Below are 57,671 nucleotides of genomic sequence, written 5' to 3'. Positions count from 1 at the left end.
CGGAATTTCTTAAGCGCGCGGAAAAGGTTATCCCCTACCCGATTGAGATCATCTCTGGTAACGAAGAAGCGCGCCTGATTTTTATGGGCGTGGAGCATACGCAGCCGGAAAAAGGCCGCAAGCTGGTGATTGATATCGGCGGAGGCTCAACCGAACTGGTGATTGGCGAAGATTTCGAGCCGCGTCTGGTTGAAAGCCGCCGTATGGGCTGCGTCAGCTTCGCGCAAATGTATTTTCCGGGCGGCGTCATCACCCGCGAAAACTTCCAGCGCGCGCGCATGGCCGCCGTGCAAAAACTGGAAAATCTGGCCTGGCAGTATCGTATTCAGGGCTGGAACGTGGCGCTGGGCGCATCGGGGTCGATTAAAGCGGCCCATGAAGTGCTGCTGGCGATGGGTGAAAAGGACGGGTTTATTACGCCTGAGCGCCTGGTGAAACTCACCGAAGAGGTGCTTAAGCACAAGAGCTTCGACGCCCTGAGTCTGCCGGGCTTGTCCGACGAGCGTAAAGCGGTGTTCGTACCGGGGCTGGCGATCCTCTGCGGCGTGTTTGACGCGCTGGCGATCAAAGAGCTGCGCCTCTCTGACGGCGCCCTGCGCGAAGGTGTGCTGTATGAGATGGAAGGCCGTTTCCGTCATCAGGATATTCGCAGCCGCACCGCGCAGAGCCTTGCCAACCAGTACAATATCGACCGCGAACAGGCGAAACGGGTGCTGGAAACCACGGTTCAGATGTACGAGCAGTGGGAGGAGCAGAATCCAAAGCTGGCGCATCCGCAGCTGGCCGCGCTGTTAAAATGGGCCGCGATGCTGCATGAGGTGGGGCTGAACATTAACCACAGCGGAATGCATCGCCATTCAGCCTATATTCTGCAAAATAGCGATCTGCCTGGCTTCAACCAGGAGCAGCAAACCATGATGGCGACGCTGGTGCGCTATCACCGCAAAGCCATCAAGCTCGACGATCTGCCGCGCTTTACGCTATTTAAGAAAAAGCAGTTCCTGCCACTCATTCAGCTTCTGCGCCTGGGCGTGCTGCTCAATAATCAGCGACAGGCGACCACCACGCCGCCGACACTGAAGCTTAAAACGGATGACTATCACTGGACGCTGAGCTTCCCGCACGACTGGTTTAGCCAGAACGCGCTGGTGCTGCTGGATCTGGAAAAAGAGCAGCAGTACTGGGAAGCGGTCACCGGCTGGCTGTTGAAGATTGAAGAAGAGAGTTCTGAGGCGGCAGCGTAACGGCTAAGGCGTTCTCCTGAGAAGGCTGTGTTTCGAGCAACGTATCAAGCTCAACTGGCAATCCAATCAAGTAGCCCTGCACATAATCGATACCTAGCGCGTGCACCGCGCTACGTATCTCTTCTGTTTCCACACATTCTGCCACCACCAGCATTTTCTTCATCCGGGCCAGATGGCAAATGGATGCCACGATCTGGTAATCCAGGCTGTTGCTGACAATATTGCGAATAAAGCCGCCGTCGATTTTGAGAATGTCGGCGTCCACGCTTTTTAACCGCGCATAGCTGGCGTAGCCGGTGCCAAAATCATCAATGGCGATCCGTATTCCCATTTTTTGCAATTGCCTGAGGGTGGATGCCGCCAGATCCGCATGACCAAAGGCGCTACTTTCGGTCACTTCAAAGATCAGCTGCCATGCTTCAACGGCATATCTGGCTAACAGGCGGCTCACTTCAAGCGGGAACTGCGCCCGGTAGACGGTAGAAGGTGCGAGGTTGATGGCAAAGCGCTGGCCCGGCAAACGCTGGCGGTGCTGTGCCAGGAAACTCAACGTACGCTCCAGTACCCATAAATCGACACGCGACGATAAACCAAACTCCTGTGCTATGGGCAGGAACTGCTCGGGAAAGATCAGCGCCCCGTTATCATCACGCATTCGCAGCAGCACTTCGTGGTAATGATCGCCGCGCAGGCCGCGAACGGGCTGAACTAACAGGCTAAAAGCGTTCTGCTCCAGCGCTGTCTGCAAACGGCTCATCATCGCCACCTTATCTTTCAGGCTACGCTGCAAGTGAACAGCCCCGCGCTGCTGAAGATTTTCCGGGTGATTCGTTGAGAGGGAGAGGTCAGCCACGATGCCCAGTTCCCCCAGCACCAGATAGAGGTGATTGACGGGTGAGCGTACATAGCAGTAGCTCACGCCAACCTGAGGCTGCACCGGCATACCATCCCAGATAAAAACAAACTGCTTAATATGCTCGTCCAGCGTCTCAATGCGCTGTTGATGCGACTCCGCCTCCAGTCGCACCGCCATGTCATATCCGGTGAGGTGATAGACTTGCTCTTTTGGCTGAAGGGTGCCATTTATCCATTGCGCCAGCTGCTGCTTATACTGGATCCGTAGCAGTACGCCGTAATTACGCCCCAGCACTTCCAGCTCGGGCACGCGCAGTAAACAGAGCGCCGACCAGGGGTTACTGGCCAGCTCTCGCGACAGCGCCCGCAGGTTGGGCATATGCACCACCGGATCGAGAAAAGCCTGACTGCGGGAGCGAATATTGATGGTCCGCTGGCGTGTCGCCAGCATCGACATGTACGTCACAACGAAGGAAAAGACCAGATAGCTGGATGAGGTGATCGCCAGCTGAATGCCATAACCCCCCTGCACCGGAATGTAGTGATAAAAAAAGTGAATCGACACCAGCAGGACCGGCGTCCAGATGATTGACATCAGCTTGTAGCCAAAGCGCATCGCCCCCCAGAGCATCACGGGCATCAGCAGTGACAAAGTGTAGTTGGTGCTGAAAATGGAACTGTTTTCATTCATGGGCAGCAGCAGCATGGCCAGCAACCCACCCAGAGCTAAAAACCACACCACAAACTCAACGGCCGTAACCTTTTTGTCTATTTGCGTGCGGAGCTGGGACATCAGTCCCTTGATATAGCGCGGATGACGTATCAGGCGGATCAGCAGGTAGCTTAGCGGCACACCCGTCAGCCCGCTCACCAGCAGCCCCTGATAGTTAATAAGGGTCCGAATATTGAGGGGATTCAATCCTGCAAGGCTCTGGCGGCTCTCATAGACCCCGAGATAAACCGCAAACTGAAATAGCACCAGAAAAAGCGTTGCCGGGCAAAACACCTGCCAGAAGATACGTTGCCCCATCAGGCGTATGTCACCGTAAGCGGTCATATTGCGTCGGGGCGCAAACACGCGGTAACCGCCCCAGCTGAGCACCAGGGGAACGATAAAATGCAGAATGCCGGTCACGGTTTCAAACAGCCCAACGGACGGGTAATAACGTAAAAACAACGACACCACCACTCCGGGAAGGGCTTCCAGGCCAAAGAACAACATCAGCGTCAGCAGAAAGGAGAGCGGGAGATAATAGAGCGCAACGATACCGTCGCCCAGCTGCGTTAAGGTATTAGCCACACTAAGCACCGGGAGTAACACGACGGGTAATATAAGAGGAAGTGCCCACCAGCGGTCTTTATTTTGCTTCAGGATGTGGTGAATATTCATAGATGCTCGTTTACAACCCTTGCGCTCCAGAGGGTAAATGAAGACAGGCATCCAACCTGACGTACACGATGCCCGGAAAATTCCTGGCAAGCACAGTGGAGGTGGGATTTTAAATATCAACGACGAGATGCCGTTGACCTAAATCAAATTAATTTATCTGAATAAACATTTCTTACGTTTTATTTGAATATTTTTCCTGTAATTATCAATGCGATAAATAAAAGCGTTGTTTTTAATAACATAAATTAATGTAAGCATTGACGGTATTTTACATTTCGCTGAATTGACCCCGACTTGCGGCTGTGCCTTAATAGCCGTATCGCCCAAAAGGGTATACTCAGGAAAAGAAAGTGAGTCAGGCTACGCGTATGCGAAAACGACATCGATTTAACACCCGGATGACCCGCATCATACTGCTCATCAGTTTCCTGTTTTTCTTTGGCCGCTTTGTTTATTCCTCCATTGGCGCCTGGTATCACCATCAGGACAAAATTCAGTCGCAGCAATCAGGTCTTGTAGTGGATTCGCCCGAGCGCTAAAGCGTGTTCGCTCCAGGCAGACAAACTGTATCGCACTGTATCCCGAGCGCTACGCTGACAAACCGGTACAAAACGCCCGCAAAAGCAAACATCCCCGATACATAAAAATGGTCTTCTGTGTCCCTCGCCATAATAAACTGATGAGGAGAGCCACAGATGATTCGTCGATATTTCCTGCTTCCTGTATTTGCGCTGACGTCCTTTGCTGGCGCACTGGCCGCACCGTTGGATGGCCTGAGCGCCGCTGATGTTAATGGCCCGGCCGCCGTAGCGCCGCAGGAAAAACCCCAGCCGCCAGCAAAACTGATCGTCGACCCACCGCTGGCGGGACCGCTGAGTAAAGGTGCGGTCTTTATTCAGTACCGCGTCGAAAACCTGCGCATTGAACCTGTATTTGGACCCGACGCGCTGAAAGTCACTCCGCGTATCGGCCATATTCACGTAGTGGTGGATGACGCGCCCTGGCACTGGGCTGAAACCAGCGGCGAGCCGGTGATCCTGGTCGGGCTGCCCGCCGGGAAACACAAGGTAACCATCATCGTTGCCGACCCGACGCATAAGCCCATCGACCATAAAACCGTTGAATTCACCGTACCGCCCCACGCGGCGGTTCATCACTTTTAAGGAGCCTGTTATGCAAGCATTGTCTGTATTAACAGCGGCGCTGCTGGCGGTTTCCACCAGCGCGCTGGCAGAGACGAAAGCCAGCGTGGTGCTGGTGCACGGGGCGTTTGCCGACGGGAGCAGCTGGAATAAGGTGATCACCCGGCTGCAAAAACACCATACCGAGGTCATTGCGGTACAACTTCCGCTCACGTCTCTGAAAGATGATGTCGCCGCCACGCAGCGTGCTATTGCCCGGGCTCATGGGGATGTGGTGCTGGTCGGTCACTCCTGGGGCGGGACGGTAATCAGCGAGGCGGGAAACAATGCCCGCTGAAGTCACTGGTTTACGTTGCCGCTTTTGCGCCGGATTCCGGCCAGTCGACGGCAGAACTGGCAAATAGCTTCCCTGATCCGCCAGGGAGCGCCAGCCTCGCTAAAACGGCAGAGGGGTATTTATATCTGCCGACAAAAGCGGTCAGCGAGAATTTTGCCCCTGACGTGAAGGACGTTGAGCGCAGCGTGATTGCCGCGACGCAGAGCCCCATTAAGGCCAATGCGTTTGGGGAGAAAGTCGCGCATGCCGCCTGGCATGACAAACCGAGCTGGTATGTGGTCAGCAAAAATGACCGGATGATCAATCCTGAGCTTGAGCGCGCAATGGCGAAGAAAATCAACGCCAACACCACGGAGGTTGCGGCAAGCCATGTATCGATGGTCAGCCAGCCGGACGTTGTTACCCGTACGATTGAACAGGCGTTATCGGGTCAACAGTGATAAAAAAGCCCGCATGATGAACGGTCCGACTTCGGGCCACGCCATCCTACGGGCTTTATGTACTTCCGGCTCCTGTAACGGGGTTATGTGCGGTTTTGTCACAAACGCGCCTTCGCCCTCACTGAACCATCAGAAGCTATACGTCACCTTCAAACTTCCCACAGGAGACGTTTTTCGCTGAACAATGGGGCTATCGCCCGCCTCTCCCGTCAGCTGCGTAACGCCAGCTGCGGCAAGCAGGCTCCAGCGGGAGGTGAGCTTATGGGTCCAGTCCAGGTTCAGCGAATAGGCGTATATGCCCGATCCGGCATCATGTCGGGCAAATCCCGATGCGGCCGACTGGGCGGCGCTGACCCCGTAGTACGTTTGCATGTACTTGCTGGATCCCCAGCTACCGGTCAGCGCCAGCGTCACCGAGTTTTCAGGAGAGGTGTAGAGCGGGCTGGCAATGCCGAAGTGCACAGCCTCACCGTTGTCTCTTTCCGAAACCGGGACCTCAGCCTGCAGCTGCACGTTAAGCCAGTCAGTTATCCTGTACCCCAGCCCCGGCACAACGACGGCCGAGCCTTTGATGTCACCCATCCCCCGCAGGTAGTCGCTGCCGGAGGCGATTGAATCGCTGCTTACGTCGCGATCCTTACGTCCTGCGCGATAGCTCAGCGCAGCGCTGTAATCCAGGTTGCCAACGCGGTTGCCGTAGCCGAGCCCGCGGGTGGTACTGATAAAGAACCCATTTGCCATCGCGTAATCAACCACCTGAGCCGCAGTAACGCGGCTCTTATCCGAACCGGAATAGCGTGGCGCAACATCCACGCCGCCCCCCAGGGTTAACACGTTGCCCTGGCGCTGCCCGGCCGCCAGCGCCGGGGTAGCCAGTAACGCCAGGACGGCCCCCGACAGGATGCTTTTCACGCTGCGACCGATGAGTGAACGGGGGAACCTGTGACGCAGTTTGCAGTTTCTCATTAAAGAAGCCCTTTTGGATTCAGATGGTTACGATTCAGGCGGTGTTAAACGCCAGCGCGCTCATTCTGAATACCCTCCCTAAGGTTCTTATGAGCCGAAAATGAAGAAACGCTGAAGCACGTGCTGGTTCTGTAAAGTTGAATGATTTCCTGATACCGTTTTTTTCTTAAGCTGTTCTTCATCCACTGCTGATACCGTTACCTTTGTGAAAATTCTACTAATTGAAGACGACCTGGATCTCGGCAACGGCGTACGTTTCGCCCTTGCAGATCAAGGATTTGATGTCATATGGGTACGCCGGAAAGAGGATGCGCTGCATCAGCTTGAGCTCTGCGTGCCGGAGCTTATCCTGCTCGACCTGGGGCTGCCCGATGGCGATGGCATGAGCCTGATGACGCGTCTGCGTCAGCAGCTCCGGGGGATCCCCGTCATTATCCTGACGGCGCGAGGCACGCTGCAGGACCGCCTGTGCGGGCTGGACGCGGGCGCGGACGACTATCTGGTCAAACCTTTTGTTCTCGCCGAGCTGCTGGCACGCGTGAGAGCCCTTGCGCGACGCAGTTACGGTTTTGAAAATGAGGCAATAGAAATTCGCGGTTTGTCGCTTCATATTCCGACGCGTCGCGTAACGGTGAGCGCACGCCACGTTGAGCTGACGGCAAGCGAATATGCGCTGCTTGAAACGTTAATGCTGCGCGCTGATCGCGTGCTTACGCGGCGGTATCTGGAAGAGAGGATATTCGGCACGAAAGAAAATCTCAGCAACGCGCTCGACGTGCATATGGGTAACCTGCGGCGAAAAATTGGCGATGGCTTTGTGCGAACGGTGCGGGGCGTAGGGTACGTCATTGATACCGTACCGGTTCAGAAGGCGGCAGGTTGATGCGTAATTTTTGGTACCGCCTCAGGCTCCCTACGCTGGTCAGGCGAATGCTGGTCGCCCAGATGCTGCTGCTTACGTTGCTCTGGTGTTTCTTTTTAACCTTCATTTTGCTGGAGGACCTGCGCAGCCCTCCAATACTCACGGGCAGTGAGACTTACGAAACCCTCTTTTCCCTGGTTGAGAGCATGGAGGATAGGCCGCAGGCGCGTAATGAGGTGCTGGCCGCGTTCAGCAAGGCGCTGCGGGAGGGGTATGGCGGCGGTGAAGATCCGGAACTCGCTATCAACCTGATCGTTCGCAAGCATAATGAGATTATTTTTTCTTCGCGTGGCGCGCCAACGGAGGTGAAAAATAGCCGCCTGGGGGAAATGCAGCGCGTCCGGACTGGAGACCACACCTGGACGAGCCGCACGCTCAAATCCGCGCGCTCCGACGTTGAAGTCACCCTTTTCACCCCGGCTGGCAGCTGGAATTTCTTTATCTACCTGAACTCGCGCGGCTATTACGTCATGCCGCTGCTGGTATGCATCCCTTTTCTTCTGTTTCCCGCGTGGCTGTCAATCCGCATCGCGATGCGCCCCTGGAACAGGGTAGTGAATGAAATTTCATTGCGCACGCCAGACGATCTCTCTCCCTTAAAAGCCGTTCCCAGGCACAGGGAGCTGCGCCAGACGGTGGACGCGATTAATGACTTTCTCGCCAGGGTGCGGGAAAGCGCCGAAAGGGAAAGGGTGTTTATTGCCGATGCCGCGCACGAGCTGCGTACGCCGCTGGCCGCGATGCGAATCAACGTCGAGGCGCTTCAGTCCTGGGTCATCAGCGAAAGCCAGCAGGAGCTGCTTGCAGGCATTGTTCGCAGCAATAGCCGTGCTGCTCGTCTCGTCAATCAGCTTCTGCTGATGAAGCACAGCGAAGCGCACATCGACACGGAAATGGAGCCAGTGCCGCTGACAACGCTTATTCAGGAGCGAATGGCCGCACTGGAGCCGCTGGCATCGGCACGCGGGATTGAGTTTGAATTCTTCGGTGACGATGAAATCCATGTCGCAGGCATTCGGGAACGTCTGGTGTCGCTGATCGACAATTTAATTGAGAATGCCGTGAAGTACAGCCCTGAGGGTGGACGCATTGAGGTACAACTGCAATCGCGTGATACGTCCGCTCAGCTGCGCGTCTCAGACGCGGGCCCCGGTATCCCGGTTGAACTGCGGGAGCGCGTGTTCGACAGATTTTTCCGGGATCCTAATCAGACCCAAAGCGGGAGTGGACTGGGGCTTGCCATCGTCAAAGCCGTTACGCAGCAACACAACGGCAGGGTCAATCTGAGTACGTCAGCCGAAGGTGGTCTTATGGTGACCGTTGATTTCCCGAATCCGTCGTTCGCATGAACGTAAACCCGGCGCTACACGTCCTGACATGTGTCAGCGCAGCGTTACTTCACGTATGCCGCAGATTGCTTCAATAAAATTACCGTATTTGTTATATTGTTACTTACTGATTATTCACCTCTGCGGTGCCAAAAAGAACAAGATTCACCGCAACCCAGGACAGAAAAATGTTAGATTACCGCTTCCCGACAGCTTTGCAGATGGTTCTCAGCGTAGCGATGGCGGAGCAATCGGGTGAACGTTCGACGAGTGCAATCCTGGCTTACGGCCTGGAAGCGAATCCGAGCTTTATCCGCAAATTAATGGTTCCTCTCGCCCGCGACGGCATTATCGTCTCCACGCTTGGCCGCAACGGCTCTATTCACCTTGGCCGCCCGGCTGAAGAGATCACCCTGCGTGATATCTACCTTTCCGTCACTGAAGATAAAAAGCTGTGGGCGTCCCGTCCTGACGTCCCGGCCCGCTGTGTGGTCAGCGCCAACGCCTGCTGGTACTTCAAATCAATCGCTGATGAAGCGGAGCAGGCTTCGTTAGCGGTTTTAGCGCGCCATACCGTCGCCAGCGCGCTGGAAGAGGTGAAAAAAGCCGATACCAGCGGGTGCGATCCGGTGCCGGAACTCTGTACGCAGCATAAAAAAGCGCCTTAATCCTGACGGATTGCGAAAAAAAAGCCGCCTTCACAATGAAGGCGGCTTTTTGTTATCTGCTACGTCCTACGCAGGCAACACCTCTCTTTCCGCTTTGCCGCGCGTCACGAATTTACGCAGCGTCACGTAAAAGACCGGCGTCAGGAACAGACCAAACAGCGTCACGCCCAGCATCCCGGAGAAGACGGTGATCCCGGTGACGCCGCGGACTTCTGCCCCTGCCCCGTGACCAAGGATCAGTGGAATGGTCCCGGCAATAAAGGCGATAGAGGTCATTACAATCGGGCGTAAACGCAGGCGGCACGCCTCCAGCGCAGCCTCCATGATGCCTTTGCCCTGAATTTCCAGCTCGCGGGCAAACTCCACGATAAGTATCGCGTTTTTACAGGCCAGCCCCATCAGCACGACCAGCCCCACCTGCACGAAGACGTTGTTATCGCCCCCGGTCAGCCAGACGCCGAACAGCGCGGAGAGCATCGTCATCGGAACGATAAGGATCACCGCCAGCGGCAGCGTCCAGCTTTCATACAGCGCCGCCAGCACCAGGAACGCCAGCAGCACCGCGACCGGGAAGACGATCAGCGCCGTATTGCCCTGGGTGGCCTGCTGGAAACTCAGGTCCGTCCATTCAATATTCATCCCGTTCGGCAGGATCTGCTTAGACATGGCGTCCAGCTGCGTCATCGCCTGCGCGGAAGAGAGCACCCGCGGGTCAGCATCACCAATAAGATCCGCCGCCGGGTAACCATTGTAGCGGATCACCGGGTCCGGCCCGTAGGTGGTCGTGATTTTCACCATACTGCCAATCGGCACCATTTCGCCCTGGTCATTGCGTGTGCGTAAATTCGCGATATCTTCCACGCTGTCGCGGAACTGCCCGTCGGCCTGTGCCATTACGCGCCAGGTCCGTCCAAACTGGTTAAAGTCGTTTACATATGACGAGCCCAGATAGGTTTGCAGCGTGCCGAAAAGATCGGTAAGCGATACGCCCTGCGCTTTCGCTTTATCACGGTCAACCTGCACATCCAGCTGCGGAACGTTAGCCTGGTAGGTTGAGATTGGGAAATGCATACCCGGCGTCTGCATAATCGCCCCGGACATGGTGTTCACCGCGTTTTGCAGCGCGCCATAGCCCAGACCAGCACGATCCTGAATATACAGGGAATAACCGGACCCTTGACCCAGCCCTAAAATCGGCGGCGGCAGAATCGAGAAGCCAAAGCCCTGCTGGATTTGCGCGATTTTCGCATTGATCTCCGCGTTAATTTCCGCCGCAGTATGTTTACGCTGGTCGAATGGCTTCAGGCCAAAGAAGACCGTCCCGGTGTTCGGCGTATTGGTGAACTGGAGCGCGTTCAGGCCAGGAAACGCGACCGCATAATCCACGCCTTCGGTATTCATCCCGATTTCGCTCATTTTGCGGATCACCGCATCGGTGCGCGCCAGCGACGAGCCTTCCGGCATTTTCACGCCGCCGATCAGGTACAGCTTATCCTGCGTCGGAATAAACCCGCCGGGTACGACTTTAAACATCACACCCGCGGCACAAAGCAGCAGCAAATAAACCGCAAACACTGCACCGCGTCGGCCAAGCGTTTTCCCTACCAGTCCCTGATAGCCGGTCGAGCTGCGATGGAAAAAGCGGTTAAACGGACGGAAAATCCAGCCGAACAGACGATCGATAAGCCGGGTCGGGAAATCTTTCGGGGCACCATGCGGCTTCAACAGCAACGCGGCCAGCGCCGGAGAAAGCGTCAGCGAGTTGATCGCGGAGATCACCGTGGAAATGGCTATCGTTACCGCAAACTGTTTGTAGAACTGGCCGGTCACGCCAGAGAGGAACGCCATCGGCACAAACACTGCACACAGCACCAGCGCAATGGCGATAATCGGCCCGGACACTTCACGCATCGCCTGATGCGCCGCCGCAAGCGGGGCGAGCCCCTCTTCGATATTTCGCTCGACGTTCTCCACCACCACGATGGCATCATCCACCACGATACCGATGGCCAGCACCAGCCCGAACAGGCTCAGGGTATTCAGCGAGAAGCCCAGCAGGTAAAGAATGCTGAAGGTACCCACGACCGATACCGGCACCGCGATCAGCGGGATGATCGACGCGCGCCAGGTTTGCAGGAACAGGATCACCACCAGCACGACCAGCACCACCGCTTCCAGCAGCGTTTGTACAACCGCACGGATCGAGTCGCGCACAAATACCGTTGGGTCGTAAGGTGCCGCCCACTTCATATCGTCCGGGAAACGGGTGGACAGTTCGTCCATTTTGGCGCGCACCGCGTTAGACAGATCGATGGCGTTTGCCCCCGGCGACTGGAAGATACCAATCCCGACCGCGTCTTTATTGTTCAGCTGGGAGCGCAGCGCATAGCTGCCGGAACCCATCTCGATACGCGCCACGTCGCGCAGGCGGACGACCGTACCGTCCTGCGTTGTTTTCAGGACAATATTGCCAAACTCTTCTTCGGTATGCAGACGGCCCTGGGCGTTAATGGAGATCAGGAAATCGCTCTCTTTCGGCAGCGGCTCGGCGCCAAGCTGCCCGGCGGATACCTGTACGTTTTGCTCCTGCATCGCCGTCACCACGTCCGAGGCCGTCAGTCCGCGCGCCGCCACCTTGTTTGGATCCAGCCAGACGCGCATCGCGTATTCACCCGAGCCGAAAATCTGGATCTGACCCACGCCGGGCAGACGCGCCAGCTCGTCCTTCACCTTCAGCGTGGCGTAGTTACGCATATACAGTGAATCGTACTTACCGCCAGGCGAAAAGAGATGCACCACCAGCGTCAGCGTTGGCGACTGTTTCTGAGTCGTAATGCCCAGACGCCGAACGTCTTCCGGCAGACGCGCCTCGGCCTGTGCGACGCGGTTTTGCACCTGTACCTGCGCCTGATCCGGGTCGGTACCCGGACGGAAGGTGACGGTAGTCACCAGCACGCCGTCGGAGCCCGCGACGGATTTCATGTACATCATGTTTTCAACGCCGTTGATCGCCTCTTCCAGCGGCGTCGCCACGGTTTCGGCAATCACTTTCGGGTTGGCGCCCGGGTACTCGGCGCGCACCTGCACGCTTGGCGGCACGACATCAGGATATTCGCTCACCGGCAGCAGCGGGATGGCGATTAATCCTGTGATAAAAATCAGAATCGACAGTACGGCGGCAAAAATCGGCCTGTCGATGAAAAAACGGGAAAAGTCCATGGATTGGATTCTCAGGTAAGGGATCAGTTGAGGGCGGCGCTGGCGGTCATGGCAACGGTTTTCGCGTTAACCGGCATACCCGGCATAAACACTTTTTGTAAACCATCGACGATGACTTTATCCCCGGGTTTCAGCCCCTGCTGTACGATACGTAAACCGTCGGCCAGACGCCCCGGCGTAATATCGCGGCGCTGCGCTTTCCCGTCTTTATCAACGACATAAACATACTTACGATCCTGATCGGTCAGCACCGCCTTATCGTCAACAAGCGTGGCTTTAAATTCCGCACTGCCCGGCAGGCGCACGCGTGCGAAGAGTCCCGGCGTGAACTGACGCTGTGAGTTATCCAGCAGCGCGCGCATGCGGATTGTACCGGTACTCGGCGTGAGCTGGTTATCCAGGAAATCCACTTTGCCCTGATGGGGATAGCCCTCCTCACCCGTCAGACCAATCTCCACTGGCAGCGCCGTGTGGTGACTGGACGCCCCCTGCCCGCTGCGGGCCAGGTTCTGATAGTGAAGATAGGTGGACTCGTCCACGTCGAAGTAGACGTAAACCGTCTTCTGTGAGACCAGGGTGGTGAGCACGCTGGCGCTGTCACCCGCAGTCACCAGGTTACCGCTGGTGATCAGCGCCCGGCTGGCGCGACCGTCGATAGGCGCGGTCACTTTGGTGAAGTCGAGGTTGAGCTGCGCGGCATCAACCGCCGCCTGCGCCGCGCGAATATCGGCCTGCGCCTGGGTAGCGGCGGAACGGCGCTGCTCCCACTCTTCACGGGATACCACGTTGGTATTGACTAATTTATCGGTACGGTTAGCCTCGCTTCGCGCCAGGCTGGCCTGCGTTTTGGCTCTCGCCAGGTTCGCCTGCGCCTGTTCCAGCGCCGCGCGATAGGTTCGGTCATCAATCGTGAACAGCACCTCGCCCTTTTTCACCTCCTGGCCGTCGGTGTAATTCACTTTATCAATGTAGCCGGAGACGCGTGGGCGCAGCTGAACGCTTTCCACCGCTTCAATGCGACCGTTAAAGCTGTCCCACTGGCTAATGGATTTCACCACCACGTCAGCTGCGCTGACGACGGGCGCTTGCGGTGCGGCATTTTGCGCGACGCTGTCATCGCACCCGACGAGAAGCGCGGAGAGTAAAACCACCCCCGTCGCGCTCAGATGAAAGTAACCCCAGGTTTTTTGCAGGCTCATTATTTTTATTCCGGTTATTGTAGCCGCCGGGCAAGACGCAGCGGGAGGCGCCGCGCCACTTCCTTTGTCCGGTCTGGCTTAAGGCCATTTGTGTCGTTCATCGCCACAAAACTGTAACAGTTGCGAATACACTATCGCGGCGATTGTAGGAAGGCGCTTAATTAAGTGCAAGAATAATTGTTGCACTTTATGTGCTATTTGCGGCGAAGGTAAATCACGGGTTTTGAGAAGGGATTTAAATGTAACAATAAAACTTGCAATTAATATCAAAACGGGCCACCTTTAAGTGCAACAAACAAAGATGCTTTTAATGCGTGGCGTAGGGGGAAGCAAGATGAACACGGGTGCATTCATTCACGATTTGCTCGACTGGATCGACAACAACCTTGATAGCCGCCTGGACATTGAAACCGTCTCCAGGCGAGCCGGCTATTCGAAATGGCATCTCCAGCGGATCTTCAAAGAACATACCGGCTCCCCTCTCGCCGAATATATTCGCGCGCAAAAGCTGCAAAAATCGGTTGAGCGCTTAGCCCAAAGCGATGAACCGATTCTGAACGTGGCGATCGCGCTGGGCTTTGACTCTCAGCAGTCCTTCAACCGCAGCTTTAAGCGTCAGTATGGTCAGGCTCCAGGGGCATGGCGACGCAGTATCGGCTGCCGTGGATCCCGGCAGATGAGCCAATAATTCACGTCCCGTTCGGATATCAGTTACAAAAGAAAAACCCTCTGTAAACAGAGGGTTTTATCAGTCTTACCTGCTTATAACTTCGCAGGAAAGGTTATGGGCTTACTCCCACTCGATCGTCGCCGGTGGCTTGCCGCTGATGTCATACACCACGCGGGAAATGCCGTTCACTTCGTTGATGATGCGGTTAGACACGCGGCCTAAGAAGTCATACGGCAGGTGCGCCCAGTGCGCGGTCATGAAGTCGATGGTTTCAACCGCACGCAGGGAGACAACCCAGTCGTACTTGCGGCCATCGCCCATCACGCCGACGGAGCGAACCGGCAGGAACACGGTGAACGCCTGGCTAACCTTGTTGTACAGGTCAGCCTTGTGCAGCTCTTCAATGAAGATCGCGTCCGCGCGACGCAGCAGGTCGCAGTACTCTTTCTTCACTTCGCCCAGCACGCGTACGCCGAGGCCCGGGCCCGGGAATGGGTGACGGTAGAGCATGTCGTACGGCAGACCCAGTTCCAGACCAATCTTGCGCACTTCGTCTTTGAACAGCTCGCGCAGCGGCTCAACCAGGCCCATCTTCATCTCTTTCGGCAGGCCGCCCACGTTGTGGTGAGATTTGATGACGTGTGCTTTACCGGTTGCGGAGGCGGCGGATTCGATCACGTCAGGGTAGATAGTGCCCTGCGCCAGCCATTTCACGTCTTCCAGCTTCAGCGCTTCTTCGTCGAACACTTCCACGAATACGCGGCCGATGATTTTACGTTTCGCTTCCGGATCGTTCTCGCCTTTCAGCGCGTCCAGGAAGCGCTGTTCGCCTTCCACGTGAACGATGTTCAGACCGAAGTGGTCGCCGAACATGTCCATGACCTGCTGGGCTTCGTTCAGACGCAGCAGGCCGTTATCCACGAAGACGCAGGTCAGGTTTTTGCCGATGGCGCGGTGCAGCAGCATCGCGGTCACGGAGGAGTCCACGCCGCCGGAGAGGCCGAGGATCACTTTGTCATCACCAACCTGCTGGCGGATACGCTCCACGGCGTCGTCGATGATTTTTGCCGGGGTCCACAGGGCTTCACACTGGCAGATATCACGCACGAAGCGCTCCAGCATGCGCATACCCTGACGGGTGTGAGTCACTTCCGGGTGGAACTGCACGCCGTAGAAGCGTTTTTCTTCGTTCGCCATAATCGCGAACGGGCAGCTTTCGGTGCTGGCTACAGTCACGAAGTCCGACGGGATAGCGGTGACTTTGTCGCCGTGGCTCATCCACACGTCCAGCAGCGGTTTGCCGTCTGCGGTCAGGGAATCTTCGATACCGCGCACCAGCGCGCTGTCGGTGACGACTTCAACCTGCGCGTAGCCGAACTCACGCTCGTTAGAGCCTTCTACGTGGCCGCCCAGCTGCATCGCCATAGTCTGCATGCCGTAGCACACGCCGAACACCGGTACGCCAGCTTCGAATACGTACTGCGGCGCGCGCGGGCTGTTCGCTTCGGTGGTGCTCTCCGGGCCGCCGGACAGGATGATGCCGCTTGGATTGAACTCGCGAATCTGTGCTTCCGTGACATCCCACGCCCACAGTTCACAGTAAACGCCCAGCTCACGCACGCGACGCGCCACCAGTTGAGTGTACTGAGAACCAAAATCGAGGATGAGGATGCGATGTTTATGAATGTTTTCCGTCATTGACGCTAATTCCGAGGCAAGTGAAACAGATTAAATAAATCGCCCGACACGAGGTCGGGCGAAGAAAATCATGATCCCAGACGGTAGTTCGGGGACTCTTTGGTGATCGTCACGTCGTGCACGTGGCTCTCCTGGATACCCGCACCGCTGATGCGTACGAATTCCGCTTTGGTACGCAGCAGGTCAATGGTACCACAGCCGGTCAGTCCCATACAGGAACGCAGGCCGCCCATCTGCTGGTGGATGATCTCTTTCAGACGGCCTTTATAGGCCACGCGGCCTTCGATGCCTTCCGGTACCAGTTTGTCAGCGGCGTTATCGGTCTGGAAGTAACGGTCGGAGGAACCTTTGGACATCGCGCCCAGGGAGCCCATACCGCGGTAGGATTTGTAAGAACGGCCCTGGTAGAGTTCGATTTCGCCCGGGGATTCTTCGGTACCGGCCAGCATGGAGCCCACCATCACGGCTGCGGCACCTGCGGCGATCGCTTTGGCGATGTCGCCAGAGAAGCGGATACCGCCGTCCGCGATAACCGGAATACCGGTGCCTTCCAGCGCTTCAACCGCGTCAGACACCGCGGTGATCTGCGGAACGCCCACGCCGGTGACGATACGGGTAGTACAGATAGAGCCAGGGCCGATACCCACTTTCACCGCGCTGCAACCGGCTTCCGCCAGCGCGCGAGCACCTGCGCCCGTAGCCACGTTACCGCCGATGATCTGGAGATCCGGGTATTTAGCACGGGTTTCACGAATACGTTGTAGAACGCCTTCGGAGTGGCCATGTGAGGAGTCAATCAGCAGCACGTCAACGCCCGCGGCAACCAGCGCGTCAACGCGCTCTTCGTTACCTGCGCCCGCGCCAACCGCAGCGCCGACGCGCAGACGGCCATGCTCGTCTTTACAGGCGTTCGGTTTACGTTCTGCTTTCTGGAAATCTTTAACGGTGATCATGCCACGCAGGTGGAAGTTCGCATCCACAACCAGCGCTTTCTCAACACGTTTTTCGTGCATTTTCGCCAGCACCACGTCGCGGGTTTCGCCTTCGCGAACGGTCACCAGGCGCTCTTTTGGCGTCATATAGACGCTGACAGGCTGGTTCAGGTCAGTCACGAAACGCACATCACGACCGGTGATGATGCCCACCAGCTCGTTGTCTTCGGTCACAACCGGGTAACCTGCAAAGCCGTTACGCTCGGTTAGCGCTTTCACTTCGTGCAGGGTGGTGGTTGGCAGAACGGTCTGAGGATCGGACACGATACCGGATTCATGTTTCTTCACGCGGCGAACTTCTTCCGCCTGACGCTCTATAGACATGTTTTTGTGGATAAAGCCAATGCCGCCTTCCTGTGCCAAAGCGATAGCCAGACGCGCTTCAGTCACGGTGTCCATTGCTGCGGAGAGCATAGGAATGTTCAGACGAATGGTTTTCGTCAACTGCGTGCTGAGGTCGGCAGTATTCGGCAGAACGGTGGAATGAGCGGGAACGAGGAGGACGTCGTCAAACGTCAGTGCTTCTTTAGCGATACGTAGCATGGGCAATATCTCTGACCTGGGTGGTTAAATATTGCCGTGGCATTATACAGAGCGTAACCGATTGCATCTACACTTTTTTGAAAAAAATGCTTGCGATCGCCTCTCAGCAGGTTACTATCGACTGAATAACTTGCTGATTTAGAATTTGATCCCGCTCACATGTTATCCTCTCAATCCCCCTCAATTTATACTGTCAGCCGCCTTAATCAGACGGTGCGTTTGCTGCTTGAGCAGGAAATGGGACAGGTCTGGATCAGCGGTGAAATCTCTAACTTCACGCAGCCTGCTTCCGGTCACTGGTACTTTACGCTAAAAGACGACACCGCTCAGGTGCGCTGCGCGATGTTCCGCAACAGCAATCGTCGCGTGACGTTCCGCCCTCAGCATGGCCAGCAGGTTCTGGTTCGCGCCAACATTACCCTGTATGAGCCGCGCGGCGATTATCAGATTATCGTCGAGAGCATGCAGCCCGCTGGTGAAGGCTTGTTGCAGCAGAAGTACGAGCAGTTAAAAGCCATGCTTTCGGCTGAGGGATTGTTTGACCAGAAGTTTAAAAAGCCCCTGCCCTCACCTGCCCACTGTGTTGGAGTTATCACCTCGAAAACCGGCGCGGCGCTGCACGATATTTTGCACGTCCTGAAGCGCCGTGACCCTTCCCTGCCCGTCATTATCTACCCAACTGCCGTTCAGGGTGACGATGCGCCGGGGCAGATCGTGCGCGCGATTGAGCTGGCGAATGCGCGTCAGGAGTGCGATGTCCTGATCGTCGGGCGCGGCGGCGGCTCGCTGGAAGACCTGTGGAGCTTTAACGACGAGCGCGTGGCGCGGGCAATCTTTGCCAGCCTTATCCCTGTGGTGAGCGCCGTCGGCCATGAAACGGATGTGACAATAGCCGATTTTGTCGCGGATTTACGCGCGCCCACGCCGTCCGCGGCGGCAGAGGTGGTCAGCCGTAATCAGCAGGAGCTGCTGCGCCAGATCCAGAACGGGCAGCAGCGCCTGGAGATGGCGATGGACTACTTCCTCGCCAACCGTACCCGCCGCTTTACCCAGCTTCATCATCGTCTGCAACAGCAGCATCCGCAATTGCGTCTGGCGCGTCAGCAAACCGTACTGGAGCGTCTGCGTCAGCGGATGAACTTCGCGCTGGATAACCAGCTTAAGAGAGCGATATCACGCCAGCAGCGCACGACTCAGCGTCTGAACCAGCAGAATCCGCAGCCAAAGATTTATCGCGCACAAACGCGGATCCAGCAGCTTGAGTTCCGCCTCGCGGAAAATATCCGCTCACGCCTGAGCGCCACCCGCGAGCGTTTTGGCAATGCGGTCACCCATCTGGAAGCCGTCAGCCCACTCTCCACGCTGGCCCGCGGCTATAGCGTGACCACCGCGAAGGACGGCAAAGTGCTGAAGCAGACGAAGCAGGTTAAAGCAGGGGATGTGCTCACCACCCGGCTTTCTGACGGCTGGGTCGAGAGTGAAGTGAAAGAGATCAAACCGGTGAAAAAAACGCGTCAGCGTAAAAGCGGATAAATCTTCGCCGGTTACAAACTATACTGCTGCTATTGCCTTTTTTAATAAGGAGAGCAGCATGCCCCATCTACATAGCGTCATCCCTCCGTATATTCTTCGCCGTATTATCGAAAGCGGTTCTGAGCCGCAGCAGCGCTGCGCCCGTCAGACCTTAACCCACGTCCAGACGCTGATGGCCCATATGCCGGGCAAACCCGCCGCGCCGCATGTGAATAAAGCCGGTCAGCTTGAGCGTGACATCTACGATGCGAAACAGACCCAGGAGCTGCCGGGTACCCAGGTACGCTATGAAGGCCAGCCCTCCAACGGAGATGTGGCGGTGGATGAAGCGTACGATTATCTGGGTATTACCCATGATTTCTTCTGGAAGGAATATCAGCGCGATTCGCTCGATAACAAAGGGCTGATCCTCACCGGCACCGTGCACTATGGCCGTGAGTATCAAAACGCCTTCTGGAACGGCCAGCAGATGGTCTTTGGCGATGGCGACGGGGAAATCTTCAACCGCTTTACCATTGCCATCGACGTGGTAGCGCATGAGCTTAGCCACGGCGTGACGGAGACCGAAGCCGGACTCATCTACTTTGAACAATCGGGCGCGCTGAACGAGTCGTTATCCGACGTGTTCGGTTCGCTGGTGAAGCAATACCATCTTAAGCAAACCGCCGATAAAGCAGACTGGCTGATTGGTGAAGGGCTGCTGGCGGAGGGCATCAACGGGAAAGGGCTTCGCTCCATGTCTGAACCCGGCACGGCCTATAACGATCCGCTGCTCGGTAAAGATCCGCAGCCCGGGCATATGAAAGATTTCATCAAAACGCGCGAGGATAACGGCGGCGTACACCTTAACTCCGGTATCCCCAACCGCGCGTTTTACCTGGCCGCAACGGCGATCGGTGGCTACGCCTGGGAAAAAGCGGGTTATGCCTGGTACGACACGGTTTGCGATCGCAACCTGGCGCAGGATGCGGATTTTGATGCCTTTGCAAAACTGACGATAGCGCACGGCGAGAAACGCTCCGGTAGCGACGTTGGGGCGGCTATAAAACAAGCCTGGGAACAGGTAGGAGTGCTGTAAATGCAGGTTCCGGAACTGACGGATGACGCCGTGGTTGAGCTGGCCCGGGAAGGCGGCGTCGCTTTTATCCCTAAGCTGAGCGGCCAGCGCACCATTGCGCTCTCCTCGCTTAATGAGGCCCAGCGCCAGCGCCTGGTGAGCATTCTGGAGCAGGCTTTCCCGCGCGGCCAGCCGCCCGGACAAGCCTCTTCCCCCGGCAGAGGTGACCAGCGCTATTTCCGCATCCAGATTATCTGGACCGGCCAAAATCAGGCGCACTACGCCGATATCATCGTGCTGGTACCCGAGCAGGAAGCACCCGAGTCGCTGGTGGAACTGTGGCAGAAAGGTGAAGGCTGCGTGTGCGATTAACCTTCAGCCCGAACAAACTCCACGCGTTTTTTAGAGATAAGACCGTGGCCGTTCTGGCAAAAGTAATCCACCGCACCGCAGGCCTTGAGTACCTGAAGCGGTTGATGGCAGTCAGGGCAGCGCGATTCGAGGGGAATATCGTTATTGCAGCTGTCGCAGTGCGCGATACCGTTTTGCGGCTCGAGCGCTGCGTGGCAATCCGGACAGGTTATCGACATGCTCTCTCCTGTTGAGTTGGGCCGGGGCTGGATAACTGCCCCGGCAGGCTGAATAGTATCAGGCGTCGGTAGCCGGTTTTGTCTGCACATTTTCCAGCATGCGACGCACCGGAACAATGAGGACGATCAGCACCGCAGCACAAATCAACAGCGCGATGGAGCAACGGGCAAAGAGGTCCGGCAGCATATCCAGCTGGTCGGCCTTCACGTGACCACCAATCAGGCCCGCAGCCAGGTTACCCAGCGCACTGGCGCAGAACCACAGGCCCATCATCTGACCGCGCATTCTTTCCGGCGCCAGCAGGGTCATGGTTGCCAGACCAATCGGACTCAGGCACAGTTCCCCGAGCGTAAGCATCAGGATACTGCCCACCAGCCAGAACGGAGAAACCCCTGCTCCACCGTTGCTCAGCACGTTCTGTGCCGCCAGCATCATCAGGCCGAAGCCCGCCGCCGCGCACAATATACCGATCACGAACTTGGTGATACTGCTCGGGCGAATATTATTGCTCGCCAGCTTCGGCCATGCCCAGCTAAATACCGGTGCCAGCAGAATGATGAACAGGGCATTAATCGACTGGAACCACACCGCCGGGATCTCAAAATCACCGATCATGCGGTTAGTGTAGTCGTTGGCGAACAGGTTGAAGGAGGTTGGCTTCTGCTCGAACGCGGACCAGAAGAACGCGGCGGAGACCAGCAGAATAAAGCATACCAGCAGCCTTGCGCGCTCTTTGCGATTCAGCCCGGCGAAGATGAACAGGTAGATGAAGTAGAGCGCGACGGAGGCGGCAATCACATATACCAGCACGCTGGCCACCGCGACCGGATTAATCACAATCACGCCCTGGGCAATCAACGTGACGATGATTGCAACACCCACAGCCAGCGCCAGCAGCCAGGCACCCACGCCGTTACGTTTCACTACTGGACTGTTCCAGGTGGAGTCCAGACCGACTTCGCTGTCGTAGCGCTTCATGGCCGGAACGGCAAACACGCGGAAGATAATCAGGGCGACCAGCATCCCGATACCGCCGATACCAAAGCCCCAGTGCCAGCCGTGGGTTTTAATCAGCCAGCCGGAAATCAGAGGAGCAATGAACGAGCCCATGTTGATGCCCATATAGAACAGCGAGAAACCGCCGTCACGACGCGCATCGCCCTTTTTGTAGAGGGTACCGACCATGACCGAGATACAGGTCTTGAACAGGCCGGAGCCGAGCACGATGAACATCAGGCCGATGAAGAACAGGTTGTCGCCCATAATGGCCGACAGGGCAATCGACAGGTGCCCAAGCGCAATCAAAATCGAACCGTACCAGACGGCCCGCTGCTGGCCGAGCCAGTTATCCGCCAGCCAGCCGCCCGGCAGTGCGGCGAGGTACATGGTGCCCGCGAAGATGCCGACAATCGCCGAGGCGTTTTCACGCGCCAGGCCCATTCCGCCGTCATACACGGTGGCGGCCATAAACAGGATCAATAGCGGGCGAATACCGTAAAACGAGAAACGCTCCCACATCTCGGTGAAGAACAGCGAACCGAGCGGATAAGGATGGCCGAAGAAGGTTCGGCTCTCTTTTTGATTAACAGAGGATTGCATAATTCTCCCGAAAAGGTATGTGTCGTGCTTGTAAACACCAGCATGTACGCCGAACGGTTACGTATCCGATCGATTTTTTACATGCGGCGAAATGTTGGTTAACCATTTGATAACCAGGCGCTAGTTTTGTCTAGTACCGAACCCTGGACTTTAAGATGAAAATTCGACGATTGTCTACTTTCTTAGATATAAACATGGTTAAAAGCGAATAGTGATTGACATCACACAGGGAAGGCAGACCTTTTGAATGAGCGAAAAAAACCCGCGACAGGCGCGGGTTTTAGTGAGTTCGGTAAGAATTATTTGCTTTTCTTAATGTGCTTAATCAAACGCTTACGCTTACGCATCTGGTTCGGCGTCAGGGTATTACGTTTATTCGCAAACGGGTTTTCCCCTTCCTTGAACTGAATACGGATAGGCGTACCCATCACGTCCAGCGACTTGCGGAAGTAGTTCATCAGGTAGCGTTTGTAGGAGTCCGGCAGGTCTTTCACCTGGTTACCGTGGATCACCACGATAGGCGGGTTATACCCCCCGGCGTGGGCATATTTCAGCTTCACGCGACGGCCACGCACCAGCGGCGGCTGGTGATCTTCTGCTGCCATGTTCATGATACGGGTCAGCATCGCCGTGCTCTGGCGGCGGGTAGAGCTGTCATAGGCTTCACGAACGGATTCGAACAGGTTGCCTACGCCGCTGCCGTGCAGGGCAGAGATGAAGTGAACGCGGGCAAAGTCGATAAAGCCCAGACGGAAGTCCAGCGTCTCTTTCACCTGTTCGCGTACTTCATTGCTCAGACCATCCCACTTGTTGACGACGATAACCAGTGAGCGCCCACTATTAAGGATAAAGCCGAGCAGAGAGAGATCCTGATCGGAGATACCTTCACGTGCGTCAATAACAAGCAGCACCACGTTGGCGTCTTCAATCGCCTGAAGGGTTTTGATCACCGAGAATTTTTCCACTACATCGGTGATTTTCCCGCGCTTACGCACCCCTGCAGTGTCGATAAGTACGTACTCACGTTCATCGCGCTGCATTGGAATGTAAATGCTGTCACGCGTTGTGCCTGGCATGTCGTAAACCACCACGCGCTCTTCGCCCAGAATACGGTTAGTAAGCGTAGACTTACCTACGTTTGGGCGACCAACGATAGCCAGCTTAATCGGCAGATCCTGCGGGTTGAAGTCATCTTCCGGCTCTTCCTCGCCTTCCTCTCCGGCTTCAAACTGTGCCCAGTATTCGGCGTCTTCGTCCACCTCTTCCGGCGGGTTTACTTCATCAACCCACGGCAGCAGAACGGTTTCCAGCAGGCTGGTGACGCCACGGCCATGCGAGGCCGCGATAGGATAAATATCACCCAGACCTAAAGACCAGAAATCCGCAACGGCCTGATCGGCATCAATGCCGTCAGTTTTGTTCGCCACCAGGAAGGTTGGCTTTTCGCGTGAACGCAGATGTTTAGCGATAGCAGAGTCCGCGGGCATCAGGCCAGCGCGAGCATCCACCATAAACAGCACTACATCCGCTTCTTCGATAGCCAGCAGAGATTGCTCTGCCATGCGGGTCTCTACGCCGTCTTCCGTACCGTCAATACCCCCTGTATCGATACAGATGAACTCGCGTCCTTCCACCTCTGCACGACCGTACTTACGGTCACGCGTCAGCCCCGGGAAATCCGCAACCAGCGCATCACGGGTGCGTGTTAAACGGTTAAAAAGAGTGGATTTTCCAACGTTAGGGCGCCCGACAAGCGCGACCACAGGTACCATGTTTGAAGCCTCATAAAATTCAAAATAACGTCGCTTTCGCAGCGTTTTTAAAAATGTCAAAACGGCTCCTGAGTGAACAGGAGCCGTTTAGTATACTACAACCGCCGTGTAATTAACGCGTGATCGCGTACAGCGTGCCGTCTTTTGCCTGAATCAGCAGTTTGCCGTCAGCCACAACCGGATCGGTCAGGAAGCCTGAGCCGTCCACTTTCTGCTGCGCCACGAAGCGGCCATTCTCTGGATCGATCCAGTGCATATAGCCTTCGCTGTCGCCCACCACCAGGCTGCCGTTATACAGTGCCGGTGCGGTCAGCAGACGGTGAAGCAGATCGCTCTGCGTCCACAGCGTCACGCCACCTTCGGTGCTCAGCGCCAGCAGACGGTCGTTCTGATCCACCATATAAATACGGTTGCCGTCGACAATGAAATCGTTCACGGAACCCAGCTCACGTTTCCACATGATCTGGCCGCTACGCAGGTCCAGCGCCGTCAGGTTGCCGTTATACGCCAGCGCGTAAACCACACCGTCAACGATGACCGGCGTGGTGTCCACGTCACTCAGACGGTCGATTTCAGTTGAACCGGTCGCCTGGGAAATACGCTGCTGCCAGATCATCTGGCCCTGCTGCATCAGTACTGCGCTGACACGACCGTTGTCACCACCCACAATGGCGGCGCCAAATGCAGTCGCCGGAGCAGATTCACCACGCAGAGACAGCGCTGGCATATCCAGGTTAACCGTCCATTTTACCAGACCATCGGCTTCGTTCAGCGCCTGCAACTGGCCGTTGCTGGTATGGATCAACACCAGGCCGTCGCTGACAACCGGACGTGACAAGGATTCACCGGCAACGCTGGTCTGCCATGCAACCGAACCGTCGCTGGCATTCAGCGCGTAAACCTGCGCTTTTTCGCTGCCCACATACACGTGACCGCCGGCAACGGTCAGGCCGCCAGAAAGCAGCGCAGGTTTACGGGAGAACCAGCCGTCTTTTTCCGCCAGGTTAATGGACCACACTTCTTTTCCGTCATCAGCGTTCAGCGCTTTAACGGTGCCTTTGCGATCGGCCGCATAGACCACGCCGTCAGCAAATGCCGGGTGCAGGTTGGAATAAAAATCGCCAATACCATCACCCACGGAGGTGTCCCAGGCGGTGGACGGAGTGAACTGGTTTTCAACCGTCGGCAGCGGGGACATTTTGACAACGTCTTCTTCGCCACTGAACAGTGAACAACCACTCAATAACGTAACAGAAAGCAGTCCTGGCAGAAGTAATTTACGCAATTGCATTGGGTCCCTCTCAGACGGACAAATTATTTATTTTCATCTGCATCATTTCGCTCAGCGCAGGTGAAGCTTTACTATCCACGCCAGCTTGCCACGCTTTACGCGCGCCCGCTTTATCACCCTTACTCAGCAGTGCTTCACCGCGAAGATCGGCGACAATAGCGGCAAAGCCATCACCTTTGATGGTATCAAGCGTTTTCAGCGCGTCGTCGGCTTTTTTCTGCTGAACCTGAATACGTGCCAGGCGCAGATTGATCACCGCTTTCAGATTTTCGTCACTGGCAGCAGCAAGCCCCTGAGACAGTTGCGCAGCGGCTTTGTCCAGTTCGTTTTTATCAACATACTGCTGAGCCACTTCCAGCGCAGCCAGCGCACCGTAGGTGTTTTTGTTGTCAGCGGCAAATTTCTCCGCAGCCGTCAGCGTTTGCGGCTGATCGGCACGGATTGCGCTAACGGTGTTTTCGTAGTTCAGGGATGAACCGCGAGCAGAGTCAGCCTGATGATTGTTCCAGTAACGCCAGCCAACCAGCGCACCAACACCTAAAATAACCCCTACAACCAGTGCCTTGCCGTTTTCAGCAAAGAAGCGTTTAACCGCATCAACCTGGTCGTGTTCGTTCTCGTACATTTCCACGCAGTCCTTCTCCTTAGCCCAATAGAGTGCGCAAGTGCGCCGCAACGCCATCCTGCGTTACCGTAGTTTGCTCACCAGAGCGCAGGTCTTTAACCACCACTTCGCCGTTGGCCACTTCGGACTCACCCAGCACCAGTGCGATACTTGCGCCCCACTTATCGGCACGAGCAAACTGTTTTTTAAAGTTGCCGCCGCCGTGGTTGGTCATCAGCTTTACGTCCGGCAGCGCATCGCGCACGCGTTCGGCAAGCTGCATCGCCGCAGACTGCGTATCCGCACCTGAGGCCACCAGGTATATATCGACAACAGGATCGGCTTTAAATTCCGGATTAACTGCCTGAACCAGCAAAACAAGTCGCTCAAGGCCCATCGCGAAGCCTACAGCCGGTGCTGCGCGACCACCCAGTTGCTCGACCAGTCCGTCATAACGACCGCCAGCACAGACGGTGCCCTGCGAACCGAGGCTGGTGGTGACCCACTCAAATACGGTGCGGTTGTAGTAGTCCAGACCGCGCACCAGACGCTGGTTAACGGTATAAGCAATGCCCGCCGCTTCAAGCAGCTTGCACAGGCCAGCAAAGTGTTCGCGGGAATCCTCATCCAGGTAGTCACCCAGCGCTGGCGCATCGTTCAGCAGCCCCTGTACGTCAGGATTTTTGGAATCGAGTACGCGCAGCGGGTTGCTGTACATACGACGCTTACAGTCTTCGTCGAGCTTCTCTTTGTGTTGTTCCAGGAACGCCACCAGCGCATCGCGATAGTTCGCACGCGCTTCCAGAGAACCGATAGAGTTCAGCTCCAGGGATACGTGCTCAGAAATACCGAGCGCACGCCACCAGCGGGCAGTCAGCATAATCAGTTCGGCATCGATATCTGGTCCTTGCAGACCAAACACTTCCACGCCAAGCTGGTTGAACTGACGGTAGCGGCCTTTTTGCGGACGTTCGTGGCGGAACATCGGGCCGATATACCACAGGCGCTGCTCCTGATTGTACAGGAGACCATGTTCGATGCCGGCGCGTACGCAACCCGCCGTCCCCTCAGGACGCAGGGTCAGGCTGTCGCCGTTGCGGTCCTCAAAGGTATACATCTCTTTTTCAACCACGTCGGTTACTTCGCCGATCGCGCGTTTGAATAACGGGGTCTGCTCTACAATCGGCAAACGAATTTCGCTGTAACCGTAGCTGCCGAGCACCTGCTTCAGTGTGCCTTCAATGCGCTGCCAGATGGCGGTTTCGCCAGGCAGATAATCGTTCATGCCGCGGATGGCTTGAATGTTTTTTGCCACGTTTATTCTCTTTCTATATACAAAAAAGAACCCAAAGAATGGGTTCAATCATACATGGGAAGCAGCCTGCTTCCCATCACGTTATTTTTCAACCTGCTGAACGCTGATGCGCTGCGCTTCGTCCATCATCGTCGCTTTTGCGCGAATGCGGGCTTCAAGCTGGTCGATCATATCACTATTATCCAGACGATCTTTACGAACGCCATCTTCATAGAGACCACTTTTCTTGTTACCGCCGGTAACGCCCAGCGTGGACACCAGCGCTTCACCCGGACCGTTCACCACGCAGCCGATGATGGAGACGTCCATCGGGGTGATAATGTCTTCCAGTCTCTGCTCCAGGGCATTGACGGTGCCGATCACGTCAAACTCCTGACGTGAACAGGTTGGGCAGGCGATGAAGTTGATCCCACGCGCGCGGATACGCAGTGATTTCAGGATGTCGAAACCGACTTTGATCTCTTCCACCGGATCGGCGGCCAGGGAGACGCGTAACGTGTCACCGATGCCTTCAGAGAGCAGCAGGCCGAGACCAATTGCCGATTTTACCGAACCGCTGCGCAGACCGCCCGCCTCGGTGATGCCAAGGTGCAGCGGCTGATCGATCTGTTTTGCCAGCAGACGATACGATTCAACGGCCAGGAAGACGTCAGACGCTTTCACGCTCACTTTGAACTGATCGAAGTTAAGGCGATCCAGATGATCGACGTGACGCATGGCGGATTCGAGCAGCGCCTGTGGCGTCGGCTCACCATACTTTTCCTGGAGATCTTTTTCCAGAGAGCCAGCGTTTACGCCGATACGGATTGGAATGTTTTTGTCGCGGGCGCAGTCAACCACCATGCGAATGCGCTCTTCGTTGCCGATGTTGCCTGGGTTAATACGCAGACAATCGACACCGTATTCAGCGACTTTCAGCGCGATACGGTAATCGAAGTGAATATCGGCAACCAGCGGAACGCTCACCTGCTGCTTGATCAGTTTGAACGCCTCAGCGGCGTCCATGGTCGGCACTGAGACGCGAACAATGTCCGCGCCGACGCGTTCTAATGCTTTGATTTGATTAACCGTCGCTTCTACATCCGTAGTACGCGTATTGGTCATCGACTGGACGGCGATAGGCGCCCCATCGCCGATTGGCACGTTCCCAACGTAAATCCGTTTCGATTTTCTACGTTGAATAGGAGCCTGGTTATGCATGTAAAATCTCCCGCATTGCCCGTCTGTTACTGTGCTGCTGATTGTTCGGCATTAACGGTAAGACGCGCAACCTGGTTAGTTCTGATAAAGCGGCTCAGATCGACAGGTTTTCCTTGATACTGGATCTGTACCGCTGCCGGTGCGCCGATTTTAAGCTTGTATGGTGCCTGGCCCGTTAGATTTAACGTGCCATCTTTACGTTGCAGGCCGCTGAACAGCTTTTTACCTGTCGCGTCAGTCACTTCCAGCCAGCAATCAGCCGTGAAATTCATCACCAGCGCATTCGGGTCAACGGCAGGTGCCGCCGTACCCGCCGGGTCAGTTGGCAGTGACGCCGCGGTGTTATCTGCCGGTGCCGTTGCCGCAGGGGCGGTATCAACATTGGCCTGAGAAGGTGATACGACCGCGTTCTGATCCTGGGCCTGGGTAGCCGGTGCGGTATTCGCCGTCGCTTCTGGCGTCGCCGCTGGCTCGGTTGCAGGCGTGCTGCTTGCTGCCGCCTGAGGTTCGCTGGAGGTCGCAGCCCCTTCGGTGCTCAACGGCACGCTTTGCGCGCCGTTAGTACCAGACTGATTAAGCTCAGCGGAGGACTGATCGGCCATGGTGGTGATCTCTTCCTGTTGCGCTTTGTGGTTTTGCCACCACCATGCGCCCGTCAGCCCGACAACCACGAACAGGACCAGCCAGGTAAAGCTCATCAGCCAGCCATCGCGTTTTTTACGACGTTTACCCAAAGAGAAGCTTTGCATCGGCGCAACTTTTGCCGCACGCACAGGCGCCTGCTTCTCCATCATCGGCAGTAATTCGTCTTCAGGAATATGAACCAGTTTGGCGTAAGAACGGATATAACCGCGCAGAAACGTTGAAGCCAGATCGGCGGGCGCCTTATCTTCTTCAATGTCGCGAACGGTGGAAACCTTCAGGCACAGGCGTTCTGCAACGGCTTGCTGGCTGAGTCCGAGTTGTTCACGGGCGTTGCGAAGACGAACGCCAGTGGAGAGTGCTGCATTTTGATCGTGAGTGGCTTCAGTATTCATTCGCTACAACTACTGGTACGTGAAAATAAGGGTTCAGGTGCCGGTGAGTCACAATGCCACCCGCACCGCGAAACTTTAGGTCAGTTAACCTGGAACAAACAGTATAAGACTGTCGGGCCGCAGATGACAGCGCTGGCAGGCCTTCACGCTAAACTGTTGTTACGTCGTTACATACTGCCCGAAAGTCGTATGAAACGCACCGTAATTATTAATCAGTCGTGATGATTGTGGCTGGTTATTCAGTAAATTAATGCTTCACGGCGCAAAAAATGCGCCGTGTCTGCATAATAATCAAACGGTTTTAACCGCGATTGACTCACCCTGCATACGCTTACGCAGCGTACGTTTGGTACGGTCAATAACGTCACCCGCCAGCTGACCACAGGCTGCGTCGATATCGTCGCCACGCGTTTTACGTACGATGGTGGTGAAACCATACTCCATCAGCACTTTTGAGAAGCGATCGATACGGCTGTTCGAGCTACGGCCATACGGCGCGCCCGGGAACGGGTTCCATGGGATCAGGTTGATCTTACATGGCGTATCTTTCAGAAGTTCAGCCAGCTCATGTGCATGCTCGGTACCGTCGTTAACATGATCCAGCATCACGTATTCAATGGTCACGCGGCCCTGGTTAGCATTGGATTTCTCCAGGTAACGGCGCACGCCAGCCAGGAAAGTTTCGATATTGTACTTTTTGTTGATCGGCACAATTTCGTCACGGATGGCGTCGTTTGGCGCGTGAAGGGAGATGGCCAGCGCAACGTCAATCATGTCACCCAGTTTGTCCAGCGCAGGCACAACGCCGGAAGTAGAGAGCGTAACGCGGCGCTTGGACAGACCAAAACCGAAATCGTCGAGCATGATTTCCATCGCCGGAACGACGTTGGTCAGGTTGAGCAGCGGTTCACCCATCCCCATCATCACCACGTTGGTGATTGGACGTGTACCGGTGACTTTCGCTGCACCCACGATTTTCGCGGCACGCCAGACCTGGCCGATAATTTCCGATACGCGCAGGTTACGGTTAAAGCCCTGCTGCGCCGTAGAGCAGAATTTGCACTCCAGCGCACAGCCCACCTGAGAAGAGACGCACAGCGTGGCGCGATCGTCTTCCGGAATATACACGGTTTCAACACGCTGATCGCCAACGGCAATGGCCCACTTGATAGTGCCATCTGAAGAGCGCTGCTCTTCCACCACTTCCGGTGCGCGGATTTCCGCCACTTCTTTAAGCTTATTGCGCAGCACTTTGTTGATGTCCGTCATGTCATCAAAGTTGTCGCTGCAATAGTGGTACATCCATTTCATGACCTGATCGGCACGAAACGGCTTCTCGCCCATCTCTTTAAAGAACTCGCGCATCTGCTGACGGTTCAGGTCCAGCAGGTTAATTTTTCCATTTTTATTGGGAACCGCAGGAATGGCGACTTCAGAGGTATTCACTAATTCAGACATAATTTTTTCCGGCCTCGTTGTTACACGTTGTGGCCCTTGGTGGGTTGAAAAGAAACGCCCCGGTAAGCAGTCTGCTCGTCCGGGGCGTTGCATTGTACAAAGTCTGGCGCAGGGATGCCACGTTTGCACGCGGCATTTACGAAATTATTAGCGAGTGCGCGGGCACACTTCGCCTTCTGCAAAGAAGAACGCGATTTCGCGCGCAGCAGATTCAACAGAGTCGGAACCGTGGGTGCCGTTCTCGGTGAAGCTGTCTGCGTAGTCAGCGCGCAGAGTACCTGCCAGCGCGTTGTCCGGGTTGGTTGCACCCAGCAGATCGCGGTGACGCTGTACCGCGTTTTCGCCTTCCAGTACGGATACCACGATTGGGCCAGAAGTCATGAACTCGACCAGACCGTCAAAGAATGGGCGACCTTCGTGCTCAGCGTAGAAACCGCGAGCCTGTTCAACGGTCAGGTGCAGCATTTTGGTGCCAACGATCTTAAACCCTGCTGATTCAAAGCGAGCGAAGATGCTGCCAATAACGTTTTTTGCCACCGCGTTTGGTTTGATGATGGAAAAAGTACGTTCAATAGCCATTGATAACCTCTGTAAAATGTTCTGTTGTTTTTGCATACCTGAGTATGGTGTGGCGCGGATTATAAAGAGCAATAGCGCCATTGCCTATGGTTATGCATAACATTTTTTTAAAATGAGACGAAGATTAGCAACAGCTCGTATTTCGCATGCCGTACTGATGGTGAAAACAGAGCGGACACTGCTTTTCATCAGAACTAAATGACCAGAAATGGCGGTGGCACGTCAAACAAACGGCTTCATATGCCGGTATGGTCACGCTTTTCGCTGTCCCGTCTGTTTGCGTCACGTTTATCGCCGCATGCTGGCATACCGCTTCGCAGCCGCCACACCCCGTACAACGTCCGGTTTCCACGACCAGTTCAGCGTTCTCAAACCGAATCGCGTTTTCCGTACAACTCCGCCAGCACGCGCCGCAGAGTACGCAGGATTCGGTATCGAGAGTTATCTCTGCCTCGCTAAATGCAGAAAACGCCCTGCGCAGCTCACGCTGACCGGGCACGACGCAACAGACCCGGACATCCTCACGGGGAACGTGCATCAGCGCACGCCGGGCGGTATTTACCTCGTTGACGGGTATATGTTTAAACGCCCACGCTGCTTCACCACGTCGACGAAGCGCCAGATTCAGCCGGGCAATCGCCAGCAACCAGTCAGGATTCTGCTCCGCGTCGATACTGATAAAACGAACGTGGTGCTGCGCGTGCCACAGCAGAAGCTCATTCACCCCTGGCGCACGGTCAGTAAAAGGCCCAACAAGCGTATCGCCACACAGAAAACGTTTTCGCGGCGTGATGCCGGTGATGGCTTCAGCGGGGCAGACAAACAGGCAGTCACTGCATTCAATACAGCGGCTGTCATCAACCGAGACGCCGGTGTCGGTAAAAGAAAAAGCCTGTACGGGACAGACGTCCGCGCAGGCGCAGCAGGAAGAGTGGCGAAAACGGCGACGGACGCACGCATGCGTCACGTCCATCGCCGGGGCAAAGGTTAATCCGCCCATCAGCCAATACTGAAGAAAACAAAGCGCAGCATCAGCTCACCCACAATCAGCAAGGCGCTGCCCAACAGCATTGTGCCTCGCGCCGCTTTTAAGCCGCCCGCAGCAAAGCACAACATACCCGCAACGGAAACGCACCAGCTCAGCAGATGCACGGTTCGCAGTTGCTCCAGCATTTGTAACGGTGCGTGTGGGAACGTCACAACGGTGTTGTCCATAGCCGTAATATCTGCCAGCCAGACGGGCTGCATCACCAGACGTGCAATCACCAGCAGCGTGATAATGACAATCGCCGTTCGCACGCGAGTCTGGGAACGTGCCCCAACGGCCATGCAGGCTGAACCGATAATTCCCACCGAACCGATAAACAGCACCAGGGTATTAATGTGATGCCACGTCACCACGGATGCATGCATGTAGATCTGCGCCATGCAGAACACATCCACCAGCCCGACAAGACCTGCCACAACCAACAGCGGCTTCCAGCCTGGTTTTTTGACAAACATCAGCAGCGTTGCGAGGCCAAGTGCCGCAAGATAAAGACTGGCAAAGATAATCTCACGGCTCAGCCAGGAGCTGGATACGTGACGCAGCGCATTGAACGCATTAAGTGGATAGCCCATGTGCAACGCAGAGGCGAGCAGACCGAGGCTGGCCAGCACAAACGCTCCGGCAGCCGGCAGCAGCGCGCTGCGTTGCGTGCTTCCGAAGGCCAGCCACAGCGTAACGCCAACCGATCCTTGCAGGAACAGCGTAAAAATTAGCAGCGGTAACTCATGCATGACGTTTCCCCTCTTTCTCTGCGCCCTGATGCGCTTTGATCACCAGGTTCGGTTTGGTGATGGAGGAATCAGGCAAGCCTTTCACATCACAGACCGCACCATACTTCGCCCGCAGTTCATCAATCGGCCCGAATTTAATCGCTTCGAGTGGACAGGTTGCCACACAGACAGGCTGTTCCCCCTTCGCCTGTAGATCCACGCAGAAATCACATTTGGACATCTGCCCGGTCTGCTCGTTGAGCTGTGGCGCGCCGTAAGGGCATGACCACGCGCAGTAGCCGCAGCCGACGCACTTATCAGTATCTACGCGCACAATACCGTCCCCCGGACGCTTATGCATCGCAGTGGTCGGACAGTTTTTGGTGCAGATTGGGTCGGCACAGTGGTTACAGGAGATAGAGAGCGTGTAGGCAAAAACGTTATTGCTGACGCCACCCTGCCCGGTCGGGATAAAGCTCCCGCCATTAACTTCGTACACGCGACGGAAACGACGTCCGACCTCAAGGTTGTTTTTATCTTTGCACGCTACCTGACATGCTTTGCAGCCCGAGCAGCGAGAAGAGTCGATATAAAAACCCAGCTGTTTGTCGCTTACCGGTGCGTAATGTTTAAACTGACTCATGCTTTAGCTACCTCCACCAGCATGGTTTGATGGGAATTCCCTTTCGCAAGCGCGGTAATACGTGCGGAACTGAGCACGTTCGCGCAGCCGCCCTTATCAATACCCTGCTCGTCCGGCTGCCACCAGGCACCCGCCTGCATGGCCACAACGCCTGGAATGATGCGCGGCGTGACCTCCGCCGGGATCTCGCAAATGCCGCGCGCGTTATGAATACGCACGGTATCTCCCTGCGCAATGCCGCGATTTTGCGCATCCTGCGGGTTGATCCACAGCTTTTGCTGCTGCGCCTCAATTAACCACGGGTTGGCGTACTGGGTGGAGTTAGCGCGGTTTTTTCCTTTCCAGGTAATCAGCTGGAGCGGGAAGCGTTTCGCCAGCGCGTCTTCCGGCCCTTCATGGGCAGGCACGTAGTGCGACAGCGCCGGAATTTCCGGGTGATGCATGTCGTACAGACGCTTCGAGAAGATCTCAATTTTTCCGGACGGCGTCGGGAACGGATGATTCTGCGGATCGCGAGTGTTGTCTTCAAAGGCGACGAACGGCGCGCTTTTGAAAAGGTGCTGACGCGTCTTCTGTAGCGTCGCGAAGTCCGGCAGGTTTTCGTCAGGCATGGAAAGACGCGTCTGCTCCCAGATGTGCTCAATCCACGCTTTTTCGTCACGCCCTTCACTGAACGCGGGTTCGACGCCAAGCTTAGCGGCGACCTCCCGCAGCCAGTCGTAGTCTGAACGGCGTTCAAATTCAGGTTCAATGAGCTTTTCTGACAGGATCAGATAGCTTGCCGTGCCCCAGGTTTCGCCGATATTCCAGCGTTCCATAAAGCTGGTTTCCGGCAAAAGAAGGTCGGCGTATCGGGCGCTCGGCGTCATAAACAGATCGCTTGCGACGATAAACTCAATTTTCGACTCGTCTTCCAGGACACGGGTTGCCTGATGAAGATCCGGGTTCTGGTTAGCCAGATAATTTCCCGCCAGCGAGAACAGGATGCGGATATTGCTGTCCAGCTTTTCGGCATCCTTCAGGCCGACGTCCGCGGTGACCTGAGAGGCATCGTCGGCGGCCTGCACCCAGTTCATCACCGATATTTTGGCTTTGACCGGGTTGTCCGGCATTTCTGGTCCGGCGGCAAATTTCCGGTTTGCGCAGCCGCCATAGCCCGCTGCCCAACCGCCTTTCACCCCGACGTTACCCGTGAGCGTAGCCAGCAACGTCGAGCCGCGCGCGGTGCGCTCGCCGCAGTTATGACGCTGCGGTCCCCAGCCCTGGATCAGCGCAGCGGGTTTGGTGGTTGCGTAGTCGCGCGCCAGTTGCCGAATTGTTTGTGCAGGCACGTGGGTGATTTTCTCTGCCCACTCGGGCGTTTTCGCCACGCCATCTTTTGCGCCGCTAAGGTAAGCCATCAGGGATTCATTGGCCGGAACGCCTTCTGGCATAGTGTCTTCGTCAAAGCCCAGGGTGTAGCGCTGAATAAAGTCGCGATCGTGCAGGTTCTCCGTGACGATCACATACATCATAGCGTCCATCAGGGCGTTGTCCGTGGTGGGAAGCAGCGGGATCCACTGATCGGCCAGGGAGGAAACCGTATCGGAATAGCGAGGGTCGACAACAATAAAGCGAGTGCCGTTTTGCTTCATCTTCTGGTAGAAGTGGTTGCTGTGACCAAAGATCGTTTCCGTCGGGTTATGTCCCCAGAGGATGACCAGTTTGGTGTCCAGCAGCGTGTCCAGAGAACTGCCGCTGGCAGCGGTGCCATAGGTATACGGCGTTGCTGCCGCCGTGTTACCCATACTGACAGAGTGATAGCTTTCGAGATAGCCGCCGGTTAAGTTGAGCAGACGACGAACCATTTTATCGCCGGAAAAAGTCCCGCCGGACACAGCGGTGCCCACATGAACATAGCGTGAAGCCGCACCGTATTTTTGCGTAATAGTTTTTAATTGATTCGCAATAAGGGTGGTGGCTTCATCCCAGGTAATACGCTCGAATTTTCCTTCGCCACGTTTCCCTACACGTTTCATTGGGTATTTCAGTCGATCGGGATGGTAAACAAATTTCCGATAAGCCCGGCCACGCACGCAGGCGCGCATTACGGGCATTTGCGGATCCAACGCGTTATCCGGACGCGTAGAAATTCGGGTCACAACGCCCTCACTGACGTGAGCACGAATATCACACTTGCCGCCGCAGTCAAACGTACTACAGGTTTGCACCACTTTTTCTTCAGGCGTAGTGTCTGAAACCGCCGCGCCCTGTGCCTGTACTTTGCCGGTTTTGACGACAAAAGGCAGAGCGGCGAGCGCCGATCGTGCCTGAATAAACTGACGCCGGGATATGGCGGGAATAGTCCCCTCTCCCTGATGTTTATTTTTTTCCATTGCTCGTTCCTTAAAATAAAAACGCATTCTCGTTTTTTTTCAGGAACGGATATTGATAATTATCAAGCTAACTCTTGAGGAGTAACACTTAGCGATCTAACTCAAAATTGACCGTCGCCGTTTGTCCTGTTTCATCTAATACAACTAACTGATATTTACCCGGTAAATATAATTGCAGTGAATAATTCTTCTGATGTCCGTCCAGCGGTTCTCCATTCAAAAACCACCATCGTTGCCCCTCCCCGCCGCTGGTTGAAACGAACAGGGTCATGTTTTTCTCACCCGGAAGACGTTTAATTACCGCCCCTTCTCTGACGCCTGACAACATCAGCGGCGCCGCATTATGATTATCCAGCGGAGGGCAAACCGCTGAACGGGCGGGGAGACGAGCGGCCCGTTTTTCGGCAGCAGGCAGCCAGGGCTCCAGCGGCAGCGGCCAGACATCCAGCACTTTTTCTGTCGCATCAGGACAATCCGCTGCGACGCGTTTGCCTTCTTTATCCAGCCAGACCGGGAAACGGATCCCGCGAATACCTTCCTGTTCCGGCAGCAGCAGCGTAGGCGGTTCACTGCCTTCCAGCAGCCAGGTTGACAGCCGACGCCGACAGTTTTCGTTCCCTTCAGGCAGGGACTGGCCCCCCGGCCAGCAAATCACGCCCCGTCCTACGCTTGCAGGACGCGGATCGCGCGGCAGACGGGCTTCATCCACCATCGAGCGGGACTGAAGCATGTTATTGACCTGATTCAGGAGCGGAACTGCGCTGGCGAAACCAAACTGCCCGGCAACGGGCGTGCCGTCCGGACGTCCGGTCCAGATTCCAATGACATACCGGGCGTTCAGCCCGATGGCCCAGGCATCCCGGTAGCCGTAACTGGTGCCCGTTTTCCACGCCAGCGGCGCAACCTGGGGCAGCGCACTGTCCGGCAGGGGCTGTGCTTCACTGGCGAGAATGCGACGAATGATCCACGCCGCCCCCTGCGACAGCAGCGGACGTTCGATCAGCGGATCGCCCGGCTGTAAACGCAACCGGCCCGCCTGCCCCTGCCGCGCAAAGGCACTGTAGGCGGCAGCGATATCAGCCAGGCGTGCCCCAGCGCCACCCAGGATCAGGGAGAGGTTGGGCTGCGCACCCGCGGGGAGTATGAGCGGTAATCCCGCGTTGCTCAGCATGCCTGCAAAACGTTTTGGGCCGTACGCTTCCAGTACCTGCACCGCAGGCAGGTTGAGGGAACGCACCAGGGCTTCGCTCATGCTGACCGGCCCATGGAAACCGCTGTCAAAGTTGCCGGGGCGATAATCCCCCGTTTTTCTTGGAACATCCTGTAATAACGAAGCGGGATGGATCAGGCCATCGTCCAGCGCCATGCCATAGATGAATGGCTTGAGGACCGATCCCGGCGATCGGATCGCATTGACCATATCCACGTGACTAAAGCGACTGTCATCATTGATATCTACCGAGCCTACCCAGCCACGCACTTTCATGGATGTATGATCCACGACGATCATCGCCAGTGAACTGCGGGCAGGCAGGCGCGATTTCCAGTTCATTGCCAGCTCTTCAAGCTGTCGTTGCAAAGCTGCATCCAGCGTGGTGACTATTTTTGTGTCGCGGCTTTTACTCAACATCATGCGGGAAAAGAGCGGCGCCAGCTGCGGCATCTGCCGGGGGGCCAGCCAGACCGGCTCTTCACGGGACTCTTTCACCTGCTTCTCAGACCAGACGCCCTGAGTCAGCATGCGGTCGAGCACTTTGTTCCGCGCCGCTTCGGCACGTTCCGGCCAGCGGTCGGGGCGCAGACGGCTGGGTGCCTGTGGCAGTACAGCCAGCAGCGCCGCGTCGGAATAGCTCAGCTGAGACGGCGGTTTGCCAAGATAAGTCCAGCTTGCCGCGCCCACGCCTTGCAACGTGCCGCCAAACGGGGCACGGTTGAGATACAGCGTCAGGATTTCACGCTTGGAGAGATGCCACTCCAGCTGCATCGCCCGCCACAGCTGACGAATTTTACCGCCAAAGGTACGCGGATGCGGATCCAGAAGACGTGCCACCTGCATGGTAAGCGTGCTCCCGCCAGAAACCACTCTCCCGGCGGTGAGATCCTGCCAGGCGGCACGCAGTACAGAAAGCGGATTGACGCCAGGGTGATCCCAGAACCAGCGATCTTCATACTGGATCAGCGCCTCAAGATAGCGTGGGGAAACCTCTTCAATGGTAACCGGATAGCGCCAGATGCCTTCGCTGTCGGCAAAACGCCACAACGGAACACCCTGCTCATCCACCACCACTCGCGCAGGGTTGACCTCTTTCAGGGGCAACGGCCACACGCGGTCAGCGGCGACAATCAGCCCCCCTAAAAAGAGAAGCGCTCCCGCAAGCCACAGCCAGCGGGAGCGAATCAGGCGTGCTATCTGCATCTTACGGAACAACGATCAGCGGGCCACTGGCCGCCCCCGTTGCCCGCCACTGCGGAACATACATGGACTCGACCATAGGAACAGGCACCTGGTAGGTTCCCGGCGTAACGGCACGGGCCAGGTAAACCAGCGTGACCGGCTGACCTTCATTGACCGGCACGGCGGCCACAAAGCGATCGTCGCGGAATTCCATGTGCTGAATATCAGACTGTTGCATCTGATTCAGCAGGTTTTGCACTTCACTGCCGCTGTCCTGCAAGCTGGCGCTGCTGCTCGCCAGATTCTGGTTTTCCAGCTCCAGACCTGCCGGGAGCAGATCCACCACCAGCGCATCCGGTACGTTCTGGCTTGCCTTCACTTCCAGCCACACCAGAACCAGCTCACCGCTCTTAAGTGAAGAGAGCGACTTGCTGCTGCCGTCTGTCGACAGGATATGACGTTCAATCTGCAAGACGTGAGAAGATGGCTGGGGCGCATACTCCGGATAGCCAGTAGTGTCCAGTCGTACCCACAGCGGCGTCGTGCCGGTATTCGTCACCTGCAAGGCACCAGGCTGGTCGCCGTTCAGGTTTTCTACCTGCGCTTTATCACTGCTCTGGGTCTGTTCAGAGAGGGTGGTCGTTGCCTGCCACGCGCCTGACAAGGTTTGCAGTGAACGTCCAGCCAGGAACAGCGCATTGCTCTCCTGGGTTGACAGCCAGCGCTGGCTGAACGCGTCTTCAGATAACGCGTTCAACAGCCTGTTTTGCGCATCCGGCAGCAGCTTGTACTCTTCCAGCAGGGAGAGCATCAGGGCATTATCACGCAGCTGGCTGCCGTAATCCGCCATCCAGTTTCGGCTGTCGTTACGGGGTGTTTTGAGAGCCAGATCCAGCGCCTGCTGGCTGCGCGGTGTATCCCCCATCAGTTTGAGTGCCATGCCCAGCTGCATCAACGGAAGCCCGGAAGCGGCCTGAGCGTGACGCTCCCAGATTTCACGCAGTGCACCGAGCGGCGCTTTTTGCTGACGAGCCAGCACCAGCGAAGCATACGCCTGGACAGCAAATTTGCTGGCCTGGGTGTCGTCGCTGTAGCGGATGGACATCATCCCCGGATCCTGTAAATAGCGCAGCAGTCGGCTGTTGGCGTTATTCACCGCCTCGGCAGGCACGCTGTAACCCTGCTCCCCTGCCCGCACCAGGAAATCCGTAACATAGGCGGTCAGCCAGTACTCTTCCGGGCCGTTTTTATCCCACAAGGCAAAACCGCCATCGTCACGCTGCATTTGCAGCAGACGGGAGATGCCGATATCAATGGCCGCACGGCGTTTATCGTCGGTGTCGCCTTTAATGCCCAACGCCGTAAGCTGTGCCGCGTTGGTGTAGAGGGACGGGAACAGGCCGCTGGTGGTCTGCTCAAGACATCCGTATGGATAGGCCTGAAGTTCACGAATGTAGCGCGCCAGGTTCAAAGGTGGTTTACCGCTGAGCAATAGCTGTCCCTGTAGCGTGGCAGGCGAGAAACCGTCGATATGCTGTGCTGGCGCGCTCCAGGATTCGCCAGGGTTCAGCATCGTGCCCGTATTCACCGTTTGCGCCGGGAATGCGGGGCGTACACCAATTTTCCAGCTCTTCTGCTGCGGCGCAAACGTCTCACCAGGGAGCTGAAGCCCCGTCACCTGAGCAGTTACTTCACCATCGCCATAGCCTTCCAGCGCGCGCACCGGAATAAACAGAGTGCTACGAGCGCCAGGCGGCAGCTTAACCGGCTCTGGCTGAGCACCTTCGAGCGACACCTTACCGGTTGCGGTTAACGCAATGTTCAGCGTTTGCGGCTGGTCAGTAAGGTTGGTCAGGTCCAGCGTCAGGCGAGAGGTATCGCCACTTGCGAGGAATCGCGGCGTGTTAAGCTCGGTGATAATCGGAGCCGCCACAATGATTTTGCTTTCGCTGCTGCCGAAATCGTCTTCCGTCCAGGCCTGCGCCATCAGGCGCAGTTCGCCGTTGAAATCACCGATCGGCAGCGTGATGGTGCCTTCACCGTTGGCATCAAGCGTAACCGGCTGCGCCTGCTGAGCAATAATGGTGACATGGTTCACCGGTGGCTTACCGCCGCGTTTCAGTTCATCGCCGTCTCCGCCAAAGCGCAGTGCGGCAAGACGTCCCTGACCTTCAATCACCTGGCCGTAAACATCATAGATGTCCGCGCCATAGCGCTTCTGACCGAAGAAAGCTTCCCACGGATCCGGCGTGACGTAGTCGGTAATGTTCAGCACGCCGCTATCAACAGCCGAGACCAGCACGTTCACCTTCTGTGGCACAGCCCCCTCTTTTACGCTGGCTTTCACTTTCACAGAAAGCGTCTGGTTCGGACGCATTTTTTGTGGGTTATCAAGTGCGATGCTCAGGCGACGATTTTCGTCCCCCATTGGCAGATGCAGCAGACCAACCGCGCGTTTTGGCGTGGCGGATTTAGATTTATCGCCAGGACGAACCACCAGCGTGCTGAGGTAGAGATCGTGACGTTTCCAGGCCTTATCCACCGGAATGGCGAGATCCAGACCGTTAACCGGTACGTCGATCTCTTTCCACCACAGTGGCCCTTCGCTGGATTCGATCATTGCATAGCCCTTGCCTGCGGCCGGCGCTGCAATATGCAGGTTGATGGTATCGCCTGGCTGATAGGATGGCTTGTCCAGTTTCAGCGTCACACGATCCGGGCGTGCAGCACCCGTGCCATCGCTGTTATCCTGCCAGCTGTACCCCGCCCAGAAGCGCACGCTGCTGACCATGCTATCAGGGGCTTTCACTTCCAGACGGTATGAGCCCCACTCCACCGGGAAGGTGACTTTACCGGTTTCATCGGCCTTGAGGTTAAGTTCCTGCTCGCCCTCAACCAGATCTTTTTGATCAAACTGAGACTGCCAGCCCTCGCTCTCGGACCAGTTCCAGAAGTAGTCGCGACGCTCACGGACCAGACGCACCTGCAGACCAGATACCGCTTTTTTCGCACCGCTGGCATCGGCATAGACGATGTCAAAGCTGGCGTTGCCGTTCTCATCAACAATCGGCTGGTTGACGGTGGTATCGGTGCGGTAGTCGTACACGGCCTTGCTGGCGAACTGTGGGCGGATCCCCGGAAGTTCAGCCGCAGGCCAGATAGCCTGCTCGGCGCGTCGCGTTACCGGACGCCCGCCTGATTCCAGCAGGCTGGCCTGCAAAATCAGTTGCAGCGGCGAGTGCACCTCTTTCCACTGGCTTTCGGTGGTAACCTGTCCGCGCCCCTGTTCGTCCAGCGTAAGCTGCACTTCATCCAGGCTGCGGCTCAGGTTCTCCTCGGCAATATCACCGAACTGGAAGCCAGGCAGTGCAGGCACCGCGTCACGCAGCGGACGCAGGAAAAGCAGGCCTTGCAGAGAATTACCGTTAGCCGGCGCGCCATACAGGTAATAGCCCACAACGTTAAAGTCCACATCCTCCTGCGGGGAAACCGGCGTTTTTTGCCCGGTCAGATTCAGCGCCATACGCTCAGGCATAAAATCTTCGACGTGGAAATCCCACATGCGCTGCTGGTTATCCCCCGTATTCGCGCGAATATGCCACATGCCGGTCTGGGCGCTGCTATCAAGCGGATAGTTGAAGCGATAGAGACCGTTCTCAGGTTGCACAACGACCGTACGCGCTACCTGGCCGTCCGGACGCAGCACGTCAAGTTTTACAGGCTGCTCGGGAAGCGGTTTGCCATCGCTGTCGCGAAGCAGGCCGTTAAGGATCACCGTTTCACCCGGACGATAGAGATCGCGCGGGCCAAACATAAAGAACTGTTTGCTGTAACCCGGGTTACCGGCGATATCAAACTCCGCCAGATCCAGCGCCGGAAGTTTGAGGTCAAGAAGCGTGGTCTGGCCATCTTTACTGGCCAGGATCAGCGCGGCTTCTTTATCGGTTTCCAGTTTCGCATGACCATCGGCGTCGCTGTTCGCCTCGGCCAGGGTCTGTCCTTTATCGTTCAGAAGGGTAATGGTCACGCCTGACTGCGCCGCACCGTTTTCAAGACTCTGGGTGAAGATGTCCAGGCGGTTATGATAACGGTGAGCGGACAGCCCAATATCACTTAAGGTAAAGAGCGTCGCGGCGTTACTGTAGTTATAGTGACCAGCCTGATTCATCACGGCGATATAGACGCCAGACTGCTGGAGCGGCTTAATATCTTTGAGCGGCAGGAGCAGTTTTTCACGCGTGTTGCGCGCCGGGTTGAGGTCGAAACGGCCGGTGTAGACCAGTTCCGCCATCTTCAGCAGGTTGTCAGATTCCCAGTTGGTCAGCGAGTTACGGTACTCCCACTGGCTGACAAACGAGGCCAGCGACTCCGGCTTAACGCGGTAGAAGTTCACGTCCACATTGTTGACGTTGAGCGCCATCACCGGCAACCCTTCCACCACTTTACCCGGCAGCAGCGATCCGCGGCTGGCGAATCCGACCGTCGGTTCAACATCCCGGGTGGTGATCGCTTTTTCATAGTCAATGCCGAATGTCGCTTTGTTCAGCGCCAGCAAATTACGCTCGACGGTGACGACCAGATTACGATTCGGCTCCAGATGGCGCAGGCGCAGCTCTTTCAGATTGGGGGCCAGTTCCCAGGCGCCGTCCACTTTGCCACTTTTTTTATCCACCACATGCACCGTTTTCGCAAAATCCTGGCTGGGATCCAGCGGTACAGAGAAGGTCAGAACCAGTGTCGCAGCGCCGTCGAGTTGCACTTCAGAGGCATCCAGCAGCGTCAACGCCTTACCCTGACTCTGCGCGGCCAGCTTAGCCAGCTTTTCAGGATCCGGTTTTGCCGGGGTTTTCTGTTCTGATGTAGTAGACGCTGCGGGGGCAGCGGCCTGAGGTTTGTCATCGCTGTTATCACAGCCGACAAGCGTAAAGGTGGTGAGCAGCGCGAGAGAGATCGCAGCTAAGCGAAACGGTTTCATCCTATGTCCCTGGCCTGAGGGGCCTGTTGGTCGTCGTCCGGATAAGTATTATCCGCAAGTTTCGTTAATACAAAAAGTCCAATTTTATAATCTGGAAAGCGCCTCGCAGAATGGCATCGCGCTCGCATGCGAGGGTGGAACCGCGATCACACAGCGTAACGTAACATGTTACCTTTCGCGTCATTTGTTTTTAAAACAAGAAGATAGCTGGATAAGCTCGCATCATGCCTGCTAGTTTTATGACCATGACGCACCCCGAGTGCGCGGTTCAATAAGAGAGAAAGCCATGAAACGAGCCGTGAACGCCCTACAAAATTTCGGAAAATCACTTTACGGACCTGTACTTATCTTACCTATCGTCGGTCTGTTTATCGCCTTTGGGAATGTGCTGGGTAACGGCAATCTGGCCGAGTACCTGCCGTTTCTCGGCCATCCGCTGATCCAGAGTATCGGCCAGCTGATCGCCAAATCTGCCGTGTCGGTGCTGGTCAACCTGGCGCTGGTGTTTGCCGTCGGGATCCCCATTGGCCTGGCAACCCGAGACAAAGGCTACGCGGCGCTGATTGGGCTGGTGACTTTTATCGTGTTTATCAATGCCATGAACGTGACGTTACAGCTTCAGGGAGAACTGGCCCCTGCAGAGCAGATGAAAGCCGCCGGACAAAGCATGGTTCTGGGCGTCCAGGTGCTGGAGATGGGCGTTTTCGCCGGGATCCTGACCGGGGCGCTCTCCGGTTATCTGTACAACAAATATTCCGGTGTCCAGTTTAACGGCGCGATGGCGATATACTCCGGCCACTGCTTTGTCGCGATTGTGATGTTGCCAGTCTCTATGCTGCTCGGCGTGGTCATGAGCGAACTCTGGCCGTACGCACAGCATGGAATAAGCGCCCTGGCGCTGGCGATCAAAGGGTCCGGTCCGTTTGGGGTGGCGATCTACGGTTTCCTTGAACGCATTCTGGTGCCGACGGGCCTGCATCATCTGGTCTATACGCCGTTCCTGTATACCGAACTGGGCGGTACGCAGGAGGTGTGCGGTACGGCTTACCAGGGCGCGCGCAATATCTATTTCGCCGAGATGGCCTGCCCGGACGTGAAGCAGCTCAGCAGCACCGTGGTGTGGGATGCTCGCGGCATCAGCAAGATGTTCGGCCTTCCCGCCGCCGCGCTGGCGATGTACATGACCGCGAAGCCAGAGCGTAAAGCGATTGCGAAAGCCATTCTGATCCCGGCGGCGCTGACCTCGCTGCTGGTCGGCGTAACCGAGCCGATCGAGTTCTCTTTCCTGTTTGTCGCCCCGCTGTTGTTCGTGGTGCATGCGGTGCTGACCGGCATTGGCATGATGCTGTTCACCCTGTTTGGCGTTCACGCCATCGGCGCCAACGGAATTATCGATTTTATTCTCTACAACCTGCCGCTCGGCACGGAAAAGTCCAACTGGCCCATGTACATCGTGGTCGGGCTGATCATGTTCGCCCTTTATTTCGTGGTGTTCCGCTTCCTGATTCTGCGTTTCAACATGAAAACGCCCGGTCGTGAAGATGACGATCGGGAGACGCGCCTCTACAGCAAACAGGAATACCAGGCGAAGGGAAATAACGACGGGCTGGGCGAATCGATCGTCGTCGGTCTGGGCGGTCGGGAAAACATTCAGGTGGTTGATAACTGCTACACCCGCTTACGCGTCACGGTGAAGGACGTCGCCATCATCGACGAACCGCGCCTGAAAGCGACCGGCGCGAAAGGGATTATCAAACAAGGTAACAACGTTCAGGTGGTCTACGGGCTGCATGTCAAAAAAATGCGAGAAGCCGTTGAGACGTTTCTCTGAAAGGAGCTAAAGATGTTAACACCCCCATTCATTCTGTCGATTGCCGGCGGCGGCAGCACCTACACGCCAGGTATAGTAAAAAGCCTGATGGTACGCCTGCACGATTTCCCCCTGGCAGAGATTCGCCTGTATGACATCGACGAGGCGCGCCAGAACACCATTGCGCCCGTGGTGGAAAAGGTCATTCGCGACCACAGCCAGAGCATCAAATTTACGGTCACCAGCGATCCGGAGGTGGCCTTCAGCGGCGCGCATTTTGTTTTTGCTCAGATGCGCGTCGGACAGTACAAAATGCGCGAGCAGGATGAAAAAATTCCGCTGCGCCACGGAGTGGTCGGCCAGGAAACCTGCGGACCCGGCGGGCTGGCATATGGCCTGCGTACGATCCTGCCGATGGTAGAGCTGATCGATAGGGTGGAACGCTACGCGCACGAGAAAGCGTGGATCGTGAACTACTCCAACCCGGCGGCGATCGTCGCTGAGGGCGTGCGTCGCCTGCGCCCCAACGCACGCGTGCTGAACATCTGCGATATGCCTGTCGCCGCGATGCGCAATATGGGCGCCATTCTGGGCGTGGACCGTCATAAACTGGAGGTGGACTATTTTGGCCTCAACCACTTCGGCTGGTTTACCCGCGTGCTGGTGGACGGCGAGGACAAGCTGCCGGAGCTGCGTAAACATATCGCGAAGTTTGGCCTGCTGACGGAAGACGCGGCCAAAACCGACCCGCAGCACTCGGATCCGTCATGGGTGAAAACCTGGCGCAACATCAAGCCGATTATGGATAACTTCCCGGAGTACCTGCCGAACCCGTATCTACAGTACTACCTGATGCCGAACCAGATTGTGGAGCATCAGAACCCGGACTATACCCGTGCCAACGAAGTGATGAACGGACGTGAGAAAAAGCTGTTTGCCGCCGCCGAAGAGTACCAGCGCAGCGGGATCTTACCGGACGCCTTCCACGTAGGTGTTCACGGCGAATTTATCGTCGATGTCGCCTGCTCGCTGGCATTCAACCTGCGCCAACGTCATCTGGTGATGGTGGAAAACCGCGGGGCGATTACCAATCTGCCGTACGATGCGGTGGTGGAAGTACCTGCCTATATCACCTCCGAAGGGCCGGAGCCTGTCCGCGTGGGTCAGGTGCCGTTGTTCCACCAGACGCTCCTGCAACAGCAGCTCGCTTCTGAACAGCTGCTGGTGGAGGCAACCATCGAAGGCAGCTACGAGAAAGCGTTGCAGGCGTTTACCCTGAACCGCACCGTGCCGACCATGGAGCACGCGAAAGCGATTCTGGATGAGATGATCGAAGCCAACCGCGACTACTGGCCAGCGCTGCAAAAGGCATGGCAGGACGGTGAAGCGGTGAAAAAATAGGGGCTTGCTCGCGAGTTGAACGTGGTTAACTTGTCGGTGTCAGAAAAAACACCGACAATCCTTTTTTACGGAAAAGAATGGAGGCAACCATGTCCACCTCATATTTTGTCGCCGCCGACTGGCTGATTGAGCACGGCGACGACCCGGAAGTTCAGATTATCGACGCGCGCATGGCCCCTCCGGGCCAGGAGCATCGTGACGTTCCCGCTGAATATCGCGCAGGGCACCTGCCTGGCGCGGTTTTTTTCGATATCGAAGCCCTCTCCGATCACACCTCTCCCCTGCCGCACATGCTGCCTCGTCCGGAAGCGTTTTCCGTGGCGATGCGCGAGCTCGGCATCAGCAAAGACAAACATCTTGTTGTTTATGATGAAGGTAATCTGTTTTCCGCCCCGCGGGCGTGGTGGATGCTGAAAAACTTCGGCGTGGAAAAAGTGTCGATTCTGGCGGGCGGGCTTGCGGGCTGGAAGCGCGACGAGCTGCCGCTTCAGCAGGGCGACGTGACGCTGCCGGAAGGCGAATTCGATGCCACGTTCGACGCACACGTGGTGAAACGCCTGACCGACGTGCTGGTCGTGAGCCATGAAAACACGGCGCAAATCGTCGATGCCCGTCCCGCTCCACGCTTCAACGCTGAAGCGGATGAGCCGCGTCCGGGGCTGAAGCGCGGACATATCCCGGGGGCGCTGAACGTGCCGTGGGGCGATCTGGTGTTTGAAGGCGAGCTGAAAACCACCGATGAATTGCGTGCCATTTTTGAACGTCAGGGCGTGGATTTGCATCGTCCGGTTATTGCCAGCTGCGGCTCCGGCGTGACGGCCTGCGTGGTGATCCTGGCGCTGGCAACCCTTGGCGCGAATGACGTGACGCTGTATGACGGCGCCTGGAGTGAATGGGGTGCACGGGACGATCTGCCGGTAGAACCGGCGAAATAATGGATAACCGCCTGGCAACGCTGTTAACACGCGGGTCGTCACTGACCCGCGCGGAGTATCGCGTCCTCGCCCACCTCACTGAGCATCCGCTGCTGGTGGGCAATATCACGGTGCGCGAGCTGGCGCTGGCGACATTTGTCTCCACCGCGACGATTATGCGGCTGTGCCAGAAGCTGGGCTTCAGCGGATTTAGCGAGTTTATCTGGCACTGCAAGCAGCTGCTTTCTGACACGCCGCATATCACCGTACAGTCTGCGCAACATGCAGAAATGCCCGCGCTTTTTGCCCGGTTTATTGCCAACTATCAGCAGACCTTCCAGTGGGTTACCCAGGACAAACGCCAGCAGTTTGCCAGCCTGCTGCGCCAGAAAGAGAGCTTCTTTCTCTACGGCGCCGGGTTTTCATATCTTTTTGCCGAGTACCTGACCAAGAAGTTGCAGGTGCTGGGAAAAACCGCGTTCATCTCCGGACCGGGGGACAGCCGGAATATTTTTCTCAGCAACGCCGCACGCTATCAGGTATTTATTGCCGTTTCGCGCAGCGGCGAAACGGAGCAGGTGCTGGATAAAGCGCGGATCGCCAAAAACGTCGGCATGACGATCGTCGCGTTTACCCGCGCGTCGGCCAATACGCTGGCAGGTATGGCCGACGTGCATTTTGCCCTCTATGACGAAGCGGTACATTTCGCCGCCGAAGCCGCAGGGGTGACGTCGTTTGAGTCGAATCTGGTGCTGCTGATGGATTTACTGTTGCTGGAAGCAACGGGGTGAAGGTCACCCCGCCGTAATCAGATAATGCGGTTGGTCTTGAGATCGCGCAGGAAGCCGCCCCAGCGACGCTCGTAGAACGGGGTGATGTGCTCGGTAATAAAGTGGCTGATGCCCTGCTCACCTTTCTTCACCTGACAGATATCAATCGGCTCATCGCCCGGGAGCGTGTCGGTCGCTACGCTTCCCGCCGCCTGGATGATCTCGTCGATATCGCCATCGGCCTCAATTCCAATCAGCAGAACAGGCTTTTCGTCAGCGCTCTCTTTGATGGAGCAGAGGAACGCGCGTTTTACCGGCTTGATGGTTTTAAACAGCGTGGTCAGGGAGTCAATCATCTGCGCGGGCGGCTCAGCCACTTCAGACAGCAGCAGCGTTTCGCCCCCTTCCAGCACCTCCTGGGTGCTGAGCGGGTTGCCCTCGTCACCAATCAGATGGCTGATTTCACGCGGAGTGAACTCTTTCCCGGTCGGCAGTTTGGCATTGAGGAATAGCGTCTGCCCCAGCGTCATTTCGAACAACGTGCGCACCGGCATCACCACGAACGCCTGTTCGTCTTCTACCGCTTCCTGCAAGGCCTCGAGCGAGGTAAAGAACGGGATCACCGACGTGCCGTCGTCTTTCTCCCAGTGCAGCAGATCCAGGGCGCTGTCTTCGACAACCTGCTCCCCTTCTGCTGCGGTGCCCGGCACCCAGACGGTGGATTCCAGCAGCGTGCGGAAAAAGGCCGGACGGTGGGCGGGCTCGGTCGCCGCCTGCTCCAGCAGGGTTTCTAATTCGTTTTTGGTTTCTGACATAGTTTGGCTACTTCACAATTGCCCGGCGGCGCTACGCTTGCACGGGCCTACGGGTTTTGTAGGCCGGGTAAGCGTAGCGCCACCCGGCAAAAAAGATCACTCAGCCGTCAGCAGGTTCGCCACGGTACGCACACCCAGACCGGTTGCGCCTGCTGACCACTGCTCAACCGCCGCTTTACGGTAGGTTGCGGAGCAGTCAATGTGCAGCCAGCCTTCATGGTAGTTCTCAACGAAGTGAGACAGGAAGCCTGCTGCTGTGCTGGCTCCCGCCGGGTACGCCGCGCTCGCGGTGTTGTTCAGCTCGGCGAAGTTAGACGGCAGCTGGCTGCGGTGGAACTCGGCCAGCGGCAGACGCCAGAACGGCTCGTTTTCCGCCGCCGCGCTGGCCAGCAGGCGAGCGGCCAGCTTGTCGTCGAAGCTGAACAGCGCATGGTAATCGTTGCCAAGGGCAGTTTTCGCCGCGCCGGTCAGGGTCGCCATGTCGATAATCAGCTCCGGCTTCTGCGCAGAGGCGTCGATCAGGCCATCGGCCAGCACCAGACGGCCTTCGGCATCGGTGTTCATCACCTCAACATTTTTACCGTTGCGGTAGCGAATGATGTCGCCCAGCTTGAAGGCATTGCCACTCACCATGTTATCCGCACAGCACAGGTAGAGCTTCACGCGCTTGTTCAGACCACGGGTGATGGCGAACGCCAGCGCGCCGGTAATGGTCGCCGCGCCGCCCATGTCGGACTTCATGGAGTCCATGAACGCGCTCTGCTTCAGGCTGTAACCGCCGGTATCGAAGGTGATACCTTTCCCGACCAGACAGGCAAAGACCGGCGCTTCTTTATCGCCGGTTGGGTTGTAATCCAGTGCCAGCAGGACCGGAGGACGCTCGGAGCCACGACCCACGGTGTGGATACCCATGTAATTTTGTTCGCGCAGGTCTTCACCTTTGGTGATGCGGTAGGTCATCTTGTCGTCCGCCACGCCGCACAGCAGGTCAACCGCGCGCTGCGCCAGCTGCTCAGGCCCCAACTCTTCCGCCGGGGCGTTGATGGTGTCGCGCACCCAGTCGATAATTTTCAGGCGGCTTTCCAGCTCTTTCTGACCGGCTTCATCGAGGTTCGCCCACTCAATTTTACGGGTGCCTTTCGGCCCTTTGTAACCCGCCCAGAAAGCCCAGCTGCGGTCTGTGTCCCAGCCTTCGCCAGCCAGAGTGACATGCTTAATGCCCAGGCCGTCAATTTTACGCGCGGCGCGCTGGATCAGGCCCAAATCATCGTTACCCGTCAGGTGCAGGGTAATACCGTCGTTATTGATGCTCCAGGTGGCTTTCTCGCCCCAGCGTGCGTCGGCTGGCTGCGTGGAGAGTGTAATCTTCATCGCTTCGGTCATTTTATTTGTCCTTATTAGCAAACGGGCCGCCTGAAGGCAGCCCGTTAAGTGATTTACTCTGCTTCATCTAACCAGACTAACAGAATCGCCTCCAGAATTTTTTCATTGGATGCGTTTGGATCGTCGTCAAAATCCTCTAAATCGCAGATCCACTGATGCATGTCGGTGAATCGTACGGTCTTCGGATCGAGATCCGGGTTCGCGTCGTAGAGCGCTTCGCCGATTTCACGGCTGTCAGTCCACTTCAGTCCCATATTAATGCTCGCGTGCGTGGTTGATGGTGTAGCGTGGGAATTCCACGACCAGATCTTCATCGGTCACCGCCGCCTGGCAGCTTAAGCGGCTGTCTGGCTCCAGACCCCATGCTTTGTCCAGCATGTCGTCTTCGTCTTCGGTGCTCTCGGCGAGAGAATCAAAACCTTCACGCACGATGCAGTGGCAGGTGGTGCAGGCACAGGATTTTTCACAGGCGTGTTCCACTTCGATACCTGCACGCAGGGCTACATCGAGAATGGTTTCACCGGTCTTCGCTTCCAGAACAGCGCCATCCGGACAGAGGTCCGCATGAGGCAAAATAACAATCTTTGGCATATTAAACCTCGTCCACGGACTGGCCTTTCAGCGCGACGCGGACAGATTTGTCCATGCGGCGAGCAGCGAAGTCCTGGGTTTGTTTATCAACGTTTTTAATGGCTTCTTCTATTGCGTCAGCGTCATTGCCTTCGGCCACGGCGCTTAAGCGCGCAGCAGCGTCGTCAATCACCTGGCGCTCAGCGGCGCTTAACAGCGCGGCGTCGGCAGCGAGCGCGCCGTTCAGGCTCTCCAGCACGCGTGCGGCTTCCACTTTTTGTTCCGCCAGCATACGCGCCTTCACATCCTGCTCGGCGTAGCTCATTGAGTCCTGAATCATGGAGGCGATTTCGCCATCGGTCAGGCCGTAGGACGGCTTCACCTGAATGGACGATTCGACGCCGGTGGATTTTTCCATCGCCGTCACGCTCAGCAGACCGTCCGCATCTACCTGGAAGGTGACGCGAATATGCGCCCCGCCCGCCGGCAGCGCCGGAATTCCTCGCAGCGCAAAGCGCGCCAGAGAGCGGCAGTCCTGCACCAGCTCGCGCTCGCCCTGCATCACGTGGATGGACATCGCGGTCTGGCCGTCTTTGAAGGTCGTAAACTCCTGCGCGCGCGCCACCGGAATGGTGGTGTTACGGGGAATGACTTTCTCCACCAGGCCGCCCATGGTTTCTAAACCCAGAGACAGCGGGATGACGTCCAGCAGCAGCATTTCGCTGTCCGGCTTGTTGCCGACCAGGATATCGGCCTGGATAGCGGCACCCACGGCAACCACTTTGTCCGGGTCGATAGAGGTCAGCGGCGTGCGGCCAAAGAATTCCCCTACGCGCTCACGTACCAGCGGCACGCGGGTTGAGCCGCCAACCATGACCACTTCCAGCACCTCGTTAGCCTCAACGCCCGCATCTTTCAATGCGCGACGGCAGGCCAGCAGGGTACGCTTAACCAGAGGCGCAATCAGTTCGCTGAACTGGTCGCGGGTGATCTCACCCTGCCAGCCTGCGACGTTCACGCTGACGGACTGCGCATCGCTCAGGGCGATTTTGGCGTCGATGGCCGCATCCAGCAGTTCACGCTGGACGCGCGCATCGCTGCGATCGCTGATGCCCGCCTGCTCGCGGATGTAGTCCGCCAGCAGATGGTCGAAGTCATCGCCGCCGAGCGCGGAATCCCCGCCGGTGGCCAGCACTTCGAACACACCGCGGCTTAAGCGCAGGATAGAGATATCAAACGTTCCGCCGCCGAGATCGTAAACCGCAATCACCCCTTCCTGACCGGAATCGAGGCCGTAGGCAATGGCTGCCGCTGTCGGTTCGTTCAGCAGACGCAGCACGTGCAGGCCCGCCAGACGCGCGGCATCTTTGGTGCCCTGACGTTGTGCATCGTCGAAGTAGGCCGGAACGGTGATTACCACGCCGTCCAGATCGCCACCGAGCGTCGCCGTCGCGCGCGCCGCCAGCGCTTTGAGGATGTCAGCGGAAACACGAATCGGGTTCAGCAGACCGGCAGATGTCGCAATCATCGGCAGGCCGTTTTCGCTGGCCTGTAACTGGTACGGCAGATGCGGATAACGGGTCTGGATATCCGCCAGCGAGCGGCCCATCATGCGCTTAACCGAGCTGATGGTGTTAGCCGGATCGCGCGCGGCATTGGCGCGGGCATCAAAGCCGACAGCGTGACCCTGCTGCTGGTAGTGGACCACGGAAGGCAGCAGATGGCGGCCCTGCTCGTCAGCCAGCGTTTCCGCCTGGCCGCTACGCACGGTCGCCACGAGAGAATTGGTGGTGCCCAGGTCAATACCGACCGCCAGACGACGCTGGTGCGGTGCGGCGCTAAAGCCTGGCTCACTAATTTGTAATAAGGCCATAATTGCTTCCGAAATTAAAAATCGAGCAGCTTTTCTTCGAGTTGTTCAGCACTGCTTCGCAGTTTATCGAGAAAACGGAGTTTGCGCACAGTGTCTGCCGCCACGTCCCAGGTCTCGTTGTTCAGTTGCTCAACCATCTGCTGATGGCGGGTATCGAACATGCCCTTTACGCGCTGGAGAAAACGTTCCAGACGCGCTTCGTCTTTAGCCTGTTCAATTTCATCCAGCTCTTCGCGAAGCTCCAGCTGCTCCATCAGAAACGCGGTGTCGCGCACGGTATGCTGTTCGCTCGCCAGATCAAAACCGTGGAGCGAGAGCAGATATTCTGCACGCGCCAGCGGATGACGCAGCGTTTGCCAGGCCTGGTTGATGGTTGCGGAGTGTGATACCGCAGCCAGCTGCTCTGCCTGCGTCCCGCTGGCGAATTTATCCGGATGGTACTGACGCTGGAGATCCTGAAAACGGATCGTCAGCGCCTGGAGATCAATCGGGTATTGAGCGGGTAGTCCGAAGAGAGTGAAGTAATCCATAACAATCTCAGGGGTAGCCTGTTAGAACAAACCCCACGCGCAGCACAGCCACGGTGGGGTTATACCTTCTTACTTCGCGCTGCAGATGCGTTGTCTGCGCTCGTTCACCCCAGTCACTTACTTAAGTAAGCTCCCGGGGATTCACTCGCTTGCCGCCTTTCTGCAACACGAATTAATCGGTATAACAGCGGAACGCGGTTAAACGTGGAAGCTTTCGCCGCAACCACACTCGTCTTTGACGTTCGGGTTCGTAAATTTGAACCCTTCGTTCAGGCCTTCTTTTACAAAGTCCAGCTGAGTGCCGTTGAGAAATTGCAGGCTTTTGCCATCGACCACCACCTTCACGCCCTTGTCTTCAAACACGGTGTCATCAGACGCCGGTTCGTCAACAAACTCCAGTACGTAAGCCATACCAGAACAGCCGGAGGTACGTACGCCCAGTCGCAGGCCAAAGCCTTTACCACGGTTCGCCAGAAAAGAGCTTACTCGCGCGGCAGCGCTGTCGCTAAGGGTAATCGACATACTCAAACCTCAATTATTTTGCTTCACGTTTGCTTTTGTAATCCGCAATGGCGGCTTTGATCGCGTCTTCTGCCAGAATTGAACAGTGAATTTTCACCGGCGGCAGTTCGAGTTCTTCAGCAATGTCCGTGTTTTTGATTGCCTGTGCTTCGTCCAGAGACTTGCCCTTCACCCACTCGGTGACCAGGGAGCTGGAGGCGATAGCAGAACCGCAGCCGTAGGTCTTGAAGCGCGCGTCTTCAATGATACCTTCATTGTTGACTTTAATCTGCAACTTCATCACGTCGCCACACGCTGGCGCGCCAACCATACCGCTACCGACAGATTCGTCGCTGTTGTCAAAAGAGCCAACGTTGCGCGGGTTCTCGTAATGATCGATAACTTTTTCGCTGTATGCCATGATTGAATTCTCCTTATGTACCGATTAGTGATGTGACCATTCAATGCTGTTCAGATCCACGCCCTGCTTGAACATTTCCCACAGTGGAGAAAGGTCGCGCAGACGGCCGATGGAGTTACGAACCAGTTTGATGGTGTAGTCAATCTCTTCTTCGGTAGTGAAACGACCTAAAGAGAAACGGATAGAGCTGTGTGCCAGCTCGTCAGTCATGCCCAGCGCACGCAGCACGTAGGATGGCTCCAGGCTTGCAGACGTACAGGCAGAACCGGAAGAAACGGCCAGGTCTTTCAGCGCCATGATCAGCGACTCGCCTTCAACATAGTTGAAGCTGACGTTGAGGATGTTCGGCGCGCCCTGCTCGAGATCGCCGTTCAGATAGACTTCTTCCATATCCTTGACGCCGTCCCACAGACGGTTACGCAGCGTACGCAGGCGTGCCATCTCGCTTTCCATCTCTTCTTTCGCGATGCGATACGCTTCGCCCATGCCCACAATCTGGTGAACAGGCAAAGTACCGGAACGCATGCCGCGCTCGTGACCGCCGCCGTGCATCTGTGCTTCGATGCGGATACGTGGCTTGCGACGAACGTACAGCGCGCCGATGCCTTTAGGGCCATAGATTTTGTGACCGGAGAAGGACATCAGGTCCACTTTCAGCTGGCTCAGGTCGATAGGCAGTTTGCCCACGCTCTGGGTCGCATCCACGTGGTAGATGATGCCGCGCGCACGGCACATTTCGCCGATGGTGGCGATGTCCTGCACAACACCGATTTCGTTGTTAACGTGCATGATGGAAACCAGAATGGTGTCATCACGCATCGCCGCTTCGAGCTCTTTCAGGTCGATGATCCCGTTGCTCTGCGGCGCCAGGTAAGTCACTTCGAACCCTTCACGCTCCAGCTGACGGCAGGTGTCCAGCACGGCTTTGTGTTCGGTTTTGCTGGTGATGATGTGCTTGCCTTTTTTCTGATAAAAGTTGGCTGCACCTTTGATCGCCAGGTTGTCGGATTCGGTCGCACCGGAGGTGAAAACAATTTCACGCGGGTCGGCACCGACCAGGTCAGCAATCTGATTACGGGCGATATCAACCGCCTCTTCAGCATGCCAGCCAAAACGGTGTGAACGGGAAGCTGGGTTACCAAAGTTTCCGTCCAGGGTCAGACACTGCATCATTTTCTCGGCAACACGCGGGTCCACCGGCGTGGTTGCGGAGTAGTCGAGATAAATCGGTAATTTCATTGCTCTATAAACTCCGTACATCGCTTCAATGCAAGGAATCAGGCAACCGGCTGGATGTACGACCGAGTACGCGGGGTGTGACCACCCCGGCCTGATTCTGAATACTTATCTTTTTAATTACGCGCGCAGTTTAACGTCGATGGCGTCCTGCGTGCGGGTGCTGCGTTGTGAATCCTGACTGTGCTGACGACCAGAAACATCCAGAACTTCCTGGTTATTAACCAGCTCACCCAGGGTGATGTTATTCAGGAAGCCGGTCAGACGGTCGCTCAGATCGCGCCACAGCGCGTGGGTCAGGCATTTATCGCCGCCCTGGCAGCCGCCTTTGCCCTGGCAACGGGTCGCATCAACGGATTCGTCAACTGCGCTAATCACTTCGCCAACCGCAATACTGCCCGCGTCTTTACCCAGCAGATAACCGCCGCCCGGGCCACGAACGCTGGACACCAGTCCATTTTTACGCAGTCTGGAGAACAGCTGTTCCAGATAAGAGAGGGAGATCCCCTGTCGTTCAGAAATATCAGCCAACGGAACCGGGCCCGCTTCGGAGTTGAGCGCAACGTCCAGCATCGCGGTCACGGCATAACGCCCTTTAGATGTCAGTCTCATGTCTTACTTAACCTCAAACTCGCCCCTGCCCGGGGTTTTTTATTGTAAAATGGGGGTATTGCATAGCAGGGCCAAGTCTGACATTCCTGACTAAATTGGTCAACTATTTACTTGACTGTTTTAGTCAGGTATTTAACCTTCTGTGCCGTATTTTTTGCCCGGCGGCGCTGCGCTTGCACGGGCCTACGGGCTTTGTAGGCCGGGTAAGCGCAGCGCCACCCGGCGAACACACTGCACTACTCTTTATTCTTCTGCTCAATCGACGCCAGGATCCCGCGCAGGATGTTCAGCTCCTGGCTTTCCGGACGCGCGCGGGTGAACATACGGCGCAGCTTGTTCATCACCTGTCCCGGGTGACCTTCGCGGATAAAGCCAGTAGAGAGCAGCGTCTGCTCCAGGTGGCCGTAGAAGCGCTCAAGATCGTCCACCAGCGGGTAGGCCGTCTCTTCTTTAGGTTCGACCTGTTTCTCCTGCGTCGCCAGCCATGCCATGCGCACTTCGTAGGCGATTACCTGCACCGCCATCGCCAGGTTCAGCGAGCTGTATTCCGGGTTTGCGGCAATCGCCACGTGGTAGTGACACTTCTGTAGTTCCTCGTTGGTCAGGCCAACGCGTTCACGACCAAACACCAGCGCAACCGGCGCCTGTTCCGCTTCTGAGATACTTTTCAGGCCGCATTCGCGCGGGTCCAGCATCGGCCAGGGCAGCGTACGGGAGCGCGCGCTGGTCCCCACCACCAGACTGCAACCGGCCAGGGCTTCGTCCAGGGTGTCCACAATCTGTGCATTCCCGATCACGTCGCTGGCGCCGGCCGCCAGCGCAATAGCCTGAGAGTCTGGTTTCACCAGCGGATTAACCAGCCACAGGTTCGTTAAGCCCATGGTTTTCATAGCGCGGGCCACAGAGCCCATGTTGCCGGTGTGCGATGTTTCGACCAGCACGATTCGAATGTTTTGCAGCATAATTTTTAGATGTCTGGATTCAGTGTCTGAAGAATATTCGGGCATATTATCATAAACGAGAGACATAATCCGATCCCG

The 57,671-nt window shown here is 56.6% G+C and carries 47 protein-coding genes and 1 pseudogene (1 of these 48 running past the window's edge); 15 read left to right on the top strand and 33 right to left on the bottom strand.

Annotated elements, in window-relative coordinates:
- Positions 1 to 1,244, top strand: the 3' portion of a protein-coding gene (gene ppx / locus HP459_RS00955) for an exopolyphosphatase (protein WP_003860570.1). 295 nt of this gene lie to the left of the window's left edge; the window shows 1,244 of its 1,539 coding nt (coding positions 296-1,539); the start codon falls outside the window, past its left edge; the stop codon is at positions 1,242 to 1,244.
- Here ppx and HP459_RS00950 read toward each other — a convergent pair.
- Positions 1,192 to 3,489: an EAL domain-containing protein gene (locus HP459_RS00950; protein ID WP_058646175.1), complete on the bottom strand. Its 2,298-nt coding sequence runs from the start codon at positions 3,487 to 3,489 to the stop codon at positions 1,192 to 1,194. The two genes, ppx and HP459_RS00950, sit on opposite strands and share 53 nt — an antisense overlap.
- A 368-nt stretch (positions 3,490 to 3,857) precedes the next feature.
- Here HP459_RS00950 and HP459_RS00945 point away from each other — a divergent pair, with 368 nt between their 5' ends.
- From HP459_RS00945 to HP459_RS00935, 3 genes and pseudogenes are all read left to right on the top strand, one after another.
- Entirely contained in the window at positions 3,858 to 4,028 is a 171-nt protein-coding gene (locus HP459_RS00945) for a YfgG family protein (RefSeq protein ID WP_017383512.1), read from the top strand.
- A gap of 156 nt (positions 4,029 to 4,184) precedes the next feature.
- The gene (locus HP459_RS00940) at positions 4,185 to 4,652 is read left to right on the top strand and encodes a DUF6130 family protein (protein WP_048966869.1); all 468 of its coding nucleotides are present in this window, start codon (positions 4,185 to 4,187) and stop codon (positions 4,650 to 4,652) included.
- A gap of 10 nt (positions 4,653 to 4,662) precedes the next feature.
- Positions 4,663 to 5,408, top strand: a pseudogene (locus HP459_RS00935) (alpha/beta fold hydrolase).
- Between the two features lie 129 nt (positions 5,409 to 5,537).
- Here the strand turns inward: HP459_RS00935 and HP459_RS00930 are convergent.
- The gene (locus HP459_RS00930) at positions 5,538 to 6,374 is read right to left on the bottom strand and encodes a MipA/OmpV family protein (protein ID WP_108367197.1); all 837 of its coding nucleotides are present in this window, start codon (positions 6,372 to 6,374) and stop codon (positions 5,538 to 5,540) included.
- A 205-nt stretch (positions 6,375 to 6,579) separates the two neighbouring features.
- On the opposite strand from HP459_RS00930, the gene HP459_RS00925 reads away from it, so the two are divergent.
- The 3 genes from HP459_RS00925 to HP459_RS00915 all read left to right on the top strand — a co-directional run bounded on the left by HP459_RS00925 (position 6,580) and on the right by HP459_RS00915 (position 9,292).
- A complete protein-coding gene (locus tag HP459_RS00925) occupies positions 6,580 to 7,257 on the top strand; it encodes a response regulator (RefSeq protein WP_038416495.1) in 678 nt (225 codons plus the stop codon).
- On the top strand, positions 7,257 to 8,645 hold the full coding sequence (locus HP459_RS00920) for a HAMP domain-containing sensor histidine kinase (protein ID WP_171935826.1): 1,389 nt from the start codon (positions 7,257 to 7,259) through the stop codon (positions 8,643 to 8,645). The genes HP459_RS00925 and HP459_RS00920 overlap by 1 nt, the downstream gene beginning before the upstream one ends.
- Before the next feature lie 167 nt (positions 8,646 to 8,812).
- Positions 8,813 to 9,292 carry an Rrf2 family transcriptional regulator gene (locus tag HP459_RS00915; protein ID WP_003860591.1) on the top strand — a complete coding sequence of 160 codons (480 nt, stop codon included), beginning with the start codon at positions 8,813 to 8,815 and terminating at the stop codon, positions 9,290 to 9,292.
- A gap of 66 nt (positions 9,293 to 9,358) precedes the next feature.
- Here HP459_RS00915 and oqxB read toward each other — a convergent pair whose 3' ends face one another.
- Both oqxB and HP459_RS00905 read right to left on the bottom strand, forming a co-directional pair.
- Positions 9,359 to 12,511: a multidrug efflux RND transporter permease subunit OqxB gene (oqxB, locus tag HP459_RS00910; RefSeq protein ID WP_023300700.1), complete on the bottom strand. Its 3,153-nt coding sequence runs from the start codon at positions 12,509 to 12,511 to the stop codon at positions 9,359 to 9,361.
- A 23-nt stretch (positions 12,512 to 12,534) separates the two neighbouring features.
- Positions 12,535 to 13,710: an efflux RND transporter periplasmic adaptor subunit gene (locus HP459_RS00905; protein WP_045308556.1), complete on the bottom strand. Its 1,176-nt coding sequence runs from the start codon at positions 13,708 to 13,710 to the stop codon at positions 12,535 to 12,537.
- A 334-nt stretch (positions 13,711 to 14,044) separates the two neighbouring features.
- Between HP459_RS00905 and HP459_RS00900 the strand changes: the two genes are divergently transcribed.
- Positions 14,045 to 14,398, top strand: coding sequence for a helix-turn-helix domain-containing protein (locus HP459_RS00900; protein WP_006811509.1), 354 nt, complete (start codon positions 14,045 to 14,047; stop codon positions 14,396 to 14,398).
- A 102-nt stretch (positions 14,399 to 14,500) separates the two neighbouring features.
- Here the strand turns inward: HP459_RS00900 and guaA are convergent, their stop codons facing one another.
- Both guaA and guaB read right to left on the bottom strand, forming a co-directional pair.
- The gene (gene guaA, locus HP459_RS00895; protein WP_023300703.1) at positions 14,501 to 16,078 is read right to left on the bottom strand and encodes a glutamine-hydrolyzing GMP synthase; all 1,578 of its coding nucleotides are present in this window, start codon (positions 16,076 to 16,078) and stop codon (positions 14,501 to 14,503) included.
- A 68-nt stretch (positions 16,079 to 16,146) separates the two neighbouring features.
- Complete coding sequence (gene guaB / locus HP459_RS00890) at positions 16,147 to 17,613, bottom strand: IMP dehydrogenase (protein WP_003860601.1); 1,467 nt, start codon at positions 17,611 to 17,613, stop codon at positions 16,147 to 16,149.
- A 159-nt stretch (positions 17,614 to 17,772) separates the two neighbouring features.
- On the opposite strand from guaB, the gene xseA reads away from it, so the two are divergent.
- From xseA to HP459_RS00875, 3 genes are read left to right on the top strand one after another with little or no spacing between them, the layout of a single operon-like run.
- Positions 17,773 to 19,146, top strand: a complete 1,374-nt coding sequence (gene xseA / locus HP459_RS00885; protein WP_171935825.1) for an exodeoxyribonuclease VII large subunit — start codon at positions 17,773 to 17,775, stop codon at positions 19,144 to 19,146.
- A gap of 58 nt (positions 19,147 to 19,204) precedes the next feature.
- Positions 19,205 to 20,224, top strand: coding sequence for a M4 family metallopeptidase (locus tag HP459_RS00880; protein ID WP_023306696.1), 1,020 nt, complete (start codon positions 19,205 to 19,207; stop codon positions 20,222 to 20,224).
- On the top strand, positions 20,225 to 20,575 hold the full coding sequence (locus HP459_RS00875) for a protealysin inhibitor emfourin (protein ID WP_023300706.1): 351 nt from the start codon (positions 20,225 to 20,227) through the stop codon (positions 20,573 to 20,575).
- Here HP459_RS00875 and HP459_RS00870 read toward each other — a convergent pair.
- The 16 genes from HP459_RS00870 to HP459_RS00795 all read right to left on the bottom strand — a co-directional run bounded on the left by HP459_RS00870 (position 20,572) and on the right by HP459_RS00795 (position 43,795).
- A complete protein-coding gene (locus tag HP459_RS00870; RefSeq protein ID WP_171935824.1) occupies positions 20,572 to 20,793 on the bottom strand; it encodes a zinc ribbon domain-containing protein in 222 nt (73 codons plus the stop codon). The genes HP459_RS00875 and HP459_RS00870 overlap by 4 nt on opposite strands.
- Before the next feature lie 58 nt (positions 20,794 to 20,851).
- Complete coding sequence (locus HP459_RS00865) at positions 20,852 to 22,393, bottom strand: peptide MFS transporter (RefSeq protein WP_023300708.1); 1,542 nt, start codon at positions 22,391 to 22,393, stop codon at positions 20,852 to 20,854.
- A 299-nt stretch (positions 22,394 to 22,692) separates the two neighbouring features.
- Positions 22,693 to 24,165, bottom strand: a complete 1,473-nt coding sequence (gene der / locus HP459_RS00860; RefSeq protein WP_022648998.1) for a ribosome biogenesis GTPase Der — start codon at positions 24,163 to 24,165, stop codon at positions 22,693 to 22,695.
- 112 nt (positions 24,166 to 24,277) lie between these two features.
- Positions 24,278 to 25,456 (bottom strand): outer membrane protein assembly factor BamB, encoded by a 1,179-nt coding sequence (gene bamB / locus HP459_RS00855; RefSeq protein ID WP_022648999.1) that lies wholly within the window; start codon positions 25,454 to 25,456, stop codon positions 24,278 to 24,280.
- Positions 25,457 to 25,466: 10 nt separating this feature from the next.
- Positions 25,467 to 26,087, bottom strand: coding sequence for a YfgM family protein (locus tag HP459_RS00850; RefSeq protein ID WP_032622338.1), 621 nt, complete (start codon positions 26,085 to 26,087; stop codon positions 25,467 to 25,469).
- A gap of 13 nt (positions 26,088 to 26,100) precedes the next feature.
- Positions 26,101 to 27,375 carry a histidine--tRNA ligase gene (gene hisS, locus HP459_RS00845; protein ID WP_171935823.1) on the bottom strand — a complete coding sequence of 425 codons (1,275 nt, stop codon included), beginning with the start codon at positions 27,373 to 27,375 and terminating at the stop codon, positions 26,101 to 26,103.
- An 81-nt stretch (positions 27,376 to 27,456) separates the two neighbouring features.
- Entirely contained in the window at positions 27,457 to 28,575 is a 1,119-nt protein-coding gene (gene ispG / locus HP459_RS00840) for a flavodoxin-dependent (E)-4-hydroxy-3-methylbut-2-enyl-diphosphate synthase (protein ID WP_003860619.1), read from the bottom strand.
- 26 nt (positions 28,576 to 28,601) lie between these two features.
- The gene (gene rodZ, locus HP459_RS00835) at positions 28,602 to 29,612 is read right to left on the bottom strand and encodes a cytoskeleton protein RodZ (RefSeq protein WP_048966863.1); all 1,011 of its coding nucleotides are present in this window, start codon (positions 29,610 to 29,612) and stop codon (positions 28,602 to 28,604) included.
- 291 nt (positions 29,613 to 29,903) lie between these two features.
- A complete protein-coding gene (locus tag HP459_RS00830) occupies positions 29,904 to 31,070 on the bottom strand; it encodes a bifunctional tRNA (adenosine(37)-C2)-methyltransferase TrmG/ribosomal RNA large subunit methyltransferase RlmN (protein WP_003860623.1) in 1,167 nt (388 codons plus the stop codon).
- Positions 31,071 to 31,217: 147 nt separating this feature from the next.
- Entirely contained in the window at positions 31,218 to 31,649 is a 432-nt protein-coding gene (gene ndk / locus HP459_RS00825; protein WP_003860625.1) for a nucleoside-diphosphate kinase, read from the bottom strand.
- A 124-nt stretch (positions 31,650 to 31,773) separates the two neighbouring features.
- Positions 31,774 to 32,649, bottom strand: coding sequence for a 4Fe-4S binding protein (locus HP459_RS00820; RefSeq protein ID WP_048966862.1), 876 nt, complete (start codon positions 32,647 to 32,649; stop codon positions 31,774 to 31,776).
- Positions 32,649 to 33,428 (bottom strand): DmsC/YnfH family molybdoenzyme membrane anchor subunit, encoded by a 780-nt coding sequence (locus tag HP459_RS00815; protein ID WP_022649005.1) that lies wholly within the window; start codon positions 33,426 to 33,428, stop codon positions 32,649 to 32,651. The genes HP459_RS00820 and HP459_RS00815 overlap by 1 nt, the downstream gene beginning before the upstream one ends.
- Positions 33,421 to 34,050 carry a DMSO/selenate family reductase complex B subunit gene (locus HP459_RS00810; protein WP_022649006.1) on the bottom strand — a complete coding sequence of 210 codons (630 nt, stop codon included), beginning with the start codon at positions 34,048 to 34,050 and terminating at the stop codon, positions 33,421 to 33,423. Before HP459_RS00810 ends, HP459_RS00815 begins: the two co-directional genes overlap by 8 nt.
- Complete coding sequence (locus HP459_RS00805) at positions 34,047 to 36,425, bottom strand: DMSO/selenate family reductase complex A subunit (protein WP_367670997.1); 2,379 nt, start codon at positions 36,423 to 36,425, stop codon at positions 34,047 to 34,049. The genes HP459_RS00810 and HP459_RS00805 overlap by 4 nt, the downstream gene beginning before the upstream one ends.
- 88 nt (positions 36,426 to 36,513) lie before the next feature.
- Positions 36,514 to 38,841: a peptidoglycan glycosyltransferase PbpC gene (gene pbpC / locus HP459_RS00800; protein ID WP_171935821.1), complete on the bottom strand. Its 2,328-nt coding sequence runs from the start codon at positions 38,839 to 38,841 to the stop codon at positions 36,514 to 36,516.
- A 1-nt stretch (position 38,842) separates the two neighbouring features.
- Positions 38,843 to 43,795 (bottom strand): alpha-2-macroglobulin, encoded by a 4,953-nt coding sequence (locus tag HP459_RS00795; RefSeq protein WP_045308551.1) that lies wholly within the window; start codon positions 43,793 to 43,795, stop codon positions 38,843 to 38,845.
- 286 nt (positions 43,796 to 44,081) lie between these two features.
- Between HP459_RS00795 and HP459_RS00790 the strand changes: the two genes are divergently transcribed.
- From HP459_RS00790 to HP459_RS00775, 4 genes are all read left to right on the top strand, one after another.
- A complete protein-coding gene (locus HP459_RS00790) occupies positions 44,082 to 45,626 on the top strand; it encodes a PTS transporter subunit EIIC (protein ID WP_045308550.1) in 1,545 nt (514 codons plus the stop codon).
- A 12-nt stretch (positions 45,627 to 45,638) separates the two neighbouring features.
- On the top strand, positions 45,639 to 47,006 hold the full coding sequence (locus HP459_RS00785; RefSeq protein ID WP_022649011.1) for a 6-phospho-alpha-glucosidase: 1,368 nt from the start codon (positions 45,639 to 45,641) through the stop codon (positions 47,004 to 47,006).
- An 89-nt stretch (positions 47,007 to 47,095) separates the two neighbouring features.
- A complete protein-coding gene (gene sseA, locus HP459_RS00780; RefSeq protein WP_023300716.1) occupies positions 47,096 to 47,941 on the top strand; it encodes a 3-mercaptopyruvate sulfurtransferase in 846 nt (281 codons plus the stop codon).
- A complete protein-coding gene (locus tag HP459_RS00775) occupies positions 47,941 to 48,711 on the top strand; it encodes a MurR/RpiR family transcriptional regulator (protein ID WP_023306706.1) in 771 nt (256 codons plus the stop codon). The genes sseA and HP459_RS00775 overlap by 1 nt, the downstream gene beginning before the upstream one ends.
- A 17-nt stretch (positions 48,712 to 48,728) precedes the next feature.
- Here the strand turns inward: HP459_RS00775 and sseB are convergent, their stop codons facing one another.
- The 11 genes from sseB to trmJ all read right to left on the bottom strand — a co-directional run bounded on the left by sseB (position 48,729) and on the right by trmJ (position 57,593).
- The gene (sseB, locus tag HP459_RS00770; protein WP_032623766.1) at positions 48,729 to 49,505 is read right to left on the bottom strand and encodes an enhanced serine sensitivity protein SseB; all 777 of its coding nucleotides are present in this window, start codon (positions 49,503 to 49,505) and stop codon (positions 48,729 to 48,731) included.
- A 96-nt stretch (positions 49,506 to 49,601) separates the two neighbouring features.
- Positions 49,602 to 50,888, bottom strand: a complete 1,287-nt coding sequence (gene pepB, locus HP459_RS00765) for an aminopeptidase PepB (protein WP_023300718.1) — start codon at positions 50,886 to 50,888, stop codon at positions 49,602 to 49,604.
- Positions 50,889 to 50,941: 53 nt separating this feature from the next.
- A complete protein-coding gene (gene iscX / locus HP459_RS00760) occupies positions 50,942 to 51,142 on the bottom strand; it encodes a Fe-S cluster assembly protein IscX (RefSeq protein WP_003860650.1) in 201 nt (66 codons plus the stop codon).
- A gap of 1 nt (position 51,143) precedes the next feature.
- Positions 51,144 to 51,479: an ISC system 2Fe-2S type ferredoxin gene (gene fdx, locus HP459_RS00755; RefSeq protein ID WP_003860652.1), complete on the bottom strand. Its 336-nt coding sequence runs from the start codon at positions 51,477 to 51,479 to the stop codon at positions 51,144 to 51,146.
- A gap of 1 nt (position 51,480) precedes the next feature.
- Entirely contained in the window at positions 51,481 to 53,331 is a 1,851-nt protein-coding gene (hscA, locus tag HP459_RS00750) for a Fe-S protein assembly chaperone HscA (protein WP_171935820.1), read from the bottom strand.
- A 14-nt stretch (positions 53,332 to 53,345) separates the two neighbouring features.
- Positions 53,346 to 53,861: a co-chaperone HscB gene (gene hscB, locus HP459_RS00745; RefSeq protein ID WP_022649017.1), complete on the bottom strand. Its 516-nt coding sequence runs from the start codon at positions 53,859 to 53,861 to the stop codon at positions 53,346 to 53,348.
- A 198-nt stretch (positions 53,862 to 54,059) separates the two neighbouring features.
- Positions 54,060 to 54,383 carry an iron-sulfur cluster assembly protein IscA gene (gene iscA, locus HP459_RS00740; protein WP_003860659.1) on the bottom strand — a complete coding sequence of 108 codons (324 nt, stop codon included), beginning with the start codon at positions 54,381 to 54,383 and terminating at the stop codon, positions 54,060 to 54,062.
- Between the two features lie 13 nt (positions 54,384 to 54,396).
- Positions 54,397 to 54,783 carry a Fe-S cluster assembly scaffold IscU gene (gene iscU / locus HP459_RS00735; protein WP_003860661.1) on the bottom strand — a complete coding sequence of 129 codons (387 nt, stop codon included), beginning with the start codon at positions 54,781 to 54,783 and terminating at the stop codon, positions 54,397 to 54,399.
- A gap of 24 nt (positions 54,784 to 54,807) precedes the next feature.
- Positions 54,808 to 56,022, bottom strand: coding sequence for a cysteine desulfurase (gene iscS / locus HP459_RS00730; protein WP_006176692.1), 1,215 nt, complete (start codon positions 56,020 to 56,022; stop codon positions 54,808 to 54,810).
- Between the two features lie 117 nt (positions 56,023 to 56,139).
- Positions 56,140 to 56,631: a Fe-S cluster assembly transcriptional regulator IscR gene (gene iscR / locus HP459_RS00725; protein WP_003860665.1), complete on the bottom strand. Its 492-nt coding sequence runs from the start codon at positions 56,629 to 56,631 to the stop codon at positions 56,140 to 56,142.
- A 236-nt stretch (positions 56,632 to 56,867) separates the two neighbouring features.
- Positions 56,868 to 57,593 carry a tRNA (cytosine(32)/uridine(32)-2'-O)-methyltransferase TrmJ gene (gene trmJ, locus HP459_RS00720; protein WP_032622388.1) on the bottom strand — a complete coding sequence of 242 codons (726 nt, stop codon included), beginning with the start codon at positions 57,591 to 57,593 and terminating at the stop codon, positions 56,868 to 56,870.
- Positions 57,594 to 57,671: the final 78 nt, after the last annotated feature.

The sequence above is a fragment of the Enterobacter sp. CM29 genome (assembly GCF_013179605.1).
Lineage (GTDB): Bacteria > Pseudomonadota > Gammaproteobacteria > Enterobacterales > Enterobacteriaceae > Enterobacter > Enterobacter intestinihominis.
The sequence above is the reverse complement of the archived record's forward strand: the minus strand, read 5'-3'. Positions and strand labels throughout refer to the sequence as shown.

Coding starts and splice junctions, on each gene's coding strand:
- HP459_RS00950 (WP_058646175.1), bottom strand. CDS start 3,489: ATGAATATTCACCACATCCTGAAGCAAAATAAAGACCGCTGGTGGGCA.
- HP459_RS00945 (WP_017383512.1), top strand. CDS start 3,858: ATGCGAAAACGACATCGATTTAACACCCGGATGACCCGCATCATACTG.
- HP459_RS00940 (WP_048966869.1), top strand. CDS start 4,185: ATGATTCGTCGATATTTCCTGCTTCCTGTATTTGCGCTGACGTCCTTT.
- HP459_RS00930 (WP_108367197.1), bottom strand. CDS start 6,374: ATGAGAAACTGCAAACTGCGTCACAGGTTCCCCCGTTCACTCATCGGT.
- HP459_RS00920 (WP_171935826.1), top strand. CDS start 7,257: ATGCGTAATTTTTGGTACCGCCTCAGGCTCCCTACGCTGGTCAGGCGA.
- HP459_RS00915 (WP_003860591.1), top strand. CDS start 8,813: ATGTTAGATTACCGCTTCCCGACAGCTTTGCAGATGGTTCTCAGCGTA.
- oqxB (WP_023300700.1), bottom strand. CDS start 12,511: ATGGACTTTTCCCGTTTTTTCATCGACAGGCCGATTTTTGCCGCCGTA.
- HP459_RS00905 (WP_045308556.1), bottom strand. CDS start 13,710: ATGAGCCTGCAAAAAACCTGGGGTTACTTTCATCTGAGCGCGACGGGG.
- HP459_RS00900 (WP_006811509.1), top strand. CDS start 14,045: ATGAACACGGGTGCATTCATTCACGATTTGCTCGACTGGATCGACAAC.
- guaA (WP_023300703.1), bottom strand. CDS start 16,078: ATGACGGAAAACATTCATAAACATCGCATCCTCATCCTCGATTTTGGT.
- guaB (WP_003860601.1), bottom strand. CDS start 17,613: ATGCTACGTATCGCTAAAGAAGCACTGACGTTTGACGACGTCCTCCTC.
- xseA (WP_171935825.1), top strand. CDS start 17,773: ATGTTATCCTCTCAATCCCCCTCAATTTATACTGTCAGCCGCCTTAAT.
- HP459_RS00880 (WP_023306696.1), top strand. CDS start 19,205: ATGCCCCATCTACATAGCGTCATCCCTCCGTATATTCTTCGCCGTATT.
- HP459_RS00875 (WP_023300706.1), top strand. CDS start 20,225: ATGCAGGTTCCGGAACTGACGGATGACGCCGTGGTTGAGCTGGCCCGG.
- HP459_RS00870 (WP_171935824.1), bottom strand. CDS start 20,793: ATGTCGATAACCTGTCCGGATTGCCACGCAGCGCTCGAGCCGCAAAAC.
- HP459_RS00865 (WP_023300708.1), bottom strand. CDS start 22,393: ATGCAATCCTCTGTTAATCAAAAAGAGAGCCGAACCTTCTTCGGCCAT.
- der (WP_022648998.1), bottom strand. CDS start 24,165: ATGGTACCTGTGGTCGCGCTTGTCGGGCGCCCTAACGTTGGAAAATCC.
- bamB (WP_022648999.1), bottom strand. CDS start 25,456: ATGCAATTGCGTAAATTACTTCTGCCAGGACTGCTTTCTGTTACGTTA.
- ispG (WP_003860619.1), bottom strand. CDS start 28,575: ATGCATAACCAGGCTCCTATTCAACGTAGAAAATCGAAACGGATTTAC.
- rodZ (WP_048966863.1), bottom strand. CDS start 29,612: ATGAATACTGAAGCCACTCACGATCAAAATGCAGCACTCTCCACTGGC.
- HP459_RS00830 (WP_003860623.1), bottom strand. CDS start 31,070: ATGTCTGAATTAGTGAATACCTCTGAAGTCGCCATTCCTGCGGTTCCC.
- ndk (WP_003860625.1), bottom strand. CDS start 31,649: ATGGCTATTGAACGTACTTTTTCCATCATCAAACCAAACGCGGTGGCA.
- HP459_RS00820 (WP_048966862.1), bottom strand. CDS start 32,649: ATGGGCGGATTAACCTTTGCCCCGGCGATGGACGTGACGCATGCGTGC.
- HP459_RS00815 (WP_022649005.1), bottom strand. CDS start 33,428: ATGCATGAGTTACCGCTGCTAATTTTTACGCTGTTCCTGCAAGGATCG.
- HP459_RS00810 (WP_022649006.1), bottom strand. CDS start 34,050: ATGAGTCAGTTTAAACATTACGCACCGGTAAGCGACAAACAGCTGGGT.
- HP459_RS00805 (WP_367670997.1), bottom strand. CDS start 36,425: ATGGAAAAAAATAAACATCAGGGAGAGGGGACTATTCCCGCCATATCC.
- pbpC (WP_171935821.1), bottom strand. CDS start 38,841: ATGCAGATAGCACGCCTGATTCGCTCCCGCTGGCTGTGGCTTGCGGGA.
- HP459_RS00795 (WP_045308551.1), bottom strand. CDS start 43,795: ATGAAACCGTTTCGCTTAGCTGCGATCTCTCTCGCGCTGCTCACCACC.
- HP459_RS00790 (WP_045308550.1), top strand. CDS start 44,082: ATGAAACGAGCCGTGAACGCCCTACAAAATTTCGGAAAATCACTTTAC.
- HP459_RS00785 (WP_022649011.1), top strand. CDS start 45,639: ATGTTAACACCCCCATTCATTCTGTCGATTGCCGGCGGCGGCAGCACC.
- sseA (WP_023300716.1), top strand. CDS start 47,096: ATGTCCACCTCATATTTTGTCGCCGCCGACTGGCTGATTGAGCACGGC.
- HP459_RS00775 (WP_023306706.1), top strand. CDS start 47,941: ATGGATAACCGCCTGGCAACGCTGTTAACACGCGGGTCGTCACTGACC.
- sseB (WP_032623766.1), bottom strand. CDS start 49,505: ATGTCAGAAACCAAAAACGAATTAGAAACCCTGCTGGAGCAGGCGGCG.
- pepB (WP_023300718.1), bottom strand. CDS start 50,888: ATGACCGAAGCGATGAAGATTACACTCTCCACGCAGCCAGCCGACGCA.
- iscX (WP_003860650.1), bottom strand. CDS start 51,142: ATGGGACTGAAGTGGACTGACAGCCGTGAAATCGGCGAAGCGCTCTAC.
- fdx (WP_003860652.1), bottom strand. CDS start 51,479: ATGCCAAAGATTGTTATTTTGCCTCATGCGGACCTCTGTCCGGATGGC.
- hscA (WP_171935820.1), bottom strand. CDS start 53,331: ATGGCCTTATTACAAATTAGTGAGCCAGGCTTTAGCGCCGCACCGCAC.
- hscB (WP_022649017.1), bottom strand. CDS start 53,861: ATGGATTACTTCACTCTCTTCGGACTACCCGCTCAATACCCGATTGAT.
- iscA (WP_003860659.1), bottom strand. CDS start 54,383: ATGTCGATTACCCTTAGCGACAGCGCTGCCGCGCGAGTAAGCTCTTTT.
- iscU (WP_003860661.1), bottom strand. CDS start 54,783: ATGGCATACAGCGAAAAAGTTATCGATCATTACGAGAACCCGCGCAAC.
- iscS (WP_006176692.1), bottom strand. CDS start 56,022: ATGAAATTACCGATTTATCTCGACTACTCCGCAACCACGCCGGTGGAC.
- iscR (WP_003860665.1), bottom strand. CDS start 56,631: ATGAGACTGACATCTAAAGGGCGTTATGCCGTGACCGCGATGCTGGAC.
- trmJ (WP_032622388.1), bottom strand. CDS start 57,593: ATGCTGCAAAACATTCGAATCGTGCTGGTCGAAACATCGCACACCGGC.